The organism is Luteococcus sp. H91 (genome assembly GCF_038433135.1).
Lineage (GTDB): Bacteria > Actinomycetota > Actinomycetes > Propionibacteriales > Propionibacteriaceae > Luteococcus.
In genome coordinates, this window is record NZ_JBCDMV010000002.1 from 397,175 (window position 1) to 443,427 (window position 46,253).

A 46,253-nucleotide genomic window follows, 5' to 3' on the forward strand; every position below is an offset into this window, starting at 1 on the left:
CGCCCAGGGGGCGGGCGATGCGACCCTGGTGATCGCCCGATTGGAGCTGCCCCGACGGTTGGTTCGTGGCGAACGGTGCGACTACGGCTACCGCTACCGGATCGATTCGCTGGCGGCCTTCCCGTCCGAGACGTCGATCGCGCGCTCCGCCCGCACTCCGCTGCTGCTGCAGGAGGTGACCTTCCACGACGAGCTGCCCCAGCGGGTTGAATATGTCTGCCAGCCCTATCGGTCAGCACCCGACGAGGCCAGTCAGGTGGTTAGCCTGCCCAGCGGCCGCAGCATCCAGCACTGCCAGCGCGACGCCCTGGCCGGGGTGCATGTGATCCGCTGGCGCTGAGCGGCCGGTCAGCGATGGTCCGGGCTGGACGACAGTGCATCGGGATTGGTCGCGACATGGAGAAACCCCGCTGCCCGGAGGGGCAGCGGGGTTTCTTGGGTGCCGCGGATGCGGCACGGAGTTTCTCGAGCTCAGGCGTTGCGCTGCGAGGCCATCAGATCGCGGATCTCGGCAAGCAGGCCCTCGGTGGTCTCGCCCTCTTCGGCCGGAGCCATGAAGCGGGACTTGGCGGCTTCGTACGGCTTCACGATGAAGAAGTACAGGATGAAGGCGAGGATGAGGAAGGCGACCAGAGCGGTCAGGAAGGGGCCGACGGTGGAGAGGCCGAAGATCTTCCAGTCGTCAAAGTTGGGGGCGCCGCCAGCCTTCGACAGCAGCTCCATGATGACCTTGGTGAAGGCGGTGACGAGGGTGGCGAAAGCGCCACCGACGATGAAGGCGACGGCCATCTCGATGAGATTGCCACGCAGCACGAAATCCTTGAAACCCTTCATGGGTTACTCCTTTCAGGAAACAGGAGACCCTGGGTGGGCCTGAATACTGTCACGACGTCAAGACTAGGGGACTTTTCGGGGTTGCCTTGACCACACCAATGTGTGTCGGTGGTGTATGGGCAAACATTTGGTGACTGGCCGGTGACGAATGACCGCTCAGCATTTCGGCTCACCCCAGCGTGATCCCGAGCCCCTGCCCGGTGGCGAAAGCGGCCAGTCGGGACGCGACCTCCGGGGGCGCGGACACCACCACCAGGCCGGCCGACGACTGCCCGGACAGACCGGTGCCCCCGGCCTCCGGGTTGGGCAGGGCCGCCACCCGAACCCGGCTGGCTAGGGTGATCACCTGCCCGTCGGTGCCGCCATTGACCACCGTCACTCGGTCTCCCACCTGCACCAGGGACAGCGCAGAGGCGTCGGCCACCCGGAAGGGCACCAGCTGTTCACCCCGCCCCGGGGAGAGGCTCGCCGAGACCGTCGAGGCCCGGGTGAACGGGGTGCCCCGCGTGATCGGCGCGGCCAACATCTTGCCGATCAGTTCCGATGAGGCCGTTGCGGCGTGTTGCGGCGCCAAACCCTCCGGGAAGTACCCGGGCAACAGGTCCTTGGCGGTCAGCACGTGCCCGCCCGGCAACTCCGCAGCCGCCACCAGAACGCTCTGAGTGGGAGCCTGGGGCGGGGACAGTGACGCCAGGCCCGCCAGCACCGCGACGGCGGCCAACAGCGCGGCCAGAGGACGACGGTGCCAGCGCACGGCACGGGAGACCTTGTTCAGCAGATCGGTGGTTTGCACGTCCACAGTGTGTGCAAACGGCCCGATGTCGCGTCACCCATCCACAGGGGTGCTGGGCCCGGGGCCCCTGTGGACAACTCCCGTGGCCGGGTGGCGGCCGGTCAGGGGGTCAGGATGCAGGGGTCGAGCTGGCGGTGCTGGAAGCGCTGCTCGACGCGGTGCCGGCGGCCGGCTTGCTCTCCTTGGGGCCCTGCTTGGGGCTGCTCTGGTCGGGCTTGGTCGCCCCGGACTCGCCACCGGTGCTGGCCGGCGCGGCGGCCGCGGAGGAGCCCTTGGTCCGGTTGTCCGTCGCATAGAAGCCGGAGCCCTTGAAGACGATCCCGACGGCGTTGTACAGCTTGCGCAGGGCGCCGCCGCAGTCCTCGCACACGGTCAGGGCCGGGTCGCTGAACTTCTGCACCCGCTCGATCTCGACGCCGCACTCGGTGCAGCGGTACTGGTAGGTAGGCATGGTCCTCTTCACCTGGTTGGTCACGCGTCCGGGCGGCGATGGCTCGTCGGGCGGGCGAAAACTGCTGAATTGTATCCAGCCGGGCGTCCGGCGCCGAAATCGTCCAAGCGTGGGCTCTGGTTCGAGGTTCCGTCAGGCGCTGCAGCGGATCAACTCGTCGGGCAGCAGCAGCGCGTCCACCCGGCGATCATGCGGTTCGGTGGGCAACTCGGGCAGCACCTCGTCGCCGTTTAGCAACATCCACACCTGGGCGTCGTCCCGACGGTGGGCCAGCGCCCGGTCGTACCAGCCACCACCCACTCCCAGCCGCCAACCGTCGCGGGTGCCCGCCAGCCCGGAGCAGAGCACCAGCTCCGCCTGGGCCAGGGCCTCGGCGCCCAGCGCCTGTCCGTCGGGCTCCGGGATGCCCCACAAACCCGGCCGCAGCCGCGCCGGGCCCTCGAAGAAGGCCCAGGCCGGGTCATGGCGTGGCCCATCGGCGGTGGGGGAGAGCACCGGCACCAGCAGCCGGTGGCCGAGCGTCCACAGCGCGGTGACCAGCTCGATCGTCCCCGGCTCGGGGTTGCTGGCGTGTGGCGGCACGGAGAGATAGCAGGAGATGGTGGTGGGTTCCACATCCCGCAGCGCGGCCAGCACCAGCCCGGTGCGGGAGCGGTCGTCGGCCAGCCGTGCGGAGGCGGGACGGGCGCGGCGGGCGGCACGCACCCGCTCCCGAATCTGCTGCTTGCTGCACCCGTCGAGGCCTTCGGAGCTCATTCGCCTATCGTATGGGCCATGGTTTCGTTGCGCCGCAAGAGGCAAGCCGAGCAAGAGGTGGCCGTACCGTCCGACGTCGAGGACAAGCCCGAGGAGCCGGCGCCCACCCTGCCCGAGCCGCCTGCCCCCACTGCGTCCGGACTACGACGGATGCAGGATCACCGGGATTACCTGTTGTCGTTGGTGGAGCCGCTGCCCGCCTTCGGGATGAGCCTGCTGGACGCCTGGAACCTGACGCTGTGCGAGGACATCTCCTCCGAGGTGGATCTGCCCGGCTTCGAGAATTCCCAGATGGACGGCTACGCCGTGCGCGCCGCCGACGTCTGGGAGGCCAGCGAGGAAGACCCCGCGACGTTGACGGTGGCGGCCCACGTCGCCGCCGGTGAGGCCGCCGCACCGCTGCCCGAGGGGCAGGCGATGAAGGTGATGACCGGCGCCCCCATCCCGGAAGGGGCCGACGCCGTGGTGCCGGTGGAGTCCACCGACAATGGCGCCGAGCAGGTGCAGATCACCGAGCCGGTGCTTGCCGGGGCCCACATCCGTCGTCGGGGCTCGGACATCACCCGCGGGAGCCGCCTGCTCTCCCGTGGGCAACAGCTCGACGCCCGCAACATCGGCCTGCTGGCCGCGGCCGGCGTCGACAAGGTGTTGGCCCGTCCCCGGCCCCGCGTCGTGGTCGTCTCCACCGGAGCCGAACTGGTGGAACCGGGCCGCGAACTGAGCGCACCGGGACAGATCCATGACGCCAACAGCTACCTGCTGGCCGCAGCAGCCAGGGCCGAGGGCTGCCAGGTGTGGCGGGTGCAGGTGCCCTCCGACGAACCCGAAGACGTGCGTCAGGTGATCAACGACCAGCTGATCCGCGCTGACCTGATCATCACCACCGGCGGCGTCAGCAAGGGCGACCACGACGTGGTGAAGGAGGTGATGCCCTGTCTTGGGCCGTGCGACTTCGCCGAGGTGGCGATGCAGCCGGGCAAGCCACAGGGCGTCGCACTGATCGGCGACGACCAGGTGCCGGTGGTGATGCTGCCCGGCAATCCGGTCAGCTGCTACGTGAGCTTCCACGCCTTCGTCCGGCCGTTGATCCGCACCCTGATGGGTCTGGAGCCGGTCAACCACCGCCCGGTGCAGGCGGTTGCCGGGGCGGACATGCAGTCGGTCAAGGGCAAGCTGCAGTTCGCCCGCGGCCGGGTCAGCGAGCGCGACGGGCAGCTGGTGGCCGAGCTGGTGGGTGGGCATTCCTCGCACCTGCTGGGCAGCCTGGCCGCCAGCAATGCCCTGGTACTGCTGACGGAGGATGTCGAGTTGGTGGCGGCAGGTTCACCCGTGACGGTGTGGCGGTTGGGCAATGACTGAGCGCCCGGTCTTTCGTCCCAGTTCCATCGACGACTTCATCCCGGAGGTTGCCCGCATGACCCGCCACGACGGCCCCGAACCGCAGCCCTTCCCGCACCTGAGCAGCAGCGGCGAGGCCCGGATGGTCGACGTCAGCGACAAGCAGGTCACCGCCCGCTCGGCCACCGCCAAGGGCGTCGTGCTGCTCAGCGACGCATGCCTGGCCGCCCTGCGTGGCGGCGACGTGCCCAAGGGCGACGCCCTGGCCGTCGCCCGGATCGCCGGCGTGATGGGCGCCAAGAAGACCGCAGACCTGATCCCGCTGTGCCACCCGCTGCCGCTGACCGGCGTCGACGTGCACCTGGAGATCATCGATGCCGGGGTGGAGATCACCGCCACCGTCCGCACCACGCATCGCACCGGGGTGGAGATGGAGGCGCTGACCGCCGTCTGCACCGCCGCGCTGGGGCTGGTGGACATGGTCAAGGCCGTCGACAAGCACGCCCGGCTGACCGATGTCAGGGTCACCGCCAAGAGTGGCGGCCGTAGCGGTGACTGGACCGAGCCGTGACCACTGCTGGGGATCTGGGACGCGCGGTGGTGATCACCGCCTCCGACCGCGCCGCGGCCGGTGAGTACACCGACCGTTCCGGTCCGCTGGCCGCGCAAGGCCTGGCCGCGATGGGTTTCGCGGTGGATCCGGTGGTGCTGGTGCCCGACGGAGAGCCCGTCGGGGCCGCTGTCGCAGAGGCCGTTGCCGCGGGCGCCAGCGTCGTGCTGACCACCGGCGGTACCGGCCTGGCGCCGCGGGACCTGACCCCCGAGGTCACCCGACCGCTGCTCACCCGCGAACTGCCGCACCTGGCGGCGCTGATCGCACAGCGCGGCGTCGAGGCCGGGGTGCCCACCGCGGTGCTCTCCCGCGGGCTCGCCGGTTTGGCCGGGCGGACGGTGGTGGTGAACCTGCCCGGCTCGGCCGGGGGAGTGCGCGACGCCCTGGCCGTGCTGGAACAGGTGCTGCCACATGCCGTCGCCCAGGTGCGCGGGGGCGACCACTGAGATGGGTCTGTTGTCATGAGCGGTGACAGCCGCCTCCCGGAGGGTGTGGACTTCCCGGCCAGTCATTCCTGGCCGGTGGAACTGCGCTGCGGGCCGGTGGTGCTGCGGCCGCTGCGCCGCTCGGATCGTCGGGTCTGGTCCCAGGTGCGGGAGCGCAATGCGGCCTGGAACGGCCCGTGGGATGCCACCCCGCCCTCGGGCACGCAGCGGGGGGTTGCCAGCTTCCCGGAGATGGTGCGGGTCTTCGACCGTCAGGCCAAACAGGATGCCAGCCTGCCTTTTGCGATCTGCTTCGACCCGGCCTGGCCCGCGGCCGAGACCAAGCCGCGCAAGCTCCCCGTGGCCGGGCAGTTGACGGTGAGCAGCATCACCTGGGGTTCGGCCCACTTTGCGCACTGCGGCTACTGGGTTGACCAGGCGCTGGCCGGCAAGGGCGTCGTGCCCACCGCGCTGGCCCTGGCCACCGACTACTGCTTCCAGGTGATGGGCCTGCACCGGATGGAGGTCAACATCCGCCCGGAGAATGCCAGGAGCCTGCGGGTGGTGCAGAAGTTGGGGTTACGCGACGAGGGGCTCCGCGAGCGCTACCTGCACATCGACGGAGACTGGCGAGACCACCGATCCTTCGCGGTGTGTGCGGAGGATGTTCCCGAGGGGCTGCTGGTGCGCTACCTGGCCAACCACACACCCGGTTGGCGGGCCGGCTGAGCGGCATTTGTCGGCGTGTTGGGCGGGAAAGATAGCCCTCGTCGCGAATTGCCACAACCAATGCCTCGACACTCCGTTGAGGGTCACGGATGAGGGTGGCGCTTCCCCCTAGCCTTGGGCGCGTGACGGGACTGTTCTATGTGGTTATTGCTCTGGGGTGGATTGCCTACCTCGTCCCGTCCTTCGTCGCCCGGCGCGATGGTGTGGACGCGGATGAACTTGAGGTGCTGGATCGCTTTGGCGAGTCGGCGCGGATGATCGCGCCCTCCGGGATCGTGATGGGTGACGAGGCCGACGTGTCGACCCCGCTCACCCGTCGGGCCGCCCGCGCCGACATCCGAGACACCGCTCGTCGCGCCGCCCATCGTCGACGCAATGTGGTGCTGGGCCTGCTGGGTCTGACCGCGATTGCCGGTGCCGGGGTTGCCTTCGACGCGGTGGTCTGGTGGACCCCGCTGGTTCCCTTCACCATGCTGCTGGCCCTCCTGATGGTGGCCCGGTTCAGCGTCGTACGTCTCAACGCCGTCCTCGACGAGCGGCTGGCCGAGCTGGAGACCGACTGGCGCGAGGACACCATCAGCTTCGAGGTGCCCGCCACGCTGCGCACCGGCGGCATCTCCACGGACTCCACCGAGCTGTCGATCGAGATCAGCGCTCCGATCAACGGCATGACCGGCAGCCTGTGGGAGCCGATCCCGGTGACCGTCCCCACCTACGTCAGCAAGCCGATGGTGCCCCGCACCGTGCGCACCATCGACCTGTCCGCCCCCGGCCCGCTCACATCGCAGGATCCGGTGGTGGCCGAGGCCCCCGAGCGCACCGACGAGGGCTTCACCGCCGACGAGGAACGCCGCCGCGCCGTCGGTGAGTGACCTCACTTGGACGGGCACTCACAAGGGGTGCTACCCTTCTTCTTGCTGCTCGTCAGCTGACAACTGAAAACTTGGGGCATTGGCGCAGTTGGTAGCGCGTCTCGTTCGCAATGAGAAGGTCAGGGGTTCGAATCCCCTATGCTCCACGTAAGTAGAGAAAATCGAAACTTGCCCCGCCTGATGGCGGGGCAGTTTTGTTTCTCCGGTGATGTTGGTCGGAGCGTCGGCGTCGAGGTGGGCCAGGATGCTGGATGCGGGCTCGTCGGGTGTGTAGGTGGCGTTCTCTTCGTCGTCGATGGTGATGCGGGTGAACAGGGCGCGGTTGAGGATGCGTCGTTCGGCTGGTTCGCACTTGTTGTAGAGGTCGTCACATCCAACGACGCAAACACGACTCACTGATCCCCAGATCACGGGCGACCCTGGCGACCGGTTCACCTTGGGCGACCAACTCAGCAGCTCGAAGCCGGAACTCCAGCGGCTTCGCAACAGGCATCACGGACTCCTTCCCTGAGGCCATCACACCCCAGAATCGGTGTCCGGAAAAGCGGGTCAGGCTCCGCCGCGTGTCACTCAGCGTGCGGTCAGCTCTCCTCGTCCTCGAGTGACTCCTCGACCGAGGCGACCCATTCCTGGAAGGGGTCGGGTTCAGGCTGCACCGTCAGCTCGTCGGCACAGTGGGGGATCGTCACTCCCAGCTCGTCGACCAACCAGCTCCTCAGGTGGTGGTTGACGTACTCCTCCTCGACGTCGTCGGCCCCCATCTCCCCGAGGGTCAGTTCGAAGTGCCCGACCGCGAGCGCGCGGAGGAAGTCGGTGGTGGTGGCGAAGGCGCTGCCGAAGTCGTCGCCGATGATCACAACCTGTTGCTCGCCCGTGTCGTTGAGCCACCAGGCGGCGTGCGTCCCGTCACTACCGATCTGGCAGAACTGGTAGAGGCGATCCGCGAAGGCGTCGTCGCGATCGTCCTGCAGCATTCCCAGATTGAGGGCAAGATCCATTGAGCCCTCGTTGGTGAAGATGGCGGTCGTGACGCCCGCTTCGGGCGGGTATGGGGCAACCGTGGGCGTCACGGCATCCAGGTCGTCGCACCATCCGCGTTCCTCGCACCAGTCCAGCAGGCGACCCAGCTCCGGTGGGAGTTCCATTCCGCTCGGCAGTTCCCCAGCGATCTTCTGGCCCAGAATGCTCATGGCTCCATCCTAGGTCTGGTGGGGGCTGGTCAGTGGTGGTGTGGCTGGATCGACCGAGACGGGTACTTGCAGACGCCACGCGAGAGGGGGAGTGGTCAGGGGCTGATCGTCACCAGTCCCGCCTCGTGCGCCGACTACGCCAGACGGAGGTCGTAGGTGGCCAAGGCCTCGGCCTGCAGGTCGATCGCGGCCGCGAGGAGGAGAGCGTAGAGGGAGCGCAGGTTCACGACCGGCACCAGCCCCGCATGGGTGAACTGGGCCGGTTCGATCGCGGACAGCGACACTTTCAACCAGAACCGCGCCAGCCTCGACCTCGCGCAGGATCTCACCGCTTTCGTTGCGCATCTCGCGTTGGCTGATGGTCCTCATGCCCCCGGCGTAGCAAGTGCGTAGCATCATCGGGCTGGTCTGCGAGTGAGTCGTGGTGCGCACCGACCCGCGGGAAACAGGCGTTCGAGGTGGATATGCCTCGTGGGCCGGATTTCCTGCGGGATTGAGCGCGGGAGGCCGCCGAGCCAAGCCTGATCCGTCTGGCCCGACTGTTCGCACAGCGTCCCCTTCAGTAGCGGTGAGCTGTGTTCGTGGCCGCTTCTTTGGTTCGGCCGAAGTGCCGATAAGCGAGTACTCAGCCTCACCGCGCGAAATGGGTGGACGCGAGGCGCCCATGATGAAAACCAGCAGTGCGAGGGCCGCGATGGCTCCGGTGCGACCCCATGGGAGGACGAGCGCGAACTGTGAAGCATCTCGCGGGTTCACGAGCACCGGCCCGGAGAAGGGGACTTCGGTGTCGTCCGGCCCCAGACCCGCGAACTCGTGGCGGTGCGTTTCGCCATCGGGTCCGGCGACCTCGACGAGCCAGGCCATGCGTGTCCAGGGCGAGTCCTCCATGATGTAGCGCCGAACCGCCACCACGGTGCCGGCCCCGGAATGCCAGTCTGTCAGCACATGCCAGATGTGGGACAAGGGTGCCGTGGTCCCGGCGACCTTAGACTGGTGGCATGTCGGTTCCAACGTTCGTCGAAGGCCTGACCGAGGGGCTTCGCGACAGGGGTTACACCCCGCAGGCCCGCTCGGGATCGGTCTTCGCGTTCTCCCGACCGGTCGACGAAGGCGTCACCGCCTGGCTACACCTCAGCATCAATCGAGCCGGGAACATCCTTACGACCGTAGGCGTGCGCTTCGACGCTGTGCAGGAGATCTATGCTCCCGCCGCTGACGAGGCGAACAATCCGCAAAGGACCACGCTCTTCCAACCCCTGTCGGGCCTGTTGTGGCCAGCGGAGGGCTATCAGTCATGGCGTCTTGGGCAAGGTGACGACGAGGCCGTGCGACAGCGGCTGCTCCGCGACATTGATCGAGCATGCGAGCCCTGGATCGCGCGGCGCCAGTCGCTCCACGCGGTGCTGGAGGGCTTGGACGAGAACGAGTCCGACGTGTGGTCGGCGGGATATCTGCGGCCCATCGTCCTGCACTTGTTGGGTCGTGACGCGGAGGCCGTCGCTGCCCTGGATGCGCGGGTGGCTGCCATCGCCCGGGAGCCGGACTACCCCGTGGCACGCACGTTCCGGGCTTTCGCCCGCCAGTACCGAGCCGAACTCGCCTCTCCCTCCGAGGAGACGCCCGCCTGACAGCCGATGCGTCGACCGCGCCAGCGCGTCAGCCGAGCAGGCCCAGGCGCTCCAGGGCATCGACGGTGCGGGCCACGCCGTCCTCTCCCCCCAAGGTCCACCAGGCAAGAGATTCCTGCCCCGTCACAAGAGGGGCAGTTTCATTTCTTGTCGGTTCTCTCGCACGCGGCCAGGTCAAGGATGTGGTCGGCGCAGGCCGCTGGCCCGTCGAGTCGCCCTGCGACAGCGGCCAGCTCGCGGGCCTTGGTGCGCAGGGACTCGTCGTCGAGCAGCCGGGCGACGATTCCGGGGAAGTGGCCACGGAGCAGATCCCCCGCGGTGAACCGGAGCGCATTGCCGTGCCGGACACACTCGTCCAGGTTGCAGCGCTGTTCCAGCTGCAGGCCGATCCCGGCGAAGGGTGCCCCGGAGGCGCAGGCGGTCTGCACGGTTCCCTCGCCGCCGTGAATGATCGACGCGTCCACCAGCCCCGCCAGTCGATGGGCGGGCAGGAAGTCGAAGACCCGGATCCGTGGTGACAAGGCTGCACGGTCTCGGTCATCCAGGAAGCGACCGGCCGTGGTCACCACGTCCAGCCCCATCCGGTCCAGCTCGGTCAGGATTCGTCGAGCCAAACCGGCATTGCCGGACGAGCCCAATCCGACGTACACCGCAGGGCGCTGTCGGTCAGCCAGCGCCGCCACCTCTGACGGCAGTTCCTCGTCGCTTCGGGCATAGACCGGCCCCACCGCCACCTCGCCCGGGGCGAGCGGCCGTCCGTCGAGCAGCGGAAAAAGCGAAGCGATCAGGTCGACGTCGGCGGCCATCGCGTCCAGCGTGGTGCGGGGGAGCTCCAGCCCGTGCTCGCGGGCGACCCGTCGGAAGGCCGACGGCTGCCATGTCACCCGCGGTGCGGCGATCCGCGCCAGCCCTCCCGCCAGGCGATTGCCCGACTGGGGCAGCCGGCCATCACCGGCCAGGACGGGCAGCGTGCGGGCGGCGGCCAGATGGCCACGGCTCAGCGGGAAGGGTTTCACGTAGGCCAGCGGCACTCCGGCAATCCGAGCGGACAGGAAGATCGACAGCGTGCTGCCAATCACGATCGCGTCCGGTTGCCAGCGTCGGATCAGTTCCAGCTCGCTGGCCACCCGGCGGCGGATCACCGACGTCGTGAAGGGATGGCGCAGGCTCCGGCCCTGGTCGGCGGCGATCAGGGCATCCGCGTCGGCCTCGCTCAGCTCGGGCTTCAACAGCTCCAGATCAAAGCCGGCGTCTCGCACATAGTCGGCAAACCGGGGGGAATAGCCCATGAAGCGCACCGCGTGCCCTCGGGCGGCGAGCTCTCGGGCCACCTCCACACCGCGAGACGTCTCGCCCAGGTTGAAGGTCTCGGGGGCACACAGGATCCGCGCGGGGCTGTTCTGCATGATCCCATCGTGACACTTGCTGGTGTACTCGGTTCCGAGTTCGTGGCTCTTCGAAGGCCCTGAGTCGACGCCCGCCTATCCTGCGGGTGTGTTCACGTCGACGAACCCCTCGCCCCTGAACGCCGCCGGGCCCGACGCATGACCAGCTCGCTCGTCGTGGTGACCGGCATCGCGATGATCCTCAGCCTGGTCGGAGGCCGGCTGGTGGCCGTGTCCGCCCGGATCGCTCCGACGCCCGGCGCCGTCCACCGCCTGCAGTTCCCCCTTGCCGTCGTCACGGTCTGCCTGACCGCAGCAGCCCTGATGACGGTGCGCAGCGAACCTGCGGTCGCGCTCGTCGCCGGCATGCTGGGCGTCGGCGACCAACTGGCCTGACACGTGGTTCGTGCTTGTCAGAGCACTTCCAGTCCGCGCGCACCCGCCGCTGCCTTGAGGGCGTCGTCGAACGTGGCGACTCGGGCCGAGGTCTGCTCGGCGGTCAGCAGGACACAGCAGTCGGGCATCTTCGCGCGGGTGTTGGCCCGTAGGCGAGCCAAGCGAATTCCGGCGTCATGTGGGAGGGGAGTGATCTCGATTCCCAGGGAGCGGATGTCGGCCGACATCTGTTGGTCACGGTGTTCCCGGGCCGCTCGCACGAGGACCTCGGCCTGGTTGATGGGGCCGATGGTCATTGGTTCATCCGGATTGTCCCTGAACAGCCTCTCGGCCGCTTCGTGGTGGACGTCGTGGGCATCGAACAGGGCGATCAGCACCCCGGCGTCGAGCGCGATCATTCGGGCCACTCGGCCCGCAGGCCATCGAGGTAGCCAGGCTCGTACAGGCCGGTGTAGGAGCCGCTGACGCGATCCACTGCGGACAGGCGCCGATTGTGCCGGGCGGCCGCCTCGGGCTCGATGCTCTTGAAACCCTCCTCGATCAGATGGCGCAGGAGGCGAGCGGGCTTGTCCCGGTCGGCGGGCCACCTGCGAGCAGCAGCATGCAGTGCCGCGGTGATCTCGGCGGTCTCCGTCACCGGGTGGCGGCGCTTCGTGGTCGGCATGTCCCAAGTGTAACTCTGCTTCTGGGTGTCACACCTGACCGTGGTCTCCGCAGTCGAGCGCCCTGACCTGACTGGTGTCCCGATGGACCGGAGGCGTGGTCAGGCAGAGAAGGACGAAGGCTGAGGCAGGTGGTCGATCACCCGGGCTCCGCACGTTCCTGGGGTGCCCAGCTGCCGGTGTGCATCGGCGGCCTGATGCGGCGCGAAGGTGACGCCCACGACGCCGGGGAGTTCCCCGTCGGCAATCCGGTGGGCAAGCCACGTGAGGTCGCGGCTGTCGTGGCCGGCCGCCACCGGACGGGACACGATCCCTGAGCGACGAGCTGGCATGAGTGATCGAGGCCAAGCACTTCCGTCGGTCAAGGCCATGCGAGCCCCAGGCGCGCCAGCGCCACACCACGTCTTGGGCTCGCCGGCGGCGAGCACGATCCCGTCGTAGTGCAGCCCCTGCTGCAGGGCAGCGCAGTCCTGACTGCGATGGTCCACGACGAGATCGGCGCCCATCTCATGGGCGGCGGTCTGGGCCGCCCGCCCCACCACGGCGTCCACCCGGGCGCCGAACAGCCCGGCCAATCGAATGGCCGCCAGCCCCACTGGACCACCGCCCCCAACCACCAGGATGTGGTCACCTGGGCGGGGCCTGACCACGTCGCGGATGGCGCGCAAGGCCGTCAGGCCGCCAAGCGCGGGTGCGACGTCTGCAGCGACCAGGTGATGATCCCGCGGGAACAGGCCGCACCGCTCCGTCTCCACCGCGAGGAGTTCGACCGTCGTGCCGCGGGCACACAGCGGTTCCAGGCCAAGGACCACGGCCACGGGGGTCCCCATCGGTAGTGCGGTGTCACCCGCATCGGCCACCACGCCCACGGCATCAAAGCCCGTCTGCTTGGGGAAGCCCAGGCCGTGGGGGAACCGGCCACGGCGAAACTCTGCGTCGATCCGGCTCACGCCGCTCGCTACGGTACGCACCAGAACCTGACCGGATCGCAGCTCGGGGATGGGAATCTCGTCAATCGTCAGGACATCAGGACTGCCATGCCGGTGGTACTGGACCGCCCACATCTCACTCACCACTGTGGTCTTGGTGCCAGATCTCGCGCAGGACAACGCCGGCGCCCACCCATCCCGGCGCGACCGACGTCGTCGTGCCCGGCATGATCGTGCGCGTCCGCCAGGATGCGGCCAGGTGCATGCCGAAGGCCGCGGACCAGCCGGCGCACAGCACGCTCGTCGCTACTTGGGTGGCCCGCGGGTGCCGACGGGTCAGGGCCCAGGCGGTCGCCAGCCCCACGCACTGGGATGCCTGTGCAGTCACGCGTCGACGAGGGTCGTGGGCGGCCATCCAGTTGCCCTGCAGGTGCCGGTCCAGCCACGGCATCGTCGTGGTGCCGACCCTGCGATACCAGTCCTCGACGCTGACCAGAACCTCCTCGGTCTGGTGCACGGCGATCAGCGCAAGCGTCATCACCCAAAGGCGGTCATTGCGGTTCATTGCTTCTCCTTGGTCTCGTGGTTCCGGGCAGCGAGGGCTCCCACGGCGTGGGCGACGGCCAACCAGCCACCGGTCAGTGCCACGGCGCGCAGTGGCCGGGCGACGCCAGGCGCGCCCGCTTGGCGCAGTCGTCGCGTCGCCCACCACCACTGCGGCAGGACGACGGTGGGTGAGGTGGCAACGCCCGTCGTGTACCGGCCGGTGAGCGCCGAGGCCGCCAGGTGCCCGAAACCGTGCGCGCCGAAGACCAACTGCACGTCCTGGTAGAGCCAGCCGCGCCCACGGGTGCGAATCCCGTCGACGACGGCCGCGCCGTACAGCACGCCCATTGTCGCCACGCCTACCCGCACATGGGTTTGCGAGACGCCGGTTGTGGGTGCCATGGTCAGCAATTCCTCGCCGTCATTGGCCAGGAAGGAGACCCACAGGGACAGCGGGATCAGCCAGCGGTCCGGGCCGACGAGCATGCCGTCCATCATTCCTCCACTTCCGAAACAATCAGTAGCGATACCAACGGTAGCGCAAAGGGTAGCGATCTGGAAGGGTGGTCGCATGGCAATGGGGAGACCGCGGGATGCGTCGGTGGAACACAAGGTGCTGGATGCCGTGCGCGCCCTGTTGGCCGTGCGCGGGTACGCAGGTCTGCGGATCGATGAGGTGGCCGCGCGCAGCGGTGTGGCCAAGACCACCATCTACCGCCGGTGGCCGAGCCTCGCCCATCTGGTGGTGGCCGCCGTGGTGGACCTGGTGGGGGAGCGCGACCTGACCTTCGTCGGCGACCCTGAACAAGATCTTCGCGCCGCCTGCCGCGTCGGGCTGGTCTCGCTGCGCCAAGCGGGTCCCGGGGTTGCGGCGCTCGCAATGGAGGTCCACCGGCAGAGCGACGACGAGCTGCGACGCGCCTACCGCGCCGCCCTGATCGACCCCGTCCGCGAGGCGATCGTCCGTGCCATCCGGGAAGGACAACAGGCGGGACGCTTTCGCGCCGAGATGGATCCCTACGTCACCGCCGATGCCCTCGTCGGCGCTGCGGTCTATCGGCTCGTCATCTTGCACGAGACCCCCGACGAGTCTGACCTGGAGGCCCTGCTGGACGTGGTGCTGGCCGGCCTCGCGTCGGTCGGTTAGCTGACCTCGCGGATCACGTCCTGGCCGTCCTCGACGGCTGCGGTGAGGTCATTGACGAACTCGGTTGGGGTCATCTCGAGGGCCAGGCAGCCGTTCGGGGTGACAGCGCTGCTGGTCACCTGCATCGTGTGGGCCGGGCTGGTGTCGGTGAAGACGCCCGAGCCGCCGCCCACCACCACCGGGGCGACGACGAAGCGGTAGATGTCCACCAGGCCCGTCTCGTGCAGGGTGCGGGCGAGTTTCACCGAACCGTGTACCTGCAGCTCACCTGGCGTATCGGATGCCTTGATCTCCCGGATCCGGTCCAGGAAGTCGGCTCCCAGAACAGTCGTGCTGTCGGCCCAGACGTCGGTAGCCAACTCGCTGGAGGTGACGACGTACTTGTGGGCGCCATTGATGGTGGCGGCCACCGGGTCTGCCGGGTCTGTAACCTGCGGCCAGTGCGATGCGAACGTGTCGTAGGTGCGGCGGCCGAGCAGCAGCGCGCCGCACTTGTCGAACCAGCCGGTGACGGCCTCGCCGACGCCCTCGTCGAAGACCGGCATCAGCCAGCCGCCGTTGCTGAAGCCGTCCCGCGGGTCCTCCTGGGCCGAACCGGGGCCCTGCGAGACGCCGTCGAAGGTGCGGAACAGGTTGATGCTGAGCTTCATGGGGCTTCTCCTTGGGGTGGTTCCCGGTGCCGGGGTTGGCGGGGCCGCGGGGAAGGGACCTGGCTCGAGCAACAGGTTACGGGCCACCGAGCGTTGACGCGAGTGGTTTGGCCACCCCATTCACCGGGCGGTGAGTTCTGCTCCCGTCATGTTTGTGACTCGGGGCCGTCACTGGAATTCCCACGGATTGATCAGGGTGAGTCCCAGTCCCTCGAAGTCGCGGACATTGCGGGTGGCCAGACTGGCATCGACGGTGAGGCAGGTGGCGGCGATCAGGCCGTCGAAGCCGGCCAGTGGGCGGCCCGAGAGCCGACGGCGGGCGACGCATTCCGCGTAGCGGTCGGCCATCTCCTCGGTCAGCGGGAGGCAGGCTCCCAGCGTCATCAGGGCTCGCTGGATGTCGGCGCCCAGCTCGTCCCTTCGTCGCCCTTCGGGGAGACTCGCGACGCCGGACAGCAGCTCGGCTCGGGTGATCAGCGTCGTCACCGGTGTTTCGCGCAGCGACCGGAACCATGTCCGCACGGGCGGCGCGGCGTGCTGCCCCTTGAGGATTTCCGACACCACATTGGTGTCCAGGACGATCACCACTGCTCCGAGCCGCGGGTGAGTTCCCGGCTGGGAATCTCCAGCTCGACGCCGTCGTATCGATCGCCGATCTCGGCCAATTGCTCAATCCACGACAGATCCGTGCGGGATGGCTGCAGCGCGGAGAGCAGAATGTCGCGCGCCTCCGCTTCCATGGAACGGCCGTGTGCGGCCGCGCGCAGCCGTAACCGCTGCTTTGCCTCCTCGGGGAGCTTGCGAACCGTGATCGCCGTCATGCAGCAATGATATCAATGCAACAAGACCCAACCCGGTCCAGTCCCGGCTAGGTGGCTCAGGAGCCGGCGAACAGGATGAAGCTGGCCACCATCACGGCCATGCCGGCGATCATTCCGTAGATCGTCTGGTGCTTGTCCGTCGCATAGCGCCAGGAGCCGGGCAGCAACTCGTCGACCGCCAGGAAGACCATCATTCCGCCGACGATGCCGTAGAAGATGCCGAAGAAGGCCGGTGGCACCACCCAGCTGACCAGGGCTGCGCCGATCAACCCGCCGAGCGGTTCGGTCAGGCCGGAAACCGTCGCCCACCAGAAGGCCTTGCTGCGGGACTTCGTCGCGGCATAGACCGGGGCGGCCACGGCGATGCCTTCCGGGATGTTGTGGATGGCGATCGCCGTGGCCAGGGTGAGGCCCACCTGCTGGTCCTGATAGGAAGTGAAGAAGGTGGCCATGCCCTCCGGGAAGTTGTGCAGCGCCAGCACCAGCGCGGCCAGGAGCGCGGAGCGCATCACCTGCTGGGTGGCGGTGATGCTGCTGGAGCTGAGCTCGGCGCCCTCCTGCTCATTGGGGTTCAGCGCCGACGGCAGCAGCCGGTCGATGCCGAGCACCGCGGCTATCCCGACGAAGAAGGCCGCCCACACCACCATCATGGCGCCTCGCTCGGAAGTGCCGGTCTGGCGCAGGTAGTCGACGCCCAGTGGGACGATCTGCACCAACGAGATCAGCAGCATGGCGCCGGCCGCGAAGGCCAGGGCGACGGCCAGGTACTCGCGTTGCGGGCTGCGGTTGCGCACCGCCATGGCGCCGCCCACGCAGGTTGCGAGGCCGGCCAGGAGTGAGATCAGCAGCGCGAGTACCATCCACCGGAGTCTAGGGGTGCCGTGGGCCGCGGGCTTGAGCGGCTCGGTCTCGCCTCAGCAGCGAACCTTCGGCTTCTGGGCGGTGGGGCCGGTGTTGCGGCACACCTCGAGGCCCCGCTTCCGCAGGCCGGTGACCATCTGCTCCACGGCGGTGGGGTTGAAGGCCTTGTGCTGCATGTGCATCAGCACGGTGTCGCCGGGCCTGGCGGTGCGCACCACGTAGCGGACCACCGTGGTGCGGCTCTTCCCGCGCCAGTCATTGGTGTCCACGGTCCACAGCCAGATCCGCATCCCCTTGTCGGCCGCGGCGCGGCGCACGGTCTTGTTCTGCGCGCCGTAGGGTGGCCGCAGGTAGTTGGCCTGCACGCCGGGTGTCCCGAGTTCCCTCGTGATACCGCGGTAGCTGAGCCTGGTCAGCTTGGGGTGGTTGTTGCTGTGGTTGAAGACGTACATGCCGTGCTTGCGGGCGAAGGTCACGTCGATCTTGCCGCTGCGGACACACTGGCCGGTGGGGAAGAGCACCAGGCTCACCCTGAGCTGCTTCGCGGCCAGCACGGTGCGTCGGAAGTCACGCACCGAGCGCGGGCAGTCGTCGTAGCTCAGCACCACGCGACGGGTGGTGTTCGGCCCCCGGAACTGGTTGTACGCCGAGCTCGTGCCCTTGGCGACGATCGGAGTGGCTGGGCGCTCTGGGATCGGTGTGCCCTGGGCCTGTGTTGGCAGCCCGGCGCTCAACAGCAGCAGGCTGGTCCCTCCAATGGCAATCGACCGTGCGACCCGCTTGCTTCCCGACATGTCTGCTCTCCCCTGAGACGTTATGGCTGGGCAGCTGCCCAACTCCGTGCTACGCCTCGAAGGGGTCGGTCTCCGGCCCGACCCGGACGAGCTTCAGCCCAGCTCCAGACGCGGCGTGTCGTCAGCTGCTCGCGTCGGGTGGACACGCCTCTGTGGGTAGTAGACAATTGTCTAAAAGGGGAGGCCATGAAGACGATCAGCATTGGTGAACTGCGACAGAACCCCACCGGGATGCTTCGTGAGGTGCGCAGCGGTGCGGTGTACGCCGTCACCGACCGGGGTGAGGCCGTCGCGCGGATCACCGGTGTGCAACGGCAACGCTGGATTCCCAGCGTGGATCTCAACGAGCTGCTGCAAGAACTTGGCCCCGACGCCGAGTGGCTGGCGACGGTGCAGGGGGCACGGGCAGCCGAATCCCCCCGCGACCCGTGGGAGTCCTGCGGATGAGCAGGGCACTGCTGGACACCAACCTGCTGATCTCCGGCGACCTGTTGCAGCCGGGCTTCGAGGTGACCGTCTCGTCGCTGACCTGGGCCGAGCTTGGCTACGGGGTCCGCAAGGCGACCGACCCGTTGGAACGGGCGCGTCGCGAGCGACGCCTGGCGCGGCTGCGGGCGGTCCTGGGTGAGGGGCTTCCCTTCGACGATGCCGCAGCGGAGGCCTACGGCGTCGTGTGCGGGCTGGTGCTGGAGTCGGGCCGTGATGTCCGCGGGCGTGCCATCGATCTGATGATCGCAGCGACGGCTGCTGCACACGGGGCGGCCGTGATCACCCGGAATCCCAAGGACTTTGCCGGGCTCGAGGGTCTGGTGGAGGTGGTTGGCGTCTGACCGGGCGCCCTCAACCCCAGATGCCAGAACTGCCGCGCCGCCAGGAACCCACCAGGTGGGTGTCGACGATCCCCACCGCCTCCATCAACGCGAACATCGTCGTGGGGCCGACGAAGCGGAAGCCGGCCTTCTTCAGCGCCGTGGACAGCGCGACCGATTCCGGCGACTGGCTGGGGACGTCCGCAGCCGTGTGGGGGTGAGGGGTCTGGTCTGGTTGGAAGCCCCAGATGAAGTCCGCCAGGCCGCCGTGTTCCCGCAGTGCCACCGTGGCGCGGGCATTCGCAATCGTCGCGTCGATCTTGCGGCGGTTGCGGACGATCCTGGCGTCGGCCATCAGCCGTTCGACGTCATCCTCTCTGAAGGCGGCCACGCTGTCCGGCTCGAAATTGGCGAAGGCCGCGCGGAAGTTCTCCCGCTTGCGCAGGATGGTGGCCCAGCTCAATCCCGCCTGGAAGGCCTCCAGACTCAGTCGCTCGAACAACCCGCGCTCGTCACGCACGGGCATGCCCCATTCCTCGTCGTAGTAGCGACGAAGCAGATCGTCCTGTGACGCCCACACCGGACGGGCCTTGCCGTCCTCCCCGATCACCAGATCACTCATGGCTCCATGCTGACACCCGGCTCTGACATTTCTTGAGATCGCAGCGGCACCGACGCAACCATGGTCCGCCGGCCTCGCAATCACGATCCCCGGGCCTGTCGGGGGGTTCTCACCCACGGATCCGTTCACCTGCGCGTCGTCTGGCATCCCTAGCCTTCCTCCGTGCCGACACCAGAACCGCAAGCAACGCTGGCCCGACGACTGGGCCTGACCGACGCCGTGATGATCGGGCTGGGCTCCATGTTCGGCGCCGGCGTCTTCTCCGCCTTCGCCCCGGCCGCCGCGGCCGCGGGGCAGTGGTTGCTGCTCAGTCTGGCGATCGCGGCCGTCGTCGCCTTCGCGAATGCGACGTCGTCCGCCCAGCTCGCCGCCCGCTACCCAACCAGCGGTGGCACCTACTTCTACGGCCGTGAAGAGCTGGGGCAGTGGCCGGGTTTCCTGGCCGGCTGGTGCTTCGTGATCGGCAAGACTGCCTCCTGTGCGGCGATGGCGCTGACCGTCGCCTCCTACTTGGCGCCGTCGCAATGGCAACGCCCGCTGGCGATCGCCGCGGTCTGGGCGCTGGCCGCGGTCAACATGTTCGGCGTCACCCGCACCGCCCGGCTGGCCCGGATCCTGGCGGTGGTGGTGCTGGTGGTGCTGACCGGCGTCGTGCTGCTCGGCTGGCTCGGGGAACCAGCAGCTCCCATCCGGCAGGCGGCCGTCGGCGGCAGTCCGCTCGGAATCCTGCAGGGTGCCGGTCTGCTCTTCTTCGCCTTCGCCGGCTACGCCCGGATCGCGACGATGGGTGAGGAGGTCACCGAACCCCGTCGGACCATTCCGCGCGCCATCATCCTGGCGCTGGGCATTGCCCTGCTGGTCTACGTCGCCGTCGCCCTGACCCTGCTGCGGGTGCTGGGCGCCGACGCCCTGGCCGCCAGCCCGGCCCCCATCGCCGACGCCGTGAGGGCCGTGGGCGCAACCTGGGCGCAACCCGTTGTCCGATTCGGTGCCGCGGCCGCGGCCCTGGGGGCGCTGCTCAGCCTGGTCACCGGCGTCGGCCGCACCAGCCTGGCGATGGCCCGCGAAGGCGACCTTCCCCGCGCCCTGGCGGCGGTGGACCCGACCCATCAGGTGCCCCGTCGGGCCGAGGCCACGCTGGCGGTGGTGCTCACCGTCCTGCTGCTGGTCACAGACCTGCGCGGCGCGATCGGCTTCTCCAGCTTTGGGGTGCTGCTCTACTACTTCGTCGCCAATGCCTCGGCCTGGCACCAGCGCGAGGGGCGGCTCTACCCCCGGGCCCTACAGGGTCTGGGCATGCTGCTCTGCCTGGTGCTGGTGGTCACCCTGCCCACGGCGTCGGTTCTGGCCGGGCTGGTGGTGCTGGCGATCGGCGTGCTGGGGCGCGTGCTGCTGCGCCGGGATTGACCCACGCCCGGTGCCCGGGGTGCGCTGGCGCCACGGCCGCTTCCACCGGCAACCCCCACGCAGACATGAGCCGACCCGGCGGGCACGGGCCCGCCGGGTCGGCATCAGATGGTGTTGGTCAGCATGTTCAGGCGTCGTCCTTGGCGGACCACGGGTTGGGCGGCGGCGTCTGCTGGTTGCCGGGCTGCGCCTTGGCGCCGGGCTGACCGCCCTGGTTCGGATCGCCAGGAGCCGCAGGACCGGTGGAAGTCGCGCCCTGGCTGCCGGAGGCCGGCGGCCACGTCGTCGGGTACTGGCCTGATCCGTTGGTGGCATTCGGGTGGCCACCGGTCGTCGGAGCGGCCGACGCAGCACGTCGCCGACGCAGCGCGACCGTCACCCCACCGGCCACCAGCGCGAGCCCGGCCAGGCCCAGCAGGGCGGGCATCACATTGCCGTCCTTCTTCTCTTCACTGGCCGAGGTGGCCTCGGTGCTCTCGGTGGAGGTTGCCTCGGCGGTGGCCGACTCGGTCGGCTCCTCGGTGGGCTCGGTGCTCGTCTCCGCGCTGGCGGACTCGCTGGCCGTCGCCTCGGGAGCGGCGCTCTGCGACGATGGCGCAACCTCGCCCTTCTTCGCGTAGACCGGCACGCCCTGCACGGGCTCGTCGACGCTGGCCACGAAGCGGTAGGGGACGGAGACCTTGGGGCCGTTGGTGGCGCCCCGCACGGTGACGACGAGGGTGTAGTTCCCCGCGAGCCAGGCACTGTTGCTCGTGTAACGGTGCACCCGCTTGAAATTCACATTGACCATCGTCAGCGAAGGCGAGGAGTCCCAGTCCGCCAAGGTCGTGGTGTCCTTGGTGATCATGTTGCCCGTGGGGTCCAGCAGCTTGGTGGTCAGCCACATCTTGTTGTTCTTGTAGGTCTTGGCCAGGGAGGCCGACGGCTTGGGGATCTGGACCTTGACGCCCATCGTCTGTCCCCAGCCCACCGGCATCTTGTAGGTCTGGATCTCGCCGGTCTTGACATTGGTCTCGTAGGTGACGCCACTCTCCACCGCGGCGGCATTGGCCAGCTGGTTGCCGCCGACGAGGGTTTTTCCGGCGGCCAGTGTGGGCACCGCGATGTCGTAGTTGTTGGGAGGCTCGGGCAGGTCGGCGAGGTTCGTCACCGGGGGCACCTCGGTGACCCGAAGCTGCAGCGGGCGCACCGCCGTGTCGGCGTCGGTGCCATCCCGGCTGACCCGCATCAACAGGTCGGTGGACGTGTCACAGGCGTCGTCCCCCGAGTACTGCGGCACCTGGGCGGCGGCGGTGAGCGTCGTCGAGCTGCCGTCCGACGAGCCGGAGCCGGTCTGGGATGAGCAGGTGGTGCTGCCGGCGATGAGCTCGATCTTGAGTGAGTCGTTGTGACCCATCACGGGTTCCAGCAGCGCGGAGGCGGCAATCGTCGAGTGGGGGATGGTGCGGTGCAGTTGGTAGTAGCGGGTGCCGGCATCGGTGCCGGGCGCGCCCAGGCTGTCCACATAGTCACCCACCTGGATGCTGGGGGCGCCGACGGCGGTCGGGGTGCCGGCCACCTTCTTGCCCATGTAGCCGGTGGGGCGGATGCTCTGGGCCTGGGACTTCTCCAGGGCATCGGAGAGCTGGTCGGCGTTCTTGGCGTCGTAGTACTTGCCCTTGCCCTTGCCCGCGATGCACTGCAGCTGCTTGCGGGTCTTGTCGTCGACACCCAGGCCCACCACGTTGATGGAGATGTCGACGCCCTTGGCGGCGATCTTCTCGGCAGCCGCGCACGGGTCCGGCTCACAGGTGGCCTCGCCGTCGCTGACCAACACGATGGAACGCTTGCCCTTGTCGCCCAGATCCTTGGCGGCCTCCTCCAGGGCATAACCGATCGGCGTCTCGCCGTAGGGCTTGTGGGTGCTGACCGCAGCCTGCAGGGCCGCCTTGTTGTTGGTGCCCATGGGCACCACCAGCTGCGAATCCTGGCAGGCGCCCTTGTCATTCTTGTTCTCGACGGTGGCGCCGAAGACTCGCAGGCCGACCTGTGCGTCGACCGGCAGTTCGGAGATCACCGACGTGAGGGACTTCTTGGCGGCGTCGATCTTGGTCATGCCGCCCTGTGCCGGATCCTTCATGGACCCCGAGGAGTCCAGCAGCAGGATCATCCGGCCGTCGTCGGCATCATCGGCGCGGGCGTCGGGGCTGGTGACCAGCAGACTGCCGGTCAAGCCGATTCCGAGTGCCAGCACCGCAAGGCTGCTTCGTGATCGATGTGTCATGACTTGGTCCTCCTGAACGGCCCGGGCTCGCCGGGGGATACGGGTACATCTAACCGAGTGAGAGGCTCACTCCTTTGCGGTGTTTACGAATGCAAATTTTGCACATGGGTGGCGTGCTGTCAAGCACTTGGTGATCACAACCTGGGGGCGCGCTGGGTGGCATGCTGTTGCCTGACATGGGACAGATCTACGCGGGCCGCTATGAGCTGGTCGACCTCCTCGAGACCGGCGGCGTGGGAGCCGTCTGGCGGGTGTGGGATCGACGCGAGCAGGCCTATCGCGCCGGCAAGGTGCTGCAGCAGTCGGACTCCACCGCGCTGCTGCGCTTCGTCCGCGAGACCGGCTGGCGAATCCACCACCCGCACATCGTGATGCCGCTGGGCTGGGCCGGTGAGGACGATCGCATCATCTTCACCATGCCGCTGGTGCACGGCGGGTCACTGGCCACCGTGCTGGCCGACCATGGCCAGCTGCCGGTGAGCTGGGTGCTGGAGCTGGCCGACCAACTGCTCGACGCCCTGGCCGCTGTGCACGCCCAGGGCCTGGTGCACCGCGACATCAAGCCCGGCAACATCCTGCTGGAGCCCGGGCATCGCCCCGACGTGAAGCTGGGGGACTTCGGGATAGCCGCGCCCGTCGGCGAGCCGCGGCTCACCCGAAGCACCGAGGTGATCGGCACCCCCGGCTACCTCTCCCCGGAAGCCCTTGCCGGGGCGGATCCAGACCCGCGGCAGGACCTGTGGGCCGTCGGCTCCCTGATGGTGCAGTTGCTCACCGGCCAGCGGCCGGGCGCGGTCGTCGAGGTGCCCGCAGCCTGGCGCGGGAATCCGCTGGGACAATGGGTCGAGGCGCTCCTGGCGCCCGTCGACCAGCGGATCCCCACCGCGGCCCAGGCCCGGGAGGCGTTGCGCACGCTGAACCTGGCCGACCTCGACGCCCCGGGCGTGTTGTTGGACGGTGAGGTTGAGGCCTTCGACCAGATCCCAGACCTGCCGCCCGGCTGGGGCGCGCACGGGCCGCAGACCTGGCGCCGTCCCGAGGCCGTGGCCGCTTCGTCCGCGGAGCCGCCCGCCACGCCGGTGCCCACCATCGTCGAGCCGGTGGGGGAGACCGAGGTGCTGGCCGCCTCGAGCCCGGCGGAGCCCGAGCCTGCCCAAGGAATGCCCCTCGCCGGGCTCGGGGGCCGTGGTTCCGAAGCTGCCTACCCAGCCTCGGTGGCCGAGCCTGTCGAGGCCCCCTTGGGTCCGGTGGCCGAGCCCGCCGAGCCCCGAGCGTCCCTCGGCGTCCTCTCGATCATCCTGATCGGGCTGGGGCTGCTGCTGTTGGCGCTGGCACTGCAACTCTCCTGATTTGCATAAGCAAATAGCGCGCTAGGGTGGTGCCATGGACGAGGTGGCACAGAACCGGGCACAACAGGCCGCGCTCTATGGCGCGCCGCTGAACGAGGTGCTGGGGCACTGTGCCGCATCGCTGGGCGTCACCCAGTCGGCGCTGGCGGGGCTGCTGGGGATCTCCGCCCCGATGGTGAGCCAGCTGATCAATGGGCATCGGATCAAGATCGCCAACCCAGCTGCGGCGCAGCGCTTGCGGCAGCTGAGCGAGTTGGTGGCGGAGGTGGATGCCGGCCGGCTGCGCGCCGACGAGGTGGCCGGGCTGATGCAGGCCACCGGACCATCACCCCTGACCATGACCCAGACCCGGCAGCGCACCGTCGCCGTCGAGGTGCAGGAGCTCTTCCGCGGCGCCGCCTCCGCCGCCGACTACCTGGACGCCGCCAAGAAGCTGCGGGGCGAGCATCCCGAGATCGCGGAGCTGTTGTTGGTCTACGGCACGGAACGAGCCGACCGCGCCGAGGCGCTCACCCAGCGCCTGCAGCGCCCGCGCGGCTGACCCTGCTCCGGCCCCAAGCCTGCCGAACCGTCAGCGCGGCGGGTTGCCGCCCTGGTGGCGCTTGGTGGGGTCGTACTTCTCGTAGGGGCGATCCTCCTCGCCGTCGACGGTGTACATGCCGGGCTCGTCGAGGATCAGGTTGGAGCCGCCAGCCGCATCGGAGAGGTACCGGGGTGCGATCGCCTTGGAGACGTGCCACAGGATCACCGTCGCCAGGGTGCCCAGCGCGATGCCGCCCAGGGTGAAGTTCTCGCTGAACTTCAGCGACACGTCGCCGATGCCGATGATGATGCCGGCGGCGACGGGAACCAGGTTGACCGGGTTGCCGAAGTCAACCTTGTTCTCCTTCCAGATCTTGGCGCCCAGCAGGCCGATCATGCCGTAGAGCACGACGCAGATGCCGCCCAGCACCCCGCCGGGGGTGGCGGAGATGATCGCGCCGAACTTGGGGGAGAAGCCAAAACCGATCGCCACGACGGCAGCCACCACATAGGCGGCGGTGGAGTAGACCCGGGTGGCGGCCATCACGCCGATGTTCTCGGCATACGTGGTGGTGGGGCCGGCGCCGGCACCCGTCGCGATCATCGAGGTGAGGCCGTCGGCGATGATCGCCTTGCCCATCGACTCGTCCAGGTTCTTGCCGGTCATCTCCGCGACGGCCTTGACGTGTCCGGTGTTCTCCGCGATCAGGGCGATCACGACCGGCAGCGCCACCAGCGCGAAGGCGAGGCTGAAGTGCGGGGCGTGGAAGCCGAGCACATTGCTGGTGGCGCCGTACTTCCAGCCGGTCAGATCGGTCACCGGCGGCAGGCCGAACCAGTCCGCGGTCTTCACATTGGCCCAGTTCACCCGGTAGGCGGTGGTGCTCTCCCCATTGACGATCCGGGTGATCGGGCCCAGAACCCGGTCGAAGACGGCGCTGAGCAGGTAGCCGATGATCAGTGACAGGAAGATCGCGATCCGGCCCAGGAAGCCGCGCAGGCCCACCGAGAGGAAGACCACCACCAGCATCACGATGAAGGCGGTCCACTGGTCCTGCGGCCAGTAGACCCCGGCGACGACGGGTGCCAGGTTGAAGCCGATCAGCATCACCACGGCGCCAGTCACCACCGGCGGCAGCACCCGGTGGATCACTCGGGCACCGGCAAAATGGATCACCAGACCCACCAGGAAGAGCGCCAGACCGACGAAGAACAAGGCGCCGGAGACGTCGGCCGGGTTGCCGCCCATGGTGTAGATGGCGGTGGCCACACCCACGAAGGAGGCCGAACTGCCCAGGTAGCTGGGCACCTTGTTCCTGGTCAGCGCCAGGAAGATCAGCGTCGCGATGCCGCTCATCATCACCGCCAGCTGCGGGTTGAGCCCCATCAGCAGCGGGAAGACGAAGGTGGCGCCGAACATGGCCACGACGTGCTGGGCCCCCAACCCGATGGTCTTTCCCCAACTGAGACGTTCATCGGGTGCGACGACGGCCCCCGGTGCGAGCTGGCCGTTGCCGTGCAGTTTCCAGAGCATGTGGTTCCCTTCCGGGGCACGATCCTATGCCCGGAGCCACCCATCGACTTCCAGCGGGCGTCGCGAAGGCCGCGGAAGGACCGAGGAATGCTGCTCCCAACGGTTCGGCAGACAAGCGTGGCCCGGAGCGAAAGCTCCGGGCCACGCTTGTCTGTATCAGCGGAAGGTCAGGACTGCAGCTTCTTCGAGCCGGTCACGTATCCAACCTTGGTCCAGTCCGGGATGTTCGCGAAGCCAGGAGCACCGTAGTTCGCGAGATCGGGGTGCTGAACGTAGAAGTCGTAGGACTGCCACAGCGGCACGGTGCCGGCGAGCTCCCACAGCTTCGCGTCGATCTGGTTCATCAGGTCGTAGCGCTTGGTGGCATCCAGCTCCACGGCGGCTTGCTCCAGCAGTTTGTCCACCTCGGGGCTGCCCACCTTGCCGAAGTTCTGCTCGCCCTTCGCCTTCCAGATGGCGTCACCGCTGGAGAGCACCGGATTGCCATTCCAGCCGAACAGGGTGAGGTCGAAGTTGCCGGGAATGACGTACTTGCTGAACAGATCGGTCGGCGGCACCTTGCTGACCTGCATGTTGATGCCGATCGCCTTCAACTCCTCCTGCACCACGGGTACCACGGCCTCGTTGGTCTTGGAACCATCGTTGTACACGTAGGTGACGGTGAGCTGCTTGCCATTCTTCATCGCCTTGCCGTCGGTCATGGTGTAACCGGCCTCGGTCAGCAGCTTCTTGGCTGCTTCGACGTCATACTTGCCGAAGTCACCCGAATTGTCCTTGTAACCGTCCTGGTTGGTCACCAGCAGGTGGTTGTTCTGCTGAGGCATGTCCTTGGGGTAGGGCATCACTGCATTGACCGACTGGAAGATGTCGTCGCGGTTCATGGCCCGCTGCACGGCCTGACGCACCTTGACGTCCGCCAACGGGCGCCCGGGGGCACCATTCAGGGTGATGTGCGTCCAGTCGGGGCCGGCCGCCTTGCGCAGCACGGAACCCTTGCCCACCAGATCCTTCAACACCGTGTAGGTGGCAGGGACCGACGTTTCGGCCTGGTCCAGCTGGCCATTCTTGTAGGAGGTGGCGGTGGCGGGCGGTGACTCGATGGTGGTCCACAGCACCTTGTCGAGCTTCGGCTTGTCGCCCTTCCAGTCCGGGTCGGGCACGATCGACACCGTCTTGTTGGCCTCGTCGGCCTTTTCGATCTTGAAGGGGCCGGCGGTGACCAGCGGCTTCTTGACCCAGCCGGTGTTGAAGGTGTTGGCATCCTTGGCGAGTGCGTCCGGCATCACATCGGCCAGTGCCATCCAGTCGGCATAGGCGGTCTTGAAGGTGATCTTGGCGGTGTATTCATTGGCGCCCTTCTCAACCTTCTCAACTTGGTCATAGCCGCTGCTGGAGGCGATCTGGTAGGCCTTGTCCTTGCCGCTCATCACCCGGAAAGCGTTGTCGATCGACTTGAAGTCAATCGCGGTGCCGTCAGACCACTTCATGTCCGGCTTCAGCTCGATCTCCATGGTGAGCGGGCTGTCCGAGGTCTTCTCGATTCGCTTCGTGTACAGGGGGTTGGGCTCAATCTTGCCGTCGGGGGTGTAGAGGTACAGCGTCGGGAAGATTGCGTACCCGATCTCCTTGGTGTTCTTCTCATTACCATCGGTGTGCCACACATTCCAGTTGGCCGGGAAGGCGTTGTTCGCCAACCGCAGCGTGCCACCCTGACCGACATCCTTGGCGTCCTTGGCATTGACATCGTTCACGTTGGCCGCCAGGGCTCCTTCCGACGAGCCGCCATCGGACTTGCCGGGTTCCGCCTTGCCGCAACCGGAGAAGGCCAGCGTGACGATGGCCGCCGTGGCCAGCCAACGCTTGGCCGTCGTATGAGTGCTCATGCTTCCTCTTTCTCGAAAGGGTCCGCAACTAACCGATGACTAGCGTCTCGGCTTGCGCGACATAGTGGCATGCTGCCCCATGATCGGGGGTCTGGTCTACAAGTTCGGGCGAATTGTGTGTGCAATTGTTACGTTCCGACTCCGAGAGCAGGTTCTTGTAGACCGGACAGCGTCCGGCGAATCGGCAACCCCCGGGAATCTGGTCGGGAGACGGCAGGTCACCGGTCAGCATCAGGCGCTTGCGGGCGCGCTCCCGGTCGGGGTCGGGAACCGGCACCGCGGACAGAAGCGCTTTGGTGTAAGGATGCTTCGGGTCGCTGAAGACCTCTGCGGTGCTGCCCACCTCCACGATCTTGCCCAAGTACATCACCGCCACCCGGTCCGAGATGTGACTCACGACGGACAAGTCATGGGAGACGAACAGGTAGCTCACGCCGAGACGGTTCTTCAGGTCGTCCAGCAGGTTCAACACACCAGCCTGGATCGAGACATCCAGGGCGCTGACAGGTTCGTCGAGCACGATCAGCTTGGGTTCACAGGCAAGGGCGCGTGCAATGCCCACCCGCTGTCGCTGGCCGCCGGAGAATTCGGTGGGGTAACGGGAGGCCTGCTCGGGGATCAGTCCGACGGTCTCCAGCAGCCAACTGATCCGCTCGTCCATTTGCTTGTCCGTGTATTTCTGCACCTGCATGGGCTCCCGCAGGATGTCTCCGATTGGCAGACGAGGGTCCAGCGATGCCATCGGATCCTGGAAGACGATGGAGATGTCCGAACGCATCTGCGCCTTGTCCTTGCGGCCCAGCGTCGAGGTGTCCTTGCCTGCCACTCGAATGGTGCCCTTCTGGGGCTTGACCAGCTGCATGATCTCCATGATCGCGGTGGTCTTGCCGCAGCCGGACTCGCCCACCAGCGCAAGAGCCTCGCCCTCGCGGATGTCGAGGTCAATCTCGTCCACGGCTTTGACCTCACCGATCCGCCGCTTGACCAGGGCGCCCTTGGTGAGGGGGAAGATGCGCTGCAGGCCCTTGACCTCCAGCACCGGGTCACGGTCTTCGCGGCGCGTCGTGATGCTGGGCTCGGCGACATGGTCCCGCGGGAAGATGTCGGTATTGGTGGCCAGCAGGTCTGACAGGTGGCAGGCCGCGCGGTGGTCGTCGTCCACATCGTGCAGCCGTGGCTCCTGAGTGTGGCAGACGTCCTGGGCAATGGGGCAGCGCACCGCGAAAGGACAGCCATCGGGGATGGCCACGAGCGATGGGGGATTGCCCTTGATCGAGACGAGCGGCTCCTTGTGGTCGGAATCCACTCGGGGAACGGACGCCAGCAGGCCGACGGTGTAGGGCATTCGGGGGGAGTAGAAGACGTCGTTGATGGGGCCTTCTTCGACACCCTTGCCGGCGTACATCACCATCACTCGGTCGGCGAACCCGGAGACAACTCCCAAATCATGGGTGATCAGGATGGTAGCCGCCCCGGTGATCTCCCGGGCGCGCTTGAGCAGGTCCATCACCTGGGCCTGGATGGTCACGTCCAGCGCGGTGGTGGGTTCGTCGGCGATGATCAGGGATGGGTCATTGGCGATGGCCATCGCGATCATGGCCCGCTGCCGCATGCCGCCGGAGTACTCATGCGGATAGGCCCCGGCGCGACGCTTGGGGTTGGGGATTCCCACCTCACCCAGCAGCTCCACTGCTCGTTCTGCGGCCTTGGCCTTGCTGATGTCGGGGTGGTGGATGCGCACCACCTCGGCAATCTGGTCTCCGACGGTGTAGACCGGTGTCAGCGCGCTCAGCGGGTCCTGGAAGATCATGCTGATCTCGTTGCCGCGGAGCTTGGACATTTCGGCGTCACCGCGGCCCAGCATGGAATGGCCCTTGAACTCCACGGTTCCCGAAACCTGGGCGCTGCCCGGTAGCAGCCCCATCACCGCAAGCGAACTCACGGACTTGCCGGAACCGGATTCGCCCACGATGGCGAGCGCCTCGCCCTTGTGCAGTTCGTAGTTGAGGCCACGTACGGCGTGGACCGTGCCCGCTTCGGAGTTGAAGTTCACCGTCAGGTCGCGCACCCGCAGCAGCGGGGAGTCAAGGTCAGTGCTCTGGGTCATTGTCAGTTGTCCTAGATCCGGCTGGAGCCGCTGGTCGGGTCGAGGGCGTCGCGCAGGGCCTCACCCATCAGGTTGATGGAGATGACCACCAGGGCGAGCACCAAGGCGGCGGGAATCCACGTGTACGGCGCGGAAATGTTGTAGTCCTGCAAAACCGTGCCCAATGAGACCTGGGGGTACTGGATTCCGAAGCCGATGAAGCTGAGGCCGGTCTCGCCAAGGATCGCGCCGCCGACGCCGAGCGTCGTGTCGATGATGATCCAGCTGGCGACATTGGGAATGATGTGCCGTCGGATGTTGGTCAGGGGTGAGACCCCCATGAACTTGGCGGCATTGACGTAGTCGGTGTTCACCAACTGCTGGGTCATGGCGCGCAGCACGCGAGCGGTCAGCATCCACGAGAAGCTGGCCAGTAGGGGAATCATCCACAACCAGGAGGCCTTCTGCAGGGCTGGGCTGAACAGCATCATGATCAGCAGGCTCGGCACCACCAGGAACAGGTTGATCAAGTTCATCACGCCAGTGTCCACCCACCGGCCCCACTTGTTCTTGGCACTGACATAGCCGGCCAAGGTGCCGAAGACGAGAGCGATCAGGGTGGTCAGGAGAGCAGTGCCGATACCGACCACCAGGGAGATCCGAAGCCCCACCATCACGCGGGCAAAGATGTCCAGACCATTCTCATTCACGCCAAACCAGTGGTATTGAGACGGGCCGGTGAGGGAGTTGCGTAGATCTCGTTCAAAAGGGCCATAGGAGTAGAACATTGGTGCGAAGATGGCCGCGAGCACCAGGAAACCGAAGATGCTCATGCCCACCCACGCGGTGGGATTGCGCAGGAAACGTCGGCGCAACAACTCGCTGCGAGACATCGCTCGGGCCTGCACGGAATGGGGCAGCTCGGTCAGCTCGGCAACCGGGGTGGCGACGGTCTCCACCGTCTCGCCCGCGGTGACGTGCTCCAAGGAGTCCAGCCCACGCGGCAGGGGAGCGGTGGGCATCGGCGTCCGGATCGCCTCCGAAAGTTGATCTCCCTGAGCGGCTTCGGGAAGGTTCTTGTGGTCACTCATGACGTCACCGGATCCGGGGGTCGAGGAGCCCCTGCAGGAAGTCGGCCAGGGTGGCGGACAGCAGGGTGAGGATTGCGGAATAGAGGACGACCCCGGCAGTGCCGTTCACATCGCCCATCTGGAGCGCGGCCACACCGAAGGAGCCGATGCCATTCCAGTTGAACATCATCTCGATGAACAGCGAACCCGCGAAGGCAGCGCCCACGGCGAAGGCCAGGTACTGGCCCATGGGGATCAGGGCCATCCGCAGCCCGTGCTTGGTCATGGCCTTGGACTTGGTCAGGCCCTTGGCCCGGGCGGTGCGCAGGTAGTCAGAACCAAGCACGTCGAGCGTGGTGACCTTCATGTAACGCGAGTATGAGGCCATGCCGAACATGGCCAGGACGATGGTTGGCATGACGAGTGCCTGTGCCTGGTACTTGATGTCTGCCCATGACCCGGGCTCCAGCAGGGGATTGATCGGATTGATTGCCGGTAGGCCATGCCCAGTAGAGTCCATGATCGCCTGGTTGATCTGCTGGACGACCAGAATGGCCACGACGGTGGGGAGCGACAGAACCAAGAAGGAGAACAGCGTGGTTGCCCGGTCTCCCAGGGAGTCTCGGCGCACTGCCGAGATCATGCCCACCAGGATGCCGAGCACGATTCCGATCGCGGTACCAATCACCACCAGTCGCAGGCTCATCGGGACCCGGGTCTGGAGGACCTCGAGAACTGGCGTCATGGCCTTGTTCGTTCCGGTGGTGACCCCGAGGCTGCCATGCACGAGGTCGTTGAGCCAGCGCGTGTAGCGAGTCATCAGCGAGTCGGCCGGGTTGATGTTGCGGACATTCAGATAGATCTGTGCGGTTTCCGGCGGGACTGGCTTGGTGGCGATCGGGGGGTACAGCACCTCCTCTGGGTGCATCAGCTTGGCTGACAGGAGGAATGCGAACGACGTTGCCAGAAAACTCAACAGCAGATAGTTGATGAATCGTAAGGAGAGGAACTTAGCCACGGTGGTGCTCCTTGCTCGTGCACGGCGCCATGAGCGGTGCGGATTTCCTTCCCGATGGGAACCTCACACTGAACTCCGTTGTCATCACGCCGGGCCACTGAACAGTCCCGACTCTTGCGTGCCAACACAGTACAGTGAGGACGCAAGGATCCATCGTAGCGAGACCACATTGAAATGAAATCCACCCGTTGCCACGTTCTGGTGCCACAAGATGGCGCAACTGCCAGTAGCTAAGGTGGGGCGCATGTCCTTGTTCCAGACGGCAGTCTTTGCGGTCGCGGTGCTGTTGTCCGCAGTGGTCGGGGATCTGCTGCACAACTATGACTTGCCGAAGTGGTGGCACACGGTGGCCATCCTGGCGATGGCCGCTGCTGGTGCTTATCTGGCCAATGTCCTGCTGGTCACGGCCATGCTGGGGGCAGGGGTTGGCTGGCTCTTGATTGGCGGGGCCCATCTGGCTATGCAGCATTCAGAGCGACGCAGGGCCATGCACGAGCGGAAGGAACACCGTCACCGGCTCGGACGTCGGATTCCCTGAGCCGTCGGCTGCGAGCGGTTCCCGCTCAGATCCATGAGCGGAACCACATCCGCAGCAGCCACGCCTTGCGGGTCAGCAGGCCGTCGGTGAGGATCGGGTAGATGAAGGCGAAGTTGGCGGCCACCAGGGCCACCGCGCCGCCCGCGATCCACGCCCCGCGTTTGCGACGCGGGCTGTCGGCCGGGCCGATGATCCTGCCCAGCCAGAGCGCCAGGATGATCACGGTGAACGGGATGATGCAGATGGCGTAGAAGAAGAACAGCGGCCGGTCGGCGTACTTGAACCACGGCAGGTAGGTGCTCATCGCGGCGATGATCGGCAGCCCGAAGCGCCAGTCACGCCCGGCGATCCAGGCGACGATGCCGGCCAGCAGGGCCGCCAGGGCCAGCCACCACAGCACCGGGGTGCCGGCGCCGGAGATCACCCGCAGGCAGGTGTCGTTCACCGCCTGGCAGCCGTCGGTGCCCGGCTTGATGCCGTTGACCGCGTCGATCCCGATCGGCCGGTACATCACCAGCCAGCCCCATGGGTTCGCCTCGTAGACGTGGGTGGTGTCCTGCATCATCCCGGTGCCGGTGTGGAAGTCGTACATTTCCTTGTGGTAGTGGAAGAGCGAGGCCAGCGGGGCGCCGAAGACCTTCACCGTCCAGACATCTTGGTGGCTCGCGCCCCAGCCCCGGCTCCAGCCGCCGTGGCTGGTCAGCCAGCCCGTCCAGCAGGCCAGGTAGGTGGGCACGGCCACCACGACCAGATGGATGAAGGCGGGGATTCCGTCGCGCAGCAGCGACGCCCAGGAGCGACCCCCGGCGCCGGCCAGCCGCCGGGCTCCCAGATCCCAGACCACCGACAGGATTCCCATGCTGGCCAGCACGAAGATCGAATTCCACTTCACCCCGCAGGCCAGGCCGAACATGATGCCCGCCAGCAGCCGCCATGGCCGGAACCACAACGCGGGGCCGAAGGCGCCATCCAGATCCCGCAGACCCTTCCGCTCCAGATGAGCCGCGAGCTTGTTGCGGAACCAGTCCCGATCGGCCGCGACGCAGGCCACCGCGCTGACCAGGAAGAGCGCCTGGAAGATGTCCAGCAGACCGATCCGGCTCATGGTGAAGGCCAGCCCGTCCAGACTGAGCAGCACGCCGGCGATGGCGCCCACCAGCGTCGAACGTGACAGCCGTCGGGCCAGTCGGATGGTGACCAGCACCAGTAGGGTGCCCGCCACCAGCGAGCTGAACCGCCAGCCGAAGGAGTTCATTCCGAACAAGTGCTCGCCGACGGCGATCAGCCACTTGCCCAGCGGGGGGTGCACGATGAAGGACGGGTCGGGCGACCAGGAGTCGGTCATGCCCTGCGCGATGGCGTCGTTGATCTTGAGCTTCGGTGACCCGGGCTGGAACTTCGGCCAGCTGCCCTCATAGCCCAGGTGCAGCATGGTCCAGGCGTCCTTGGGGTAGTAGGTCTCGTCGAAGACCAGGTTCTTGGGCCGGTCCAGGTGGATCAGCCGGATCACGAAGGCGAAGGCGGTGATTCCCAGGGTCACCAGCCAGCTGACCAGCCGGTCCGGGGGCGGGGCGTCGCGCAGCCTCGCAAGGGTGCTGTGCGGCGAGTCGTCGCGGACGGTGGTGGCTGGAGTCACGCACCACATCCTATGCAGTGGCTCCGGTTGGTGGCGGCGCGCGACAATGGGGCAATGGACACCGCATCGCCCCAGCCCGACGAGCCGACCCAGGTGGACGGGCCCGACGCGTTCGACCAACCGGTTGACGCCCCGACGGCCCGCCAGTTGGAACCCGACGCGCAGGGCAGGGGGAGGGTGGTGCTGGCCGCCACGCCGATCGGTTCCAGCGTCGATGCGTCCGAGAACCTGCGCGCGGTGCTGACCGGCGCCGAGGTGATCGCCGCGGAGGACACCCGGCGGCTGCAGACCCTGCTGCGTCGCTTGGGGATCACCACCCAGGCCCGGGTAGTGAGCTATTTCGAGGGCAATGAGGCGGCCCGCACCCAGGAATTGCTGGCCGAGCTGCTGGCCGGGCGCAATGTGGTGGTGGCCACCGACGCGGGCATGCCGTCGGTCAGCGATCCGGGCTATCGCCTGGTGAGCGCCGCCGTCGCCGCCGGGCTGGAGGTCACCTGCGTGCCCGGCCCCAGCGCCGTGCTGACCGCCCTGGCGGTCTCCGGCCTGCCGGTGGACCGCTTCTGCTTCGAGGGTTTCCTGCCGCGTTCGGGTGGGCCGCGACGTCGACGGCTGGGCGAGTTGGCCGCTGAAGCCCGCACCATGGTCTTCTTCGAGGCCCCGCACCGGCTGGCCGACTTCCTCGCCGACTGCGCCGCCGCCCTGGGCGATGATCGCCCCGCGGCGGTCTGCCGGGAGCTCACCAAGCCCTATGAGGAGGTCAAGCGGGGTGGGTTGGCCGAGTTGGCCGCATGGGCGGTGGAGCACGCCCGCGGGGAGATCTGCGTCGTGGTGCAGGGCGCCCCGGAACGCGACGGTGCACAGGACGCGCTGGCGCTGGTGCAGCGCCGGATCGCCGACGGGGAGAAGCTGTCCGCCGCCGTCGCCGAGGTGGCCAAGCTGACCGGCGCCAACAAGAAGCAGCTCTACCAGGCGGCGCTGGACGCCCGCTGAGTGGGAGAGAATGGACCCCATGGACATCCCCGCCCGGCTCGCCGAGCTCAAACTCCCTCCCTTGCCGGAGCCGTTGCCGCACCCCACCGTCGATTCGCACACCCATCTGGACTCCACCCGGGAGTACTCGGGGCTGCCGGTGGAGCTGAACCTGGCCGCCGCTGCCGCCGTCGGGATCGACCGGGTGGTGGAGGTAGGCTGCGACGTCGACTCGTCGCGGATCGCGGTGGAGCTGGCCGCCAAGTACCCGCAGGTGGTGGCGGCCGTCGCGATGCATCCCAATGACGCCGCGCGCAGCACGACGCTGGAGGCGGACATCGCCGCGATCGACCAGCTGGCCGGCGCCGGCGACCACGTCCGCGCCATCGGCGAGACGGGCCTGGACCACTACCGCACCACCGACGAAGCGCTGCACGCGGTGCAGGAGCAGAGCTTCGTCGCGCACATCGACATCGCCCGCCGGCACGGCAAGACGCTGGTGATCCACCACCGCGACGCCCACTCCGACCTGCTGCGCGTCCTGGACGAACAGGAGCTGCCGGAGCGCACCGTGATGCACTGCTTCAGCGGCGACGCGGATCTTGCCCGCGCCTGCCTGGCCCACGACGATGCCGAGCACGGCATGTGGCTGAGCTTTCCCGGCGTGATCACCTACAAGAACGCGCCCTACCTCTCCGAGGCGCTGAAGGTCACCCCGCTGGAGCGCGTGCTGACCGAGACCGACGCCCCCTACCTGACGCCGGTGCCGGCCCGGGGCAAGGCCAATGCCCCCTATCTGGTGCCGCACACCGTGCGCTTCATGGCCGAGGTGCTCGACGTCGACGTCGCCGCGTTGTGCCGACGGCTGCGCACCAACACCTTCGAGGCCTTCGGCGGCAGCTGGGGAGAGGATCAGGATGCCTGAAACCGGACTGCTCGACCCGCGCTCGGTGCGCGCCCTGGCCGCGGAGCTGGACCTCAAGCCCACCAAGCAGCGCGGCCAGAACTTCGTGATCGACCCCAACACCGTGCGTCGGATCGTCTCCTTCTCCGCGGTCGGCGCCGACGACGTGGTGCTGGAGGTGGGTCCCGGGCTGGGCTCGCTGACCCTGGGGCTGCTGGAGACCGGCGCCGCCGTCACCGCCATCGAGATCGACGAGAAGCTGGCGCCCCGGCTCGCGCAGACGGTTGCCGAGCGGATGCCGGAAGCAAGCGGCCGGATGGCCGTCGTGCATTCCGACGCGCTGCAGGTCAACGAGCTCGACGGTGATCGGGTGACCGCCCTGGTGGCCAACCTGCCCTACAACGTCAGCGTGCCAGTGCTGCTGCACCTGCTGGAGCGCTTCGAGAGCTGGCGCACCGGCCTGGTGATGGTGCAGCTGGAGGTGTGCGACCGGCTGGTGGCCACCCCCGGCAGCAAGATCTACGGCGTTCCCAGCGTGAAGATGGCCTGGTATGCCGAGGCCACCCGGGTGGGGACCGTGCCGCCGAAGGTCTTCTGGCCGGTGCCGAATGTGGATTCCGGGCTGGTGCGGATCATCCGTCGCGACCCGCCGGTGACCACCGCCACCCGGGAACAGGTCTTTGCCGTGGTGGATGCGGCCTTCGCCCAGCGACGCAAGATGCTGCGCGCCGCCCTGGCCGGGATCTGCGGTTCCTCGGCCGCGGCCAGCGAGGTGCTGGTGGCCGCCGACGTCGATCCGCAGGCGCGTGGCGAGGTGCTGACGATCGAGGACTTCGCCCGGATCGCGGAACAGCTGAACGCCTGATCAGCTTTCGGTTGAACGGTTGACGGCCTTGTCGCGCCCGGTTGCGGGGGATGATGTTTGCCCGGGGTGGGGGTGCGAGCCGGGCGGATCTGGGCTAGGTTCGCAGCCGTGGAAGCAACACGTCGAACGTCTGTGACGGACCAGACCCAGAGCGTGCGGGTCCGGGTGCCCGCCAAGGTGAATCTCGCCCTGTGCGTCGGTCCGGTCGGCGCCGACGGCTACCACCCGCTGGGCACCGTCTTCCACGCTGTCAGCCTGTTCGACGAGGTGCTGGCCAAGCCGGGGGAGCCCGGTCAGGTGCTGCTCACCGCCTCCGGTGAGGGGCTGGCAGATGTTCCCGTCGACGACAGCAACCTGGCCTGTCGCGCGGCCCGGCTGCTGGCCGAACGCCACGGCAGCCCCCAGCTGGGGGTCCGGCTGCACCTGAAGAAGCAGATTCCGGTGGCGGGTGGCATGGCCGGCGGTTCGGCCGACTGCGCCGGGGCGCTGCTGGCCTGCTCCATGCTGTGGGATCTGGACACCACCCCCGACGACCTGCATGATCTGGCCGCCGAGCTCGGCTCGGATGCCCCCTTCCCGCTGATGGGCGGCAATGCGATCGGCACCGGCCGCGGCGACCAGCTGGTGCCGATGATCAGCCGCGGCAGCTACCACTGGGTCCTTGCCTTCGCCCACGACGGACTCTCCACCCCCGCGGTCTTCCGGCGCTTCGACGAGTTGGCCACCCGGCCCGGAGCCCCCACCCCGAGCACCACCATCCCCAGTGAGGTCTCCGCCGCCCTGGCCACCGGCAATGCCGTGCGGCTGGGCCAGGCGCTGCGCAATGACCTGCAGGCCGCCGCCATCGACCTGCGCCCGGAACTGGCCCAGACTCTGCAGGCCGGCCTCGACGCCGGTGCGCTCGGCGCGATGGTCTCCGGCTCCGGCCCCACCTGCGCCTTCCTGGCCGCCGACGAGTCCGCGGCGATGGACCTCAGCTCGGCGCTGGCCAAGCTGCCCAGCGTGCGGACCACCCGTCGCGCCACCGGCCCTGTGCCCGGCGCCACCATCATGGGCTGAAGCCCCCCGGGATTGGCGGGGCAACAGCACGGCGTCGCCCCGGGCAAGCGGACGGGCCCGCCGGTCTGCTTTCATGTGCCTATGACCAGCCAGAGCCTCCCCGAGCCAACGGACACCGCCAACCACGACGAGGTGGACGAGCTGGTGGCGGCCTGGCGACGGGAACGCTCCGACCTGCCGGTGGATCCGATGCACATCTGGTCACGAATCCTGCGGCTGGCGGTGCACCTGGACGGGGCGCGACGGGTGGCGCACGCCCAGCACGGGCTGGAGGGCTGGGAATTCGACGTGCTGGCGGCGCTGCGCAAGGAGGGCGCCCCCTACACGATGAGCCCGGGGCAGTTGCTGAAGCAGACCCACGTCACCTCCGGCACCATGACCAATCGGGTGGATCGGTTGGTGACCCGTGGCTTCGTCCGGCGCCAGGCCGATCCGAATGACGGCCGGGTGGTGCGCGTCGTGCTCACCGACGACGGCAAGGAAGCGGTCGACGCCGCCCTGGAGGCCCTGCTGGAGGCTGAGGAGGCACTGCTCTCCCACCTGGACCCCGAGCGACGCGAGCGCCTGGCCGACGCGCTGCGCGGGCTGCTGCTGGCTCAGGAGGAGAGAACCGAGGGGTAATTCCCCACGCTGCCTTCTCAGGGGACGCTTGGGTGGCTTGGCTAGCGTGTCCTGTGGCCGACAATTCATCAACGAACGGATTGCCTTGACCACGCTGAGCCTCACCGGAACCACCGGGCCGATTCCCCTGCAGACCAACATCTTCGGTCAGCTGATGAGCTGGCTGGAGGGCCTGATGATCACCATCGGCGCCCCCGGCGCGGCGTTGGCGGTCTTCCTGGAGAATGTCTTTCCCCCGATCCCCAGCGAGGTGATCCTTCCCCTGGCCGGCTTCGCCGCGGCGAACGGGCACTTCGGCTTGGTGGAGGCGATCCTGTGGACCACTGCCGGGTCCGTCGCGGGAGCCTGGCTGCTCTACGGGGTGGGCCAGACGCTGGGCGTGGCGCGGTTGAAGGCGATCGCCGGGCGCCTGCCGCTGACCGATCCGCATGACATCGACGTCGCGATGGGCTGGTTCGAGCGACACGGCGGCAAGGCCGTCTTCTTCGGGCGGATGATCCCCGGGGTGCGCTCGCTGATCTCGATCCCGGCCGGTCTGCACCGGATGCAGCCGGTGGCCTTCACGCTCTACTCGGTGCTGGGCAGCCTGGCCTGGAATGCCCTGCTGATCCTGGCCGGGCACCAGCTTGGCGCGCACTGGGGTCGGGTCGAGGGCTGGGTGGCCGGCGTCCAGGACGTGGTGATGGTGCTGCTGCTGGCCGCGGCGGCGTGGTTCGTGGTCCGTCGGGTCCGTGCACGACGCGCACAACGTGCAGTCGGGCAGCCCCGCGCCACCGAGCGGGAGCGGGAGTTGGCCGACGCCTGACACGCCTGGCGTACAGCTCGTCGGTGCGGGGCCCTCGCGCGTCCCCGCACCGGTAGGCTCGCCCCTGTGACCGAACCACTCACCGTCCTCGTCGTCGGATCAGGCGGCCGCGAGCATGCGCTCGCCCTGGCCATCAGCAAGGATCCCTCAGTCAGCGCCGTGCACGTTGCCCCCGGCAATCCCGGCACCGCGGCCTTCGCCACCAACCACCCTGTGGACCAGAACGATGGCGCGGCCGTCGCCGCACTGGCCACCGAGCTGGGTGCCAACCTGGTGGTCGTCGGGCCCGAGGCCCCGCTGGTTGCCGGTGTGGCCGACGCGGTGCGCGAGGTGGGCATCGCCTGTTTCGGCCCCGGCCGGGTGGCCGCCCAGCTGGAGGGCTCCAAGGCCTTCGCCAAGGAGGTGATGGCCGCCGCGGGCGTGCCCACCGCCGCCGCGCGCGTGTGCACCACCCAGGAGGAGATCGAGGCCGCGTTGGACGAGTTCGGCGCCACCGGTCGGAGCGACTCTGGAGCGCAGCTTCCCTTCGTGGTCAAGGACGACGGGCTGGCCGCCGGCAAGGGCGTGGTGGTCACCGACGACCGCGAGGAGGCCCTGCAACATGCGCTGGCCTGTGACCGCGTCGTGATCGAGGAATTCCTGGACGGCCCGGAGGTCAGCCTGTTCGCCATCTGCGACGGCACCACCAGCCGGCCGATGCAGCCCGCGCAGGACTTCAAGCGCGTGGGTGACGACGACCAGGGCCCGAACACCGGCGGCATGGGTGCCTACACCCCGCTGCCCTGGGCGCCGGCCGACATCGTCGAGCAGGTGGACCGGCTGGTGATCCAGCCCACCCTGGCGGAGATGGATCGCCGTGGCGCCCCCTTCACCGGCCTGCTCTATGCCGGGCTGGCGCTGACCAGCAAGGGAATCCGGGTGGTGGAGTTCAACGTCCGCTTCGGTGACCCGGAGACCCAGGCCCTGCTGGCCCGGCTCAAGACCCCGCTGGGGCAGCTGCTGTACGCCGCCGCCACCGGCGTACTGGCGCAGACCCCCGCGCTGGAATGGGGCAGTGGCGCCGCCGTCGTCGTGGTGATGGCCGCCAATGGTTACCCGGCGAGCGCCGAGGTGGGTGGGCAGATCATCCTGGCCACCGACACCCAGGCCGCGCACACCATCCAGGCCGGCACCGCCGAGCTGGACGACGGCACCCTGGTGGCCAATGGCGGCCGGGTACTGGGCATCGTCGGCACCGGCGATGACCTGACCGCCGCCCGCCAGGCCGCCTACGCCCAGGTGGCGGCCACGGACTTCGCGTCGGGCTTCAACCGCACCGACATTGCCCTCAAGGCATCCCAGAACAAGATCAACCACACCGCACCCACCACGGAGAACTGAATGAGCGCCGTCCCCAATGTGTTGGCCAACCGCTACGCCTCGCAGGCCATGCGGGAGATCTGGTCGCCCGAGAACAAGATCAGGTTGGAGCGACGGTTGTGGATCGCCGTGCTGGAGGCCCAGCGTGATCTTGGGGTTTCCTTCGGCGACGACAACTCGCAGGCCGTGATCGACGCCTACCAGGCCAAGATCGACGAGGTGGATCGGGGCTCCATCGACGCCCGGGAGCGGATCACCAAGCATGACGTGAAGGCCCGGATCGAGGAGTTCAACGATCTGGCCGGTTACGAGCACATCCACAAGGGGATGACGAGCCGGGACCTGACCGAGAATGTGGAACAGCACCAGGTGCTGGCCAGCCTGCAGCTGGTGCGGGAGCGGATCATCACGGCCTTGGCGATGACCGCGGACCTGGCCGTGCAGTACACGGACCAGGCCATCACCGGCCGTTCGCACAATGTGGCCGCGCAGGTCACCACCCTGGGCAAGCGCTTCGCATCGGCCGTCGACGAGATGCTGGTTGCCCATGCCCGCGTCGACGAGCTGATCAAGCGCTACCCGGGCCGCGGGATCAAGGGCCCGATGGGCACCGCGCAGGACATGCTGGACCTGCTGGACGGCGACACTGCCAAGCTGGCCGAGCTGGAATCCCGCGTCACCCAGAGCCTCGGTTTCGCGTCGGTGTTGGATTCGGTGGGTCAGGTCTACCCGCGCAGCCTGGACTTCGATGCGGTCAGCGCGCTCTACCAGACCTCCGCCGGGCCCAGCAGCCTGTGCACCACCCTGCGCCTGATGGCCGGCAATGAGCTGGTCACCGAGGGCTTCAAGCCCGGTCAGGTGGGCAGCTCCGCCATGCCGCACAAGATGAATGCCCGCTCCTGCGAGCGGGTCAACGGTTTCAACGTGATCCTGCGCGGCTACGTCGCCATGACCGAGGGCCTGTCCGGTGTGCAGTGGAATGAGGGCGACGTCAGCTGCTCGGTGGTGCGCCGGATCGCGCTGCCCGACGCCTTCTTCGCGCTCGACGGCATGTTCGAGACCTTCCTCACCATCCTGGCCGACTTCGGTGCCTTCCCGGCCGTGATCGAGGCCGAGCTGGAGCGCTACCTGCCCTTCCTCACCACGACGAAGGTGCTGATGGCCGCGGTCCGCAAGGGCGTCGGCCGCGAGGACGCGCACGAGGCGATCAAGACGAATGCAGTCAACGTCGCGCTGGAGATGCGTGAGCAGGGGCTGCGCACCAATGACCTGTTCGACCGGCTGGCCCGGGAGTCGTCGCTGGGCCTGACCCGGGAAGAGCTGGAGGCGCTGGTCAGCCAGCCCCTGGAGCTCACCGGAGACGCCGGGAACCAGGTCACCCGGGTGGCGGCCCGGGTGCAGGAGCTGGTGGCGGCCAATCCCGAGGCCGCCGCCTACCGCCCCGGCTCCGTCCTCTGACGAGGGAAGAACCTGGTCTCCAGTACGGTCCTTGAGCTTGTCACAGTGTCCTGGCGACTTTCTTGCCTCTCCGAAACCACTCCAACGGTGCACCAGACCCGCTAGGTTCAATCCATGAAGAGCGTCTTCCTGGGCCTGACCACGCTGGATGTGGTGCAGCGGGTGGGGGAGCGGCCGCCCTGGGGCGTGAAGTCCGTGGTGGAATCCACCGAGCTCACCGCCGGTGGACCCGCGGCCAATGCCGCTGTCACCGCCGCGGCCCTCTTGGGACGTGCGACGCTGATCACCGGGCTGGGAGATTCGCCCGCCGCCCATACCGCCCGGGCCGATCTTGAGGCCCACGGGGTCACCATCGTTGATCTTGCAGATCCTGGTTTCACGCTGCCGGTCAGCACCTGCGTGGTGGAGCCGGACGGAACCCGCACGGTCTTCTCCACCAGCGCGCTGCGCACCCGGTTCCAGCTCAATGACGCCGCCCATCGTGCCCTGGCCACGGCCGATGCCCTGCTGGTGGACGGGCACCACCCGGTGGCCGCCGGGATGGCGCTGGGGCTGCTGGCCGATTCGCCCTGTCTCACGGTGCTGGATGCCGGCAGCGTGAAACCCGCGGCGGAGAGCTGGCTCAGCTGGCTGGACGTGGTGGCCGGGTCAGCCGATTACGCCCAGGGGCTGGGAGTTGATCTTGCAGGCGCGGTGCGCCACGTGCTGGAGCAGGGCGCCACCGCCGCGGTGATGACCGACGGTGGAGGAAAGATCCTCTGGCGGAACCCATCGGAGCAGGGGATGGTGCAGCCCCCGTCGGTGTCCGCCGTGGACACGCTGGGCGCCGGCGACGCCTTCCACGGTGCCCTGGTGGCCCACCTGCTGCTCTCCGACGGTGATCTTGGTGCGGCGGTGGCCGCGGCCAGCCGGGTGGCGAGCCTGCGGGTGCAGCACGCCGGCGCCCGGGGTTGGCTGAACCACCTGCCCGGCACCACGTGACCATTAACATTTGTGAATCTTCCTTGAGGCATTTTCGACTGGTTCTCTTTAGGTGGGAAGACTCACAAAGGAGATAGCATGAAAATCACTCGAAGCCTGACCACCGGAGTCCTCGGCCTCAGCCTCGCGTGCGGGGCGGTCGTGGGAGTCCCTACCCCCGCAGCTGCTAATGGCGCGCCCACGCCAACTGCGTCGTCAATTGCAACCCAAGGCCCTGCCCTGCCCTCGACGGCACGTGAAGTCTCGACCGAAGAAGTAGCCGGGTGCCCTAAGGAACGGCCGTGGCTCTTCGTGTATCCCGGTAAGGTCAGCGCCAGCAACTGCCGCGCGTGAGGAGAGGAACGTTGAACAAGTCTGGTGGAATCACTCAGAGCCCGTGGCTTTTCGCCGCGCTGCTCATGCCCATCGGTATCCCCCTTGCAGTCTGGGGCTCCTGGGACGCGATCCAGTCCGTAGGGTCGGCCACGTTCAAGATTCTGCTGACCTTGGCGGTGGCCGTCGGCACCTATCTCGGCCTCGTTGCACTGCTGTGGTGGAACCGCTACATGCAGCGTCGCAGCGGCCGAATCAGCTAGAATGGAGGATGTCCAATGGCTAGAGCACTGGAAATTCTTGGGGCGATACTGCTGGTCGCCTTGGCTGTGATCTTTCTGGGAGGATTCAGCGTCCTCGTGGAAGCCTTCGCTCCCTTCTATTGCCAGTTATTTCCAGAGCTGAAGCAGTGTCGCAGTGTGTCGTTTCTTTGAATAGCACTATGAGTTTTCAGGGGTCGCGGGATATGCAGCGGGCGGCGGGCTTCTCGCTGCTCGCTGCAGCTTCATTCTTGCTCGAGATCTCAGGTGGGTTGGTTGACGAGAGGACACCACACAACTTCTTGATCTTGCCGACGGTCGTCTGCCTGCTGACGGGCTTGGCCGGCTGGTTGCGGCGGTGGGATTGGGCGTTCACCCCCATGTTTTGTACCGCCATGTTGTTCAGCCAGCAGTTTAGTGAACTTTCCGCGCCTGTGCTCGCCATCTACGCCATCGGCGCGGGATGGGTGGCGAACTCGCGGTATATTGCCTGGTCTACTTCCTTTCTGGCGACGTCTGCTGTGGTTCTGGTCACGTCCAAGAATATCCCGGCCGATCTGTTCAGCATCGTCTTTCTGGCGGCACCCGCAACGATGGCTGGTTGGGTGTTACGGCAGTATCGAGAGCGCTATTCTCACCTGCAGGAAGCAGCTATGAACTGGAGAGAGGTCGCTGATGATGCTGCTGAGCTTGCCCGTCGGGATCTGGTGACACAACTGCATTCGACCTTGGCGCGGGATTTGGCGCGGATCAGCATCAACACCCAACGTCTCGCTGGGCGTGTGGATTCGGAAGCCCGCGAAGAAGCCCAAGACATTCAGCTGGATGTGCAGTCCGCCATGGTCAGTCTCCGATCCTTGATGGCTGGGCAGAGGGATGCCACAGATGGCGCTCTGGGGGCGGTCCTGTCGTCCTCGGAATCCCTGCTGTCCAGCCGTCGCATGAGGCTGGAGTTTGACGGGGAGCAGGGCACCGCGGAATTGGACCAGCATCAAGCCGGGGCCTTGGGGCTGGTTGCTCGGGAGGGGTTGTTGAACGTCTTGAAGCACGGGCAGGAAGGTTCCACGGCCTATGTCACGCTGGAAGTCCAAGCGGACCGCTCCGCCGCTTTGACCATCGCCAACCGGGTGTCGGCGAAGCCTACTCCGGCTGAACTCAGCAATGGTCTTGGGTTGGGAATCCTCTCTGAGCAGATGCAGGCCCAAGGTGGCCTGGTCACGTGGGGGCGTCATGGCGGCGAGTGGGTTCTCGTGGCTGAAGTGCCACCCATGAAGGCGGCGGTCCGTGGCATCAATGAGCAGGAGAACTGAGGGTGAGACTACTTCTGGCAGATGATGATCCGGTGGTCTTGATAGGTCTTGCTGAACTCCTGTGTCAGCAGTCAGGGATAGAGGTGGTCGGCGCGGTCAAGGATGGTGAGCAAGCCGTCGAGTTCTGTGCCGCGCACGCGGTCGACGTGGCATTGCTGGACGTCGACATGCCGATTGTGGATGGTGTTGAAGCAGCCAAGCAGATACTGCAGCGCACGCCTTCCGTGGTGGTCGTGATGTTGACCGCCTTCGCCCATGATGAATTCCTGGGGCGTGCTCTGGCGGCCGGGGCACGGGGCTTCCTCACCAAGGACCTGTCGGCAGAACGGATCGCAGAACTCTTGCGGGACGCGGTGGCCGGGCAAGTGGTCATGGGTCCCAAACCTCTCCAGATGTTGGTCACGGCCTATGGGGCCCGGGCAGTGGACTCTGAGGCGCGGCAGGAATTTGCGCGGGCAGCGGAGACCCTTCCTGTACGACTTCGGGAAGTCTTCGATCTGTTGGCCCAGGGGCTACCCAACCGCGTCATTGCCCGTCGGCTGGGCCTCACTGAATCCACCACTCGCGTCTATGTTTCCAAGGTCTTGGCACACACCGGTTGCAGGTCGAGGTCGGAAGTGGCCGTGAAGGCGCTGGGCTCAGGCCTCGGTTGACGATTGGTGGCTTCGGAATCCTCAACCGCCGTGGTCTCAGGCGCAGACACCCGTTGACAGAAGTCGGGGGGGGGGGGGGGGGGGGGGGGGGGGGGGGGGGGGGGGGGGGGGGGGGGGGGGGGGGGGGGAGGGGGGGGGGG

General features: G+C 67.6%; 54 protein-coding genes and 1 tRNA gene (1 of these 55 cut by a window edge). 29 read left to right on the plus strand and 26 right to left on the minus strand.

Going from position 1 to position 46,253, the window contains the following annotated elements; genetic code table 11:
- A protein-coding gene (locus AAEX57_RS02540) for a hypothetical protein (protein WP_342090687.1) crosses the window boundary here: on the plus strand, positions 1-340 show its end. The gene continues 587 nt to the left of window position 1, outside the view; only the last 340 of its 927 coding nucleotides appear in the window; the start codon falls outside the window, past its left edge; its stop codon occupies positions 338-340.
- 131 nt (positions 341-471) lie between these two features.
- Here the strand turns inward: AAEX57_RS02540 and AAEX57_RS02545 are convergent, their stop codons facing one another.
- From AAEX57_RS02545 to AAEX57_RS02560, 4 genes are all read right to left on the minus strand, one after another.
- Positions 472-834 carry an MscL family protein gene (locus tag AAEX57_RS02545; protein WP_342090688.1) on the minus strand — a complete coding sequence of 121 codons (363 nt, stop codon included), beginning with the start codon at positions 832-834 and terminating at the stop codon, positions 472-474.
- Between the two features lie 169 nt (positions 835-1,003).
- Positions 1,004-1,627 carry an SAF domain-containing protein gene (locus AAEX57_RS02550; RefSeq protein WP_342090689.1) on the minus strand — a complete coding sequence of 208 codons (624 nt, stop codon included), beginning with the start codon at positions 1,625-1,627 and terminating at the stop codon, positions 1,004-1,006.
- A gap of 109 nt (positions 1,628-1,736) precedes the next feature.
- The gene (locus AAEX57_RS02555) at positions 1,737-2,078 is read right to left on the minus strand and encodes an FmdB family zinc ribbon protein (protein WP_342090691.1); all 342 of its coding nucleotides are present in this window, start codon (positions 2,076-2,078) and stop codon (positions 1,737-1,739) included.
- 132 nt (positions 2,079-2,210) lie between these two features.
- Positions 2,211-2,834: a 5-formyltetrahydrofolate cyclo-ligase gene (locus AAEX57_RS02560; protein ID WP_342090693.1), complete on the minus strand. Its 624-nt coding sequence runs from the start codon at positions 2,832-2,834 to the stop codon at positions 2,211-2,213.
- Positions 2,835-2,852: 18 nt separating this feature from the next.
- On the opposite strand from AAEX57_RS02560, the gene glp reads away from it, so the two are divergent.
- The 7 genes from glp (at position 2,853) to AAEX57_RS02595 (ending at position 7,210) form a co-directional block, all read left to right on the plus strand.
- Positions 2,853-4,193, plus strand: coding sequence for a molybdotransferase-like divisome protein Glp (gene glp / locus AAEX57_RS02565; protein ID WP_342090694.1), 1,341 nt, complete (start codon positions 2,853-2,855; stop codon positions 4,191-4,193).
- A 55-nt stretch (positions 4,194-4,248) separates the two neighbouring features.
- Complete coding sequence (moaC, locus tag AAEX57_RS02570; RefSeq protein WP_342090732.1) at positions 4,249-4,743, plus strand: cyclic pyranopterin monophosphate synthase MoaC; 495 nt, start codon at positions 4,249-4,251, stop codon at positions 4,741-4,743.
- The gene (locus AAEX57_RS02575; protein WP_342090695.1) at positions 4,740-5,231 is read left to right on the plus strand and encodes a MogA/MoaB family molybdenum cofactor biosynthesis protein; all 492 of its coding nucleotides are present in this window, start codon (positions 4,740-4,742) and stop codon (positions 5,229-5,231) included. The genes moaC and AAEX57_RS02575 overlap by 4 nt, the downstream gene beginning before the upstream one ends.
- A gap of 15 nt (positions 5,232-5,246) precedes the next feature.
- Positions 5,247-5,939 carry a GNAT family N-acetyltransferase gene (locus AAEX57_RS02580; protein WP_342090696.1) on the plus strand — a complete coding sequence of 231 codons (693 nt, stop codon included), beginning with the start codon at positions 5,247-5,249 and terminating at the stop codon, positions 5,937-5,939.
- A gap of 122 nt (positions 5,940-6,061) precedes the next feature.
- Positions 6,062-6,811 carry a hypothetical protein gene (locus AAEX57_RS02585; protein ID WP_342090697.1) on the plus strand — a complete coding sequence of 250 codons (750 nt, stop codon included), beginning with the start codon at positions 6,062-6,064 and terminating at the stop codon, positions 6,809-6,811.
- A gap of 73 nt (positions 6,812-6,884) precedes the next feature.
- Positions 6,885-6,957 (plus strand) — tRNA-Ala (locus AAEX57_RS02590).
- Positions 6,958-6,979: 22 nt separating this feature from the next.
- A complete protein-coding gene (locus AAEX57_RS02595) occupies positions 6,980-7,210 on the plus strand; it encodes a hypothetical protein (RefSeq protein WP_342090698.1) in 231 nt (76 codons plus the stop codon).
- Here AAEX57_RS02595 and AAEX57_RS16190 read toward each other — a convergent pair.
- From AAEX57_RS16190 to AAEX57_RS02605, 3 genes are all read right to left on the minus strand, one after another.
- A complete protein-coding gene (locus tag AAEX57_RS16190) occupies positions 7,179-7,328 on the minus strand; it encodes a helix-turn-helix domain-containing protein (RefSeq protein WP_446721054.1) in 150 nt (49 codons plus the stop codon). The two genes, AAEX57_RS02595 and AAEX57_RS16190, sit on opposite strands and share 32 nt — an antisense overlap.
- Before the next feature lie 64 nt (positions 7,329-7,392).
- Positions 7,393-8,001: a hypothetical protein gene (locus AAEX57_RS02600; protein WP_342090699.1), complete on the minus strand. Its 609-nt coding sequence runs from the start codon at positions 7,999-8,001 to the stop codon at positions 7,393-7,395.
- Between the two features lie 134 nt (positions 8,002-8,135).
- On the minus strand, positions 8,136-8,285 hold the full coding sequence (locus tag AAEX57_RS02605) for a hypothetical protein (RefSeq protein WP_342090700.1): 150 nt from the start codon (positions 8,283-8,285) through the stop codon (positions 8,136-8,138).
- A 714-nt stretch (positions 8,286-8,999) separates the two neighbouring features.
- Here AAEX57_RS02605 and AAEX57_RS02610 point away from each other — a divergent pair.
- The gene (locus AAEX57_RS02610; RefSeq protein ID WP_342090701.1) at positions 9,000-9,629 is read left to right on the plus strand and encodes a hypothetical protein; all 630 of its coding nucleotides are present in this window, start codon (positions 9,000-9,002) and stop codon (positions 9,627-9,629) included.
- A 140-nt stretch (positions 9,630-9,769) separates the two neighbouring features.
- On the opposite strand, the gene AAEX57_RS02615 is transcribed toward AAEX57_RS02610, so the two are convergent.
- Entirely contained in the window at positions 9,770-11,035 is a 1,266-nt protein-coding gene (locus tag AAEX57_RS02615) for a glycosyltransferase (RefSeq protein WP_342090702.1), read from the minus strand.
- A gap of 138 nt (positions 11,036-11,173) precedes the next feature.
- On the opposite strand from AAEX57_RS02615, the gene AAEX57_RS02620 reads away from it, so the two are divergent.
- Positions 11,174-11,410, plus strand: a complete 237-nt coding sequence (locus tag AAEX57_RS02620; RefSeq protein WP_342090703.1) for a hypothetical protein — start codon at positions 11,174-11,176, stop codon at positions 11,408-11,410.
- A 17-nt stretch (positions 11,411-11,427) separates the two neighbouring features.
- Here the strand turns inward: AAEX57_RS02620 and AAEX57_RS02625 are convergent, their stop codons facing one another.
- From AAEX57_RS02625 to AAEX57_RS02645, 5 genes are all read right to left on the minus strand, one after another.
- Positions 11,428-11,808 carry a type II toxin-antitoxin system VapC family toxin gene (locus tag AAEX57_RS02625; protein WP_342090704.1) on the minus strand — a complete coding sequence of 127 codons (381 nt, stop codon included), beginning with the start codon at positions 11,806-11,808 and terminating at the stop codon, positions 11,428-11,430.
- On the minus strand, positions 11,805-12,074 hold the full coding sequence (locus tag AAEX57_RS02630) for a hypothetical protein (RefSeq protein WP_342090705.1): 270 nt from the start codon (positions 12,072-12,074) through the stop codon (positions 11,805-11,807). The genes AAEX57_RS02625 and AAEX57_RS02630 overlap by 4 nt, the downstream gene beginning before the upstream one ends.
- 99 nt (positions 12,075-12,173) lie before the next feature.
- Positions 12,174-13,136, minus strand: a complete 963-nt coding sequence (locus tag AAEX57_RS02635) for a quinone oxidoreductase family protein (protein ID WP_342090733.1) — start codon at positions 13,134-13,136, stop codon at positions 12,174-12,176.
- 1 nt (position 13,137) lies between these two features.
- On the minus strand, positions 13,138-13,566 hold the full coding sequence (locus AAEX57_RS02640) for an HXXEE domain-containing protein (RefSeq protein WP_342090706.1): 429 nt from the start codon (positions 13,564-13,566) through the stop codon (positions 13,138-13,140).
- A complete protein-coding gene (locus tag AAEX57_RS02645) occupies positions 13,563-14,042 on the minus strand; it encodes an HXXEE domain-containing protein (protein WP_342090707.1) in 480 nt (159 codons plus the stop codon). Before AAEX57_RS02645 ends, AAEX57_RS02640 begins: the two co-directional genes overlap by 4 nt.
- A gap of 76 nt (positions 14,043-14,118) precedes the next feature.
- Between AAEX57_RS02645 and AAEX57_RS02650 the strand changes: the two genes are divergently transcribed.
- A complete protein-coding gene (locus AAEX57_RS02650; RefSeq protein WP_342090708.1) occupies positions 14,119-14,694 on the plus strand; it encodes a TetR/AcrR family transcriptional regulator in 576 nt (191 codons plus the stop codon).
- Here AAEX57_RS02650 and AAEX57_RS02655 read toward each other — a convergent pair.
- The 5 genes from AAEX57_RS02655 to AAEX57_RS02675 form a co-directional block, all read right to left on the minus strand.
- Positions 14,691-15,344 (minus strand): dihydrofolate reductase family protein, encoded by a 654-nt coding sequence (locus tag AAEX57_RS02655; RefSeq protein WP_342090709.1) that lies wholly within the window; start codon positions 15,342-15,344, stop codon positions 14,691-14,693. The two genes, AAEX57_RS02650 and AAEX57_RS02655, sit on opposite strands and share 4 nt — an antisense overlap.
- Positions 15,345-15,512: 168 nt before the next feature.
- A complete protein-coding gene (locus tag AAEX57_RS02660; RefSeq protein WP_342090710.1) occupies positions 15,513-15,929 on the minus strand; it encodes a type II toxin-antitoxin system VapC family toxin in 417 nt (138 codons plus the stop codon).
- The gene (locus tag AAEX57_RS02665; protein ID WP_342090711.1) at positions 15,926-16,165 is read right to left on the minus strand and encodes a FitA-like ribbon-helix-helix domain-containing protein; all 240 of its coding nucleotides are present in this window, start codon (positions 16,163-16,165) and stop codon (positions 15,926-15,928) included. Before AAEX57_RS02665 ends, AAEX57_RS02660 begins: the two co-directional genes overlap by 4 nt.
- Before the next feature lie 56 nt (positions 16,166-16,221).
- Positions 16,222-17,025 carry a zinc transporter ZupT gene (gene zupT, locus AAEX57_RS02670; RefSeq protein WP_342090712.1) on the minus strand — a complete coding sequence of 268 codons (804 nt, stop codon included), beginning with the start codon at positions 17,023-17,025 and terminating at the stop codon, positions 16,222-16,224.
- A gap of 54 nt (positions 17,026-17,079) precedes the next feature.
- Complete coding sequence (locus tag AAEX57_RS02675; RefSeq protein WP_342090713.1) at positions 17,080-17,820, minus strand: polysaccharide deacetylase family protein; 741 nt, start codon at positions 17,818-17,820, stop codon at positions 17,080-17,082.
- A 186-nt stretch (positions 17,821-18,006) separates the two neighbouring features.
- On the opposite strand from AAEX57_RS02675, the gene AAEX57_RS02680 reads away from it, so the two are divergent.
- Together AAEX57_RS02680 and AAEX57_RS02685 are read left to right on the plus strand one after the other, a co-directional pair.
- Positions 18,007-18,267: a type II toxin-antitoxin system Phd/YefM family antitoxin gene (locus AAEX57_RS02680; RefSeq protein ID WP_342090714.1), complete on the plus strand. Its 261-nt coding sequence runs from the start codon at positions 18,007-18,009 to the stop codon at positions 18,265-18,267.
- Complete coding sequence (locus tag AAEX57_RS02685; RefSeq protein WP_342090715.1) at positions 18,264-18,650, plus strand: PIN domain-containing protein; 387 nt, start codon at positions 18,264-18,266, stop codon at positions 18,648-18,650. The genes AAEX57_RS02680 and AAEX57_RS02685 overlap by 4 nt, the downstream gene beginning before the upstream one ends.
- 10 nt (positions 18,651-18,660) lie before the next feature.
- Here the strand turns inward: AAEX57_RS02685 and AAEX57_RS02690 are convergent, their stop codons facing one another.
- Entirely contained in the window at positions 18,661-19,251 is a 591-nt protein-coding gene (locus tag AAEX57_RS02690; protein WP_342090716.1) for a DNA-3-methyladenine glycosylase I, read from the minus strand.
- Positions 19,252-19,413: 162 nt separating this feature from the next.
- Here AAEX57_RS02690 and AAEX57_RS02695 point away from each other — a divergent pair, with 162 nt between their 5' ends.
- Positions 19,414-20,658, plus strand: coding sequence for an APC family permease (locus AAEX57_RS02695; protein ID WP_342090717.1), 1,245 nt, complete (start codon positions 19,414-19,416; stop codon positions 20,656-20,658).
- A gap of 127 nt (positions 20,659-20,785) precedes the next feature.
- Here the strand turns inward: AAEX57_RS02695 and AAEX57_RS02700 are convergent, their stop codons facing one another.
- Positions 20,786-22,921 carry a vWA domain-containing protein gene (locus tag AAEX57_RS02700; protein WP_342090718.1) on the minus strand — a complete coding sequence of 712 codons (2,136 nt, stop codon included), beginning with the start codon at positions 22,919-22,921 and terminating at the stop codon, positions 20,786-20,788.
- 176 nt (positions 22,922-23,097) lie between these two features.
- Here AAEX57_RS02700 and AAEX57_RS02705 point away from each other — a divergent pair, with 176 nt between their 5' ends.
- Both AAEX57_RS02705 and AAEX57_RS02710 read left to right on the plus strand, forming a co-directional pair.
- Complete coding sequence (locus tag AAEX57_RS02705) at positions 23,098-24,270, plus strand: serine/threonine-protein kinase (RefSeq protein WP_342090719.1); 1,173 nt, start codon at positions 23,098-23,100, stop codon at positions 24,268-24,270.
- A 34-nt stretch (positions 24,271-24,304) separates the two neighbouring features.
- Positions 24,305-24,811: a DNA-binding protein gene (locus tag AAEX57_RS02710; RefSeq protein WP_342090720.1), complete on the plus strand. Its 507-nt coding sequence runs from the start codon at positions 24,305-24,307 to the stop codon at positions 24,809-24,811.
- 30 nt (positions 24,812-24,841) lie between these two features.
- Here the strand turns inward: AAEX57_RS02710 and AAEX57_RS02715 are convergent, their stop codons facing one another.
- The 5 genes from AAEX57_RS02715 to AAEX57_RS02735 form a co-directional block, all read right to left on the minus strand.
- A complete protein-coding gene (locus AAEX57_RS02715; protein WP_342090721.1) occupies positions 24,842-26,326 on the minus strand; it encodes a uracil-xanthine permease family protein in 1,485 nt (494 codons plus the stop codon).
- Positions 26,327-26,493: 167 nt separating this feature from the next.
- Entirely contained in the window at positions 26,494-28,209 is a 1,716-nt protein-coding gene (locus AAEX57_RS02720) for an ABC transporter family substrate-binding protein (RefSeq protein ID WP_342090735.1), read from the minus strand.
- 28 nt (positions 28,210-28,237) lie between these two features.
- The gene (locus AAEX57_RS02725) at positions 28,238-30,316 is read right to left on the minus strand and encodes an ABC transporter ATP-binding protein (RefSeq protein ID WP_342090736.1); all 2,079 of its coding nucleotides are present in this window, start codon (positions 30,314-30,316) and stop codon (positions 28,238-28,240) included.
- 11 nt (positions 30,317-30,327) lie between these two features.
- A complete protein-coding gene (locus AAEX57_RS02730) occupies positions 30,328-31,317 on the minus strand; it encodes an ABC transporter permease (protein ID WP_342097739.1) in 990 nt (329 codons plus the stop codon).
- 73 nt (positions 31,318-31,390) lie between these two features.
- Positions 31,391-32,383 carry an ABC transporter permease gene (locus AAEX57_RS02735; RefSeq protein ID WP_342090738.1) on the minus strand — a complete coding sequence of 331 codons (993 nt, stop codon included), beginning with the start codon at positions 32,381-32,383 and terminating at the stop codon, positions 31,391-31,393.
- A gap of 244 nt (positions 32,384-32,627) precedes the next feature.
- On the opposite strand from AAEX57_RS02735, the gene AAEX57_RS02740 reads away from it, so the two are divergent.
- Positions 32,628-32,921, plus strand: a complete 294-nt coding sequence (locus tag AAEX57_RS02740) for a hypothetical protein (RefSeq protein WP_342090739.1) — start codon at positions 32,628-32,630, stop codon at positions 32,919-32,921.
- A gap of 25 nt (positions 32,922-32,946) precedes the next feature.
- Here AAEX57_RS02740 and AAEX57_RS02745 read toward each other — a convergent pair whose 3' ends face one another.
- Positions 32,947-34,503 carry a dolichyl-phosphate-mannose--protein mannosyltransferase gene (locus AAEX57_RS02745; protein WP_446721058.1) on the minus strand — a complete coding sequence of 519 codons (1,557 nt, stop codon included), beginning with the start codon at positions 34,501-34,503 and terminating at the stop codon, positions 32,947-32,949.
- Between the two features lie 108 nt (positions 34,504-34,611).
- On the opposite strand from AAEX57_RS02745, the gene rsmI reads away from it, so the two are divergent.
- From rsmI to AAEX57_RS02805, 12 genes are all read left to right on the plus strand, one after another.
- Positions 34,612-35,547, plus strand: coding sequence for a 16S rRNA (cytidine(1402)-2'-O)-methyltransferase (rsmI, locus tag AAEX57_RS02750; protein WP_342090740.1), 936 nt, complete (start codon positions 34,612-34,614; stop codon positions 35,545-35,547).
- Positions 35,548-35,566: 19 nt separating this feature from the next.
- Entirely contained in the window at positions 35,567-36,451 is an 885-nt protein-coding gene (locus AAEX57_RS02755; RefSeq protein WP_342090741.1) for a TatD family hydrolase, read from the plus strand.
- Positions 36,444-37,295, plus strand: coding sequence for a 16S rRNA (adenine(1518)-N(6)/adenine(1519)-N(6))-dimethyltransferase RsmA (rsmA, locus tag AAEX57_RS02760; RefSeq protein ID WP_342090742.1), 852 nt, complete (start codon positions 36,444-36,446; stop codon positions 37,293-37,295). Before AAEX57_RS02755 ends, rsmA begins: the two co-directional genes overlap by 8 nt.
- A 108-nt stretch (positions 37,296-37,403) precedes the next feature.
- Entirely contained in the window at positions 37,404-38,354 is a 951-nt protein-coding gene (locus AAEX57_RS02765) for a 4-(cytidine 5'-diphospho)-2-C-methyl-D-erythritol kinase (protein WP_342090743.1), read from the plus strand.
- A gap of 81 nt (positions 38,355-38,435) precedes the next feature.
- Positions 38,436-38,975, plus strand: a complete 540-nt coding sequence (locus AAEX57_RS02770) for a MarR family winged helix-turn-helix transcriptional regulator (RefSeq protein ID WP_342090744.1) — start codon at positions 38,436-38,438, stop codon at positions 38,973-38,975.
- An 85-nt stretch (positions 38,976-39,060) separates the two neighbouring features.
- Positions 39,061-39,780: a DedA family protein gene (locus AAEX57_RS02775; RefSeq protein ID WP_342090745.1), complete on the plus strand. Its 720-nt coding sequence runs from the start codon at positions 39,061-39,063 to the stop codon at positions 39,778-39,780.
- 66 nt (positions 39,781-39,846) lie between these two features.
- A complete protein-coding gene (purD, locus tag AAEX57_RS02780) occupies positions 39,847-41,160 on the plus strand; it encodes a phosphoribosylamine--glycine ligase (RefSeq protein ID WP_342090746.1) in 1,314 nt (437 codons plus the stop codon).
- Entirely contained in the window at positions 41,161-42,597 is a 1,437-nt protein-coding gene (purB, locus tag AAEX57_RS02785; protein ID WP_342090747.1) for an adenylosuccinate lyase, read from the plus strand.
- A gap of 114 nt (positions 42,598-42,711) precedes the next feature.
- Positions 42,712-43,578 carry a carbohydrate kinase family protein gene (locus AAEX57_RS02790; RefSeq protein ID WP_342090748.1) on the plus strand — a complete coding sequence of 289 codons (867 nt, stop codon included), beginning with the start codon at positions 42,712-42,714 and terminating at the stop codon, positions 43,576-43,578.
- 344 nt (positions 43,579-43,922) lie between these two features.
- Complete coding sequence (locus tag AAEX57_RS02795) at positions 43,923-44,153, plus strand: hypothetical protein (protein WP_342090749.1); 231 nt, start codon at positions 43,923-43,925, stop codon at positions 44,151-44,153.
- 179 nt (positions 44,154-44,332) lie between these two features.
- Positions 44,333-45,460 (plus strand): sensor histidine kinase, encoded by a 1,128-nt coding sequence (locus AAEX57_RS02800; protein WP_342090750.1) that lies wholly within the window; start codon positions 44,333-44,335, stop codon positions 45,458-45,460.
- A 2-nt stretch (positions 45,461-45,462) separates the two neighbouring features.
- Positions 45,463-46,113, plus strand: a complete 651-nt coding sequence (locus AAEX57_RS02805) for a response regulator transcription factor (RefSeq protein ID WP_342090751.1) — start codon at positions 45,463-45,465, stop codon at positions 46,111-46,113.
- Positions 46,114-46,253 lie beyond the last annotated feature (140 nt).

Bases quoted from the DNA above. Each gene is read 5' to 3' on its own strand.
- AAEX57_RS02545 (WP_342090688.1), bottom strand. From the start codon at position 834: ATGAAGGGTTTCAAGGATTTCGTGCTGCGTGGCAATCTCATCGAGATG.
- AAEX57_RS02555 (WP_342090691.1), bottom strand. From the start codon at position 2,078: ATGCCTACCTACCAGTACCGCTGCACCGAGTGCGGCGTCGAGATCGAG.
- AAEX57_RS02560 (WP_342090693.1), bottom strand. From the start codon at position 2,834: ATGAGCTCCGAAGGCCTCGACGGGTGCAGCAAGCAGCAGATTCGGGAG.
- glp (WP_342090694.1), top strand. From the start codon at position 2,853: ATGGTTTCGTTGCGCCGCAAGAGGCAAGCCGAGCAAGAGGTGGCCGTA.
- moaC (WP_342090732.1), top strand. From the start codon at position 4,249: ATGACCCGCCACGACGGCCCCGAACCGCAGCCCTTCCCGCACCTGAGC.
- AAEX57_RS02580 (WP_342090696.1), top strand. From the start codon at position 5,247: ATGAGCGGTGACAGCCGCCTCCCGGAGGGTGTGGACTTCCCGGCCAGT.
- AAEX57_RS16190 (WP_446721054.1), bottom strand. From the start codon at position 7,328: ATGGCCTCAGGGAAGGAGTCCGTGATGCCTGTTGCGAAGCCGCTGGAG.
- AAEX57_RS02600 (WP_342090699.1), bottom strand. From the start codon at position 8,001: ATGAGCATTCTGGGCCAGAAGATCGCTGGGGAACTGCCGAGCGGAATG.
- AAEX57_RS02610 (WP_342090701.1), top strand. From the start codon at position 9,000: ATGTCGGTTCCAACGTTCGTCGAAGGCCTGACCGAGGGGCTTCGCGAC.
- AAEX57_RS02615 (WP_342090702.1), bottom strand. From the start codon at position 11,035: ATGCAGAACAGCCCCGCGCGGATCCTGTGTGCCCCCGAGACCTTCAAC.
- AAEX57_RS02620 (WP_342090703.1), top strand. From the start codon at position 11,174: ATGACCAGCTCGCTCGTCGTGGTGACCGGCATCGCGATGATCCTCAGC.
- AAEX57_RS02625 (WP_342090704.1), bottom strand. From the start codon at position 11,808: ATGATCGCGCTCGACGCCGGGGTGCTGATCGCCCTGTTCGATGCCCAC.
- AAEX57_RS02630 (WP_342090705.1), bottom strand. From the start codon at position 12,074: ATGCCGACCACGAAGCGCCGCCACCCGGTGACGGAGACCGCCGAGATC.
- AAEX57_RS02635 (WP_342090733.1), bottom strand. From the start codon at position 13,136: ATGTGGGCGGTCCAGTACCACCGGCATGGCAGTCCTGATGTCCTGACG.
- AAEX57_RS02640 (WP_342090706.1), bottom strand. From the start codon at position 13,566: ATGAACCGCAATGACCGCCTTTGGGTGATGACGCTTGCGCTGATCGCC.
- AAEX57_RS02645 (WP_342090707.1), bottom strand. From the start codon at position 14,042: ATGGACGGCATGCTCGTCGGCCCGGACCGCTGGCTGATCCCGCTGTCC.
- AAEX57_RS02650 (WP_342090708.1), top strand. From the start codon at position 14,119: ATGGCAATGGGGAGACCGCGGGATGCGTCGGTGGAACACAAGGTGCTG.
- AAEX57_RS02655 (WP_342090709.1), bottom strand. From the start codon at position 15,344: ATGAAGCTCAGCATCAACCTGTTCCGCACCTTCGACGGCGTCTCGCAG.
- AAEX57_RS02665 (WP_342090711.1), bottom strand. From the start codon at position 16,165: ATGACGGCGATCACGGTTCGCAAGCTCCCCGAGGAGGCAAAGCAGCGG.
- zupT (WP_342090712.1), bottom strand. From the start codon at position 17,025: ATGGTACTCGCGCTGCTGATCTCACTCCTGGCCGGCCTCGCAACCTGC.
- AAEX57_RS02675 (WP_342090713.1), bottom strand. From the start codon at position 17,820: ATGTCGGGAAGCAAGCGGGTCGCACGGTCGATTGCCATTGGAGGGACC.
- AAEX57_RS02680 (WP_342090714.1), top strand. From the start codon at position 18,007: ATGAAGACGATCAGCATTGGTGAACTGCGACAGAACCCCACCGGGATG.
- AAEX57_RS02685 (WP_342090715.1), top strand. From the start codon at position 18,264: ATGAGCAGGGCACTGCTGGACACCAACCTGCTGATCTCCGGCGACCTG.
- AAEX57_RS02690 (WP_342090716.1), bottom strand. From the start codon at position 19,251: ATGAGTGATCTGGTGATCGGGGAGGACGGCAAGGCCCGTCCGGTGTGG.
- AAEX57_RS02700 (WP_342090718.1), bottom strand. From the start codon at position 22,921: ATGACACATCGATCACGAAGCAGCCTTGCGGTGCTGGCACTCGGAATC.
- AAEX57_RS02705 (WP_342090719.1), top strand. From the start codon at position 23,098: ATGGGACAGATCTACGCGGGCCGCTATGAGCTGGTCGACCTCCTCGAG.
- AAEX57_RS02710 (WP_342090720.1), top strand. From the start codon at position 24,305: ATGGACGAGGTGGCACAGAACCGGGCACAACAGGCCGCGCTCTATGGC.
- AAEX57_RS02715 (WP_342090721.1), bottom strand. From the start codon at position 26,326: ATGCTCTGGAAACTGCACGGCAACGGCCAGCTCGCACCGGGGGCCGTC.
- AAEX57_RS02720 (WP_342090735.1), bottom strand. From the start codon at position 28,209: ATGAGCACTCATACGACGGCCAAGCGTTGGCTGGCCACGGCGGCCATC.
- AAEX57_RS02725 (WP_342090736.1), bottom strand. From the start codon at position 30,316: ATGACCCAGAGCACTGACCTTGACTCCCCGCTGCTGCGGGTGCGCGAC.
- AAEX57_RS02730 (WP_342097739.1), bottom strand. From the start codon at position 31,317: ATGCCCACCGCTCCCCTGCCGCGTGGGCTGGACTCCTTGGAGCACGTC.
- AAEX57_RS02740 (WP_342090739.1), top strand. From the start codon at position 32,628: ATGTCCTTGTTCCAGACGGCAGTCTTTGCGGTCGCGGTGCTGTTGTCC.
- rsmI (WP_342090740.1), top strand. From the start codon at position 34,612: ATGGACACCGCATCGCCCCAGCCCGACGAGCCGACCCAGGTGGACGGG.
- AAEX57_RS02755 (WP_342090741.1), top strand. From the start codon at position 35,567: ATGGACATCCCCGCCCGGCTCGCCGAGCTCAAACTCCCTCCCTTGCCG.
- rsmA (WP_342090742.1), top strand. From the start codon at position 36,444: ATGCCTGAAACCGGACTGCTCGACCCGCGCTCGGTGCGCGCCCTGGCC.
- AAEX57_RS02770 (WP_342090744.1), top strand. From the start codon at position 38,436: ATGACCAGCCAGAGCCTCCCCGAGCCAACGGACACCGCCAACCACGAC.
- purB (WP_342090747.1), top strand. From the start codon at position 41,161: ATGAGCGCCGTCCCCAATGTGTTGGCCAACCGCTACGCCTCGCAGGCC.
- AAEX57_RS02790 (WP_342090748.1), top strand. From the start codon at position 42,712: ATGAAGAGCGTCTTCCTGGGCCTGACCACGCTGGATGTGGTGCAGCGG.
- AAEX57_RS02800 (WP_342090750.1), top strand. From the start codon at position 44,333: ATGAGTTTTCAGGGGTCGCGGGATATGCAGCGGGCGGCGGGCTTCTCG.